Raw genomic sequence first — 57671 nt, 5'->3', positions numbered from 1 at the left:
CCTTAATACCTATGGCATGGCACTTCAAGCCATGATGGGAACAGCTGGGGTTGTTCAAGTCCCTGCTGCAAAAATCCAAAATGAAACCATGTATAGCAACAAGTTTAACCTTGATCTGAAGGCCAAGGCCACCAAGGACGTGACCGTCAACGTTAGGCTGGGTATGTACAAGTCCTTTGGCAACCAGGATGACAAGGCTGTTAACGGTAACGCCTATTTTGCTGACCGCACGGGTATATTTGATGGTACCCTCGGACATGTGCCGTCTAACAGCTACCTGAATGTGGACCGCGCCTACGCCACTTGGAGCAACATTCTTGATCAACCGGTCTGGTTCTCGGTTGGCCGTCGTCCTGCCACCGACGGCGCACCTACCAACCTGAAGTCCAACAACGAGCGTCCCGGTAACGGTGGTACCCCGGCCCTGCTGGTCAACTATGCCTTTGACGGTATGACCTTGGGGTATGCACCTGATATCGATTTCCTTCCAGGATTCTACGCAAAGGTTTGCTATGGTCGCGCTTTTGAATCAGGTTTTCGTAATACCCCCAACAAGAGTAGTCTGAAGGACACGGATATGATGGGCGTAGCAGTGATACCGGTTGATACCGACCCTTTGCGCGTCTGGTTACAGTGGAACCGTGGCTTTAATATCTTTGACTTCCCGACCATGAATAACACTGCCTTTGGCAATACGGCACCATCAGTAAACTTGGGTAGCATCGACTGGTATGGAATCGGTGTCATGTCGTCCCTTAAAAAGGTTGGCCCCGGTGACCTGAATTTCTTCTTGGATGGCGGCATGAACGTGACCCACCCAACAACTGCTGTCTCTGCCAATGCTGGTTTCCAAGGTTTGCTGACAGGTGGCTTTATGAGTCCTGAAGCCCCATCAGACAAAACCGGTTATGCAGTATTCGCTGGTGTACGTTATGACCTCCCCAGCAAAACCAAGCTTGGTTTTGAATTCAACTATGGCACCAAGAACTGGATTCCCTTCGACCCATCTGCAGACGACATGTGGACCTCCAAGCTGGGTACCCGTGGCAAGGTCTATGAGCCATACATTATTCAAGAGATTGATCTAAAACCAATCTCCTCCTTCTTTGCGAAGACCTTCTTTAAGTTAGGCTACCAGTACTATGATTTTGAGTACACTGGTAGCAACAACTGGGTTGGAGCTCCGATCAAAATTTCTGATATTACTGCTAACACCATGTTGCTTCAGGGAGCAGTAAAGAATGCTCACGACATCTATGGCACCTTCGAAGTTCATTTTTAACCTTTAAAACGCAACGTCTCTTTTGGTGGTGTAATGGGCGAGTCTTCGGACTCGCCATTTTTTGTGGTTGCTTGACTCACTAGAAGTGGCACCTGACATGATTAAATCCTTCTGACGGATGCTTTGTATTCATGCTACTATGCCAAAATCTGCCGGACTTGGCATTTCAAGGAGAATACAATAGATGGAACAGAGCATATCAACCGTTGCTACAGACAACCGCCTGCAGTGCAACGAAGAAGAGTATTACAAGCTGCCTTTTGAAGACAAACGTGCCTATCTCGCCAGCCTGCCCCCCACCGATAAAATTGAACTGATTTTAAACGACCCGGAGGCAAAGAAGCTGATCCGGGCGATGCTGCCCCAGGAGCTGTATTGGTTGTTCAAGGAGATTGACGTTGCTGATGCAATGGAGTTGCTGGGTGTGGCAAATCCACGTCAGTGCGTTTTTATTCTGGACATGGAACTTTGGCGGGGCTGGGCGCTTGAAGAGGATAAGGCGGTTGAGTATCTTGGCTATATCCTGAAAGGTTCTGATGAGCATTTCATAGAGCTGTTGCCCCATCTGGATTTTAACCTGCTCTCGCTCTTTCTGGGGAGGGAGTTGATTGTCACAGGAGGCGTAGGCGATCTTAATACTGATGAAGAACGTCAAACCGATTGGGATCATACCTTTGATGACCTGTTCCTGATCAAATTCAAGAACCAGAAACATGCCCAGATAATCGGTTCCTTTCTGGAACTGGTCTGCCGTTACGACAATCGCCTTTACGTTGCCCTGATGGAAAGTGTCAGCGGTGAAATTGATACTGAATCAGAAGAAGAGTGCTACCACCTGAAATCAGGGCGCCTTGCAGACCTGGGTTTCCCCCCCTATGACGAGGCGCTTGAAATCTATTCCCGCATCAACCCGGAGACGTTTATCCCTGGCTGTGACAAAGTATTGATTCAATCAGCTGAATCAACCAGTCTTCCCAGAACCGTCGTGGCCGGAAACACCTTTCTGGAGCAGGTTATCCTGCTGGTTGATTCGGATCTTTTCAGGATGGAGCTGAATTACCTTATCAACACGGCACTGGTGGCTGATCAGGCACATCTCGCTGACACGGATTATATGCGGGCGGTGGTTGAAAGGGTGTACGGCTATCTGAATATCGCCCTTGAGTACCTGTGCAACGGGGATCAAGGCAAAGGGGCGGAAATCCTTACCGGCGAACATCTGAAACGACTGTTTCAGTTGGGATTCAGTATTGTACTGGGCCTGAAGCTCAGGGCAGACAGACTATCAGATGAAACTTATGCCACCGGCAAGGCGCTTTCAGGCCTGAAGAGCGCCAGACCGCTCTATTATCGCGGTTTTGATTCTGATGGCATTGACGGTTACCGGGAGTTTAGGGATCTGGAGGATATACAACGTATGTCTGATTTTCTGACGGAGCTGAAAGGATAATGATCCTATAAAAAGCAGTTTACCGCAGAGGACGCAGAGGTTCGCAGAGAAGAACAGGATTTTAGATTTATTTAACTGTTTTTCCTCTGTTTTTCTCTGCGTACGCTGCGGTAAAAACAGCTTTTAAGATGATAGGGCTAGGAGTCTGTTTGCTGCTTGCTGTTCAACGCCTCATACAGTGCAATCTGTTCTGCTTGGGAAAGCTGCTTGCGGCAGCAATCCTTTCTGAGGCACAGGTTGCAACGATCATCGGAACACCACTGACAGAAGCGACAATCCGGGCAGGGGTGTTTTTTGGCAGGCTCATCCTTGTTCAATAGGCCACATTCCTTTTAACCGCATTCCCCTGCATCAACTGCGCAAAGGCCTTTTCCTTATCTGCATTGATCAGCAGGTAACGGGGCAGGATCTGCAGCTTTTCTCTGGCCGTGGCATGGCGGCGCTCGATGGAGAAGGTACTGACAAACCCGGCTTCCTTTGCCTTCTGCAGCAGGTGATCATCATAAATGCCAAACGGCCAGGCCAGCAGATCCACCGGTCCGCCCACCTCCTGCTCCAGCTTTTTACGGGACTTCAGCAACTGCTCCATCACCAGCTTGTCATAGGCTGCCGGAGCCAGCTTCCGCTTCTCACGCTTAAAGTTGGGATGCCAGTAGGTATGGGACTGGATATCAACCAGCCCGGTCTTCTTCAGTTCGCGCAGTTGATCCCAGGTCATGGCGTACTTGGCGTTGGAGATGGCTGACGGATAGACAAAAATGGTAACCGGATAGCGATATTTTTTGATGATCGGCAGCATGTCGCTATAGACCGTTTTGTGGGCATCATCCTCAACAATAACAACAGATTTTGGAGCCGGAGCAGCACCTTTGCCCTGGTACCACTGCACCAGTTGACGCAAGGGAATCACCTTGTAGCCGTTGTCATGCAGGTACTTCATATGGGATTCAAAGACCGGGGTGGTGATGGTCATGCCATCGGCCACCGTGGGTCCGAAACGATGGTACAGCAGGATGGGAACCGAAACGTCAGGGGCAACAGCAGCAAAAACAGGAGAAGACAACGAGACCAGCAGCAACAGGACAAGCAGAAAACGAGACATCACAACACCTTTCAAGATATAAATACGGGGAAGCCCCCAAAATAGTATTAGGCCCGGACAAGATAGACAGAACAGGGAGCCAACTCAGCAACCCGGCGGGAGACAGACCCTTTCAGACGGCGTTCAAGAAATCCTTTACCGGAACTGCCGATTACGATTACATCTACCCCTTCCTGCTTGGCAAACTCAACCAGTTTTTCTGCCGGTTCGCCTGCCTCAACTATCATCTCAAGGGGCACATCATATTCAGCGGCAGATTTTTCTACAATATAGAAGATCCGTTTACGCAGATCATCCCACTGTTCGGTCTCCGTCAGCGGCTTGACCGGAACAAAGTCAGAATAGCTTGAGCTTTGGGCATTGGGGACCACCAGCAAGGCAAAGACCTTGCTTTTAAACTGGCTCCGGTTGCCTGCTGCCATCCGCACCGCTTCTTCAGCGGCCTTATCCGAATAAGGAGAACCATCAATTGCAACCAGAATTTTCTTTCTTAAATTCAGCATGCCCGCTCCGCTTTGTTTTATTTTTAGGCAGATAGCACGAAATACAGACCGACTTCGTGGTAAAAATATAATGCAATTATTCATACTTGACAATTATAAAACAAGATTCTATATAATAGACCCAACAGTAAGTTAAGTAGTAGTAAACTTCACCATCCTAACCCTTCAGGAACCGACACCAATGGCAAAAAAAGAAAAATCAGAATATCTTATTCAGGCTGTGTCCCACGCCCTTGATCTGCTGGAGCAGTTCCACGGAGAAACGGACGAACTGGGCGTTACAGAGCTTTCAAAGCGGCTTAAACTCCACAAAAACAACGTCTTCCGCCTGCTGGCAACCCTTGAATCCCGTGGTTACATTGAGCAGAACAAAGTTACCGAGAACTACCGACTGGGCCTGAAGACCCTGGAACTGGGGCAAACCTTTATCAAACAGATGGGCCTGCTCCGCCAATCAAAACCGGTCATTGAGGACCTGGTTAAAACCTGCAACGAAACCACCTATGTCGCGGTACTGAAAGATTTCCACATCATCTATCTGGACAGCGTTGAAACCACCATGACCGTTCGGGTCGTTCCCAGGGTTGGTTCACGGCTGCCTGCTTACTGCACCGCTGCTGGCAAGGTCCAGATCGCCTATATGAGCGGCGAGGAAATTGATCATTACCTGCCGAACCGTGAGCTGGAAAAATTTACCGCCAACACCATTTCTGACCGCGAGGTACTGAAAAAGCAGCTGGCTGAGATTGCAGAACAGGGCTATGCCATTGACAATGAAGAGCTTGACGAAGGGGTCAAGTGTGTCAGTGCGCCGATCCGGGACTATACCCGTCGTATCATTGGTGCTGTCAGCATCTCTGGCCCTTCAATGCGCTTTTCAGACGAACGGGTCAGCAAAGAACTGCTCCCACTGGCAATCAAGGCGGCTGAAGAGATCTCAACCAAGCTGGGCTACCAGAAGTAGCACCAGCTATAGCACGAAAAAGCGAGGGGGAGACCGAAAACCGGTATCCCCCTTTTTGTTCAACAGCACGCCCAAAAACAATCAGTAAACCTAGAACAAGGTATCCCGATTCATAATACCATCAATAAAACCAGCACCTTTAGGCCCTTTGTAATCAACACACTTGGCCCACGCCACCAGTGCCAGATCAAGGTCCTTTTTCTGCTCGGTTGACATTGCATCATAGCCCAACTCTTTGGCTGGGGTCAGCAGGACCTGCACAAACTGGCGATAATCAACTGACGCGGGCAGCTTTTCCACCACGCAGGTACAGTAGCTTTCAACGCCCACCACCTTCATGCACTGCTCACGCTTGGCAGGTATCGACTGTTTTTTCAATTTAAGAGCCGTCAATTCAGTGATCTGCTGTTCAAGTTTCTTGATTTTCTCCATCAGCTCAGCCTGTTTTTTAGGGTCCATCTCATCGGCAGCCTGGGCCGCACCGTTCCAGACCAGACAACTAACCAACAGCAGACACAGCACCATCTTTTTCATGTATCACCTCGTCAGATTATGATGCAAATCAGCCGAATGACCTTAACCAGTCACCCTGCGCTTGTCAACCAGAACAAAATCAACCCACGGTCTTCCTGAAGCGTGCCACCGCAACCCCAAGCACGACACTGCCGATTAAAAACAACATCAGCACCTGTTTCCAAAGAATCAGCAACCCAACCCCCTTCAGATACAGCCCCCGAATAATCTCCATATACCAGCGTACCGGATTGATCTCTGTCAGCCACTGCACCGGTTCCGGCATATTCTCTACCGGAAAGGCGAAGCCGGACAGCAGCATGGCGATGAAGATAATGAAAAATGCCGACATCTTGGCCTGCTGCTGAGTCTGACTGATGGTGGAGAGAAACAGACCGGTACCCAGTGAACTCATCAGGAACAGGCCAGTGGCCACGACCAGCAGCAACAGGCTACCCCGCACCGGCACCCGGAAGACCAGCCAGCCCACCAGACTGATCAGGAACACGTTGGCATAGCCGATCAGCACAAACGGCAAGGTCTTGCCCAGAATGAACTCATACTTACGGATCGGGGTCACAATCACCTGTTCAATAGTGCCGATCTCCTTCTCGCGCACCACCGCCATGGCCGACAGCAGCATGGTGATGATGTAGAGGATGTTGGCGATTACCGCTGGCACATAGAACGGCGGACTGGCCAGATCCGGGTTGAACCAGGCCCGGCTCTCCATCCGCACTGCACCGGGCAGCAACGGGCCACCGCTACGGGACGCCTGCTCCGACAGCAGTTGAATATTGCGGGCCTCAGCAAAGCGGGAGAGATAGCCCAGGATCACCCCGGCGGTATTGGAGTCAGAACCATCCACCAAGGCCTGTACGTTGGCGGTCTGGCCTCGCCCCAGTTTTTCTGCAAGACCATGGTTAATGACGATAGCCACCCGTATCCTGCCGGAATCCAGCATCCTGGAAGCCTGACGTTCATCATCCAGATTGGCCACCTGACGAAAATGACCGGAAGCAAACATCACCGTCAAAAGCTCACGGCTTTGAGGGGAGTTGTCCCGGTCAATCACCGCCGTGGGAATCTGACGCACATCCATATTAACCGCATAGCCGAAGATAACGGTCTGGATCATCGGCAGAATAAACAGCACCACCCGCATCCGTGGGTCACGGAAGGTCTGGATAAATTCCTTGATCAGCATGGCTTTTAAGCGTTCAAACATAGCTATCCCAGCTTCTTTTTAAACTTCAGCACCGCCACGGACAGGATCAACGCGGCAAAGCCCACCAGGAACAGGGCCTGGGGCCAGAGGGTTTCCATCCCCACATCTTTAAGGTAGATCCCCCGCAGGATGGTGACAAAGTAGCGGGCCACCACGATATGGCTGACCGCCTGAATCGGAGCTGGCATATTCTCCAACGGAAAGATGAAACCGGACAGTAGAAAGGCGGGCAGCACGGTGACCAACAGTGCCAGCTGGCTGGCCAAAAGCTGACTCTTGGCAATAATGCTGATCAGCATCCCCACTGCCAGCGCACCCACCAGAAACAGCAGCGACAATCCAGACAGCAACAGCAGGCTACCTTTGAGTGGCACACTGAAGACATAGTAGCCAACCCCAACTGACAACAGCAGATCCACCACACCGATGCAGAAATAGGGGGCGAGTTTGCCGATGATCAGTTCCCATTTGCGCACCGGCATGGTCACGATCTGTTCCATGGTGCCGGTCTCCCACTCCCGCGCCATACTGAGCGAGGTGAGGAGCGCGGCCACGATCATCATGATCACCGGAATCAGGCCGGGAAAGATAAAGTTTCGTGAGACCAGGTCGCTGTTGAACCAGACCCTGGGGCGAATTTCCAACGGTATCGGCTGAGTGGCTCGTTGCGGAAAGCGGCGTTGCAGGGCAGCCAGACTGATCTGGCGTGACCAGGTCAGTACAATCGCCTCGGCATAGCCCTGGGCAATGGTGGCGGTGTTGGGATCGCTACCATCCAGAATAAGCTGCAGGACCGGCTGCGTACCAGCATCAAGCCTGCCTGCAAAGTCGGCTGGTATCACCAGCGCAATCAAGGCATCCCGACGGTCAACCGCCTGTTCAAGCTGTTGGTAGGAGGCGGCATGCAACCGCAATGAAAAGTAGCGTGAACCTTCAAAACGACTGATCAGTTCCCGGCTTTGGGCTGTATTGCTCTGATCCCAGACCGCTAAAGGGACACGATCCACATCAAGGGTCAGGGCATAGCCAAACAGAAACAGCATGATCAGCGGCATCAAGATGCCCAGGGCCAGACTGCGCGGGTCTCGCAGCACATGCAGAAACTCCTTGCGGCCCACGGCGGTTATGCGGCGCAGGAAGAGCGGCATCAGACTACACCCTCCTGCCTATCCCGTTCTTCAATCAGATCAATAAAGACCTGCTCCAGGCTGGGTAACAGACCATCCACCATTCGTTGCTGTTTCAGCTCAAAAGGCGTCCCCACCGCCACCAACTCCCCGCGATAGATCAGGGCCAAGCGGTCGCAGTATTCAGCCTCATCCATGTAGTGGGTGGTAACAAAGACCGTGACACCATCAGCTGCCAGGTGGTGGATCAGCTGCCAGAAACGGCGACGGTTGAGGGGATCAACCCCGGCGGTTGGTTCATCCAGAAAGATGATCGGCGGTTTGTGCAGCAGGGCGCAGCCCAGGGCCAGCCGCTGCCTCCAGCCTGCAGAGAGCTCACCGGCCTTGGAATGGCGACGTTCAGCCAGCCCGGCCATCTCAATCACCCAATCAGCCCGCTCAGCCAGCTGTTTGGCAGGCAGCCGATAGATGCCGCCGTAGAAGGCGATATTCTCTGCCACGGTCAGGTCTTCATACAGAGAGAATTTCTGGCTCATGTAGCCGATGTTTTCCTTGATCAGCTCGGCTTGGGTGGCAACATCATAGCCCGCCACCTGGCCATCGCCACTGCTCGGCTCAAGGATGCCGCACAGCATCCTGATGGTGGTGGATTTTCCGGCACCGTTCGGTCCAAGGAAGCCAAATATCTCCCCTTTCGGCACGGTCAGACTGATCTTGTTGACGGCAATAAAATCGCCAAAGCAGCGGGTCAGCCCCTCAAGAATGACCGCAGGAGCAGCGGAGCGCAGATCAGGCGCTGGCCTGCGCTTGACTGCCGTATCCGCCCCTTCTCCCATGACGGTAATAAAGACATCTTCAAGGGTGGGACCTGCAATAACCGGATCTGCCAACGCCTTCAGGTTCTGCGGCGTGTCACAGGCCAAAAGCCGGCCGTGATGCAGCAGCCCAACCCGATGACAGCGCTCCGCCTCATCCAGGTAAGCGGTGGCCACCACAATGGTGACCCCTTCAGCCAGCAGGGTATCGAGAATACGCCAGAAATCGCGGCGGGAGACCGGATCAACGCCGTTGGTAGGCTCATCAAGGAACAGCACCGTGGGAGTATGGATCAGGGCACAGCAGAGCCCCAGCTTTTGTTTCATGCCGCCGGACAGCGCACCGGCACGACGCTTAACAAACGGCTGCAGGCCGCTCATTGCCAGGAGGCGCTCGGCCCGTGTGATCCACTCCCCCTTTGGCACGCCGAAGATATCTGCATGGAAGCGAATATTTTCCATTACGGTCAGGTCAGGGTAAAGCCCGAAGCGCTGGCTCATGTAACCGATATGGGAGCGGACCGGCTCCAGATCATGACAGGCACACCCCAGTACCGTGGCCGCGCCACTGCTGGCATCCAGCACACCGGTCAGCATCCGCAGGGTAGTGGTCTTGCCTGCTCCGTCAGACCCCACCAGACCGAACAGTTCACCCTTGGGAATGGTAAGGTTCAGATCATCAACGGCAGTCAGATCAGCGAAGAGTTTGGTGAGGTTGGAGATTTCAATAGCATGCATAGGGCTGCGCTGGATTACGGCGTCGCAATTACGGCGTCCACCGGCATACCCGGCTTCAGCTCCTGCTTCGGGTTGGCAATGGTAATCTTGATCCGGTAGACCAGCTTAACCCGTTCTGCCTCAGTCTGGACGTTACGGGGGGTAAACTCGGCTTCTGAGGCGATAAAGCTGACCGTTCCCTGATAGGTCCGCCCTTTCCAGGTATCACTGCTGACTGAAACCTGCTGGCCCAGCTTGATCTTGCCCAGTTGCGTCTCCGGCAGATAGGCCCGAACCCAGACCTCATCCATTTTGGCCACGGTGATCACCGGACTACCTGCGGCCAGCAGTTCACCAGGCTCGGCATGTTTGGCCATGACGGTGCCACTGATCGGCGCTGCAAGAACTGCTTGTGACAAACGGGTATCAGCCAGAGACCTGGCTGCAGCGGCACCTTCCAACCGGGCTTGAGCCTGCTTTATGGTGTCAGGACGGGGGCCAACCTTTACCAGCCTCAACCGTTCATCCCCCTCACGCACTGCAGCGGCGGTTGCATCCTTTGCTGCCCTGGCGGCATCAAGCTCCTTACGCGGTATCACCTCTTTTTTAAACAGCGCCTCAGCACGGGTTGCATCCTGAGCTGCCCGGTCCGCCTCTGCCTTAAGGCGGGCAAGGGTTGCTCCGCTGGCAGCAATCTCTTCCTGCCGACTACCTGCCTTCAGATCTGCCAGAGCAGCCTGTGCGGCCTGCTGATCTGCAGACCGGACGGTACGCTCATCCTTCAGCTCGTCATCATCCAACCGGGCAACTATCTGCCCGATCTTTACCAGCTGCCCCTCATCAACCAGCCGCTCTTTCAGCCGCCCCGGCACCTTGAAGGCAACTGCCACCGTGGTGGTTTCAATGGTTCCGGTAAGCCTTAGCACGCCACCATTCACCGTTTGGTTCCGTCGCATTACAACACCTACCACCAGTGCAATAACCGCTGCACCAAGCAGTATGAGAAATATTTTCTTGTTCATCGAAACCACTCCCTTACGCCCAACGTTGTGCTGTTACCTTAATAGCACAACAACCATCAGGCGGCTACTCCCCTGCCGAAGCCAGCCCGGACCCATAGGCAAAAAAATACTCCTGAAACCAGCTGGCTTCAGGAGTCAATAAAAACTATTGGTGCCGCTTACTGTGCTTGCACTTACATTAAGCGTAGGTGGAAAAACCAGAAACAGAGCTTTGGCTTGGCTGAGGCATCGACTGGGCACCCTTCTGGATCATCTCTGCGATCTTGCTCTGCGACTCTGCATTCATCTTGATCATCGATGCTGACAGCGCCTGTTGGCTCTGAGATGACTGCATAAGAGCTGCTGCACCTGCTATTGAACTTACGTCCATGGTTGCACCTCCTTCTCTTGCTGTTAGTATTCCACTCCACCTGAAATAATGCAAATATTTATTGGACTGAGTCCAACACTATTCTCTATTATCGCATCTGACGCATGACCAACTGCCCCACTGACTTCCCGGTGCTCACCGGGCGTGACAAGGAAAAACGAGATGATACGTACTCACGATTACTGGATGAACAAGGCAATTGCTGAAGCACGTAAAGCAGAGGCCATTGCTGAAGTACCGATCGGCTGCGTCATTGTTCAGGACAACAAGATCATTGCCCGCGCCCACAACCTGCGCGAAACCAAACAAGACCCCGCTGCACACGCCGAGCTGTTGGCAATTCGCAAGGCTGCCCGCCGCCTGGGTAACTGGCGGCTGCTTGAGAGCACCCTGTATGTAACCCTTGAGCCCTGCCTGATGTGCATGGGAGCAATATTACTTGCACGCATTCCCACGGTGGTCTTTGGCTGTTTCGACCCCAAAGCCGGTGCAGCCGGGTCATTGTATGACCTTTCCAACGACCCGCGACTTAACCATAGCTGCGAACTGATCAGTAACATCAGACAACAGGAATGTTCCGGTCTGTTAACCGCTTTTTTCTCTGAGCTGCGTCGAAAAAAGCGTAGCATACAAGGACAAGGTTGAGTTTTTTGCCTGCATGATGTATAGACAATGCGGCCTGAGCAATCAGGCCGTTTTTTCAGGAGGGGTGTCCGAGAGGTCGAAGGTGACAGACTCGAAATCTGTTGTACCGCAAGGTACCCAGGGTTCGAATCCCTGCCCCTCCGCCAGCAACTAGTCCGGCATAGTCCGGCTTTATATGTAAAGCCCCTTAAATCAAGGGGCTTTTTCTTTTTTGTTGTATGACTAACTCTGTATTGATATGCTTCCCTCTGGAAGTTTTTACGGTTTACGTTACGGTGTTCGCAAAACACCGCATAAAAACACCGTAAAAAAAGGGGGCTCAATGCCTAAGCGGGTTTTACCACTTACCGACCTACAAGTTAAAAACGCCAAGCCAAAGGACAAACAGTACAAGCTGACCGATGGCGGCGGTCTCTATATCCTGATCACCCCCAGCGGCGGGAAGCTGTGGCGCTTTGATTATGTGTTTGACGGCAAACGCAAAACCCTCTTTCTTAAGTCTTACCCGGAAATAACGCTCTCGGAAGCACGCCAGCGACGCGATGAAGCCCGTCGTAAGCTCGCAAACGACATCGACCCAAATCAAGAGAAAAAAGCAGCCGTAGAGGCCGCTGAAGTCGCTGCAGCCTCCATTTTTGAAGTAGTGGCCGGTGAATGGTTTCAAAAGCGTAAGCTGGAATGGGTAAAGAGCCACGCAGTATCAGTCAAAGGGCGGCTTGATAACTACATACTGCCAGCATTCGGCAGTAAACCGATTGCAGAGGTCACGGCTGCGGATGTCCGCACCATGCTACTTAAGATAGAGGCGCGAGGAACTGTAGAAGCTGCAAAGCGGGTAAAGGTTATTTGCGGTCAAGTGTTTAGGCATGCCGTGGCCCACGGTTTGCTTGAATATGATCCATCAGCGGCCCTGAAGCCTTCCGAGCTGTTCCGCAAAGTTGAAAAGCGCCACTTTGCAGCCGTCACCGACCCGAAAGAACTTGCTCCCCTACTGCGTTCAATAGACGACTATACCGGCACTTTAGAAACCCGCTGCGCCTTACGACTGCTTCCCATGCTATTAATGCGCCCAGGAGAACTGCGGCACCTTGAATGGTCGGAAATTGATACTGCGGCTGCACAGATTAGTATTCCAGCTGAAAAAATGAAGATGCGCAATGCCCATATTGTCCCCCTCTCCAATCAGTCACTATCAATTTTGGAAGAGATCAGGCCACTGACAGGCAGCGGAAGATATGTTTTCCCCTCTATATTATCGTCAGAGCGCCCCATTTCAGACAACACCTTAAACACCTGCTTTCGGCGCATGGGGTATGACCGTGACACAGTAACCGCCCACGGCTTCAGGGCAACGGCCCGGACTATTCTCGACGAGGTGTTAGGCTTTCGGCCTGATATTATTGAACATCAGCTTGCACATGCCGTCAAAGACCCAAACGGCAGAGCTTACAATCGGACGGCGTTTATTGATGATCGGCGGCGGATGATGCAGCACTGGAGTGACTACCTTGACGGCCTGAAGGCGGGGGCGAAGGTGATCCCAATCAAGCAGGTGGCCTGACCACAACTAAACACAGGAGGGTAGACAATGCTTAGAAAATCAGGACTATTTGTTGTTTTTACGTTATTGACTGGTTGTGCTGGAGTCCCCATACAGAAGGCAGAAACCCTTGATTATGACAAAACCTGCACCCCAAATTTTGTAGTAACCGGCGCGCCTGCTACAGGAAAAACACTCAAAAGCCATAGATATTTTAAAGGCAAGACCAAACAAGCAGCTTTTGACAATTTGCTATCCTCAATAGCCTCAAAGGGTTATCAAATTATCAACGCCAATAAAGAACTAGGGATAATTTCTGCTTCTCAGGCAGTCATTAACGGGCGTGGCGCAACAGTACCTTTGAATGTCATGGTGAAAAGCACAGGACCGTCTGTTATTAGAGTTGATTTGACTTTTAGCCTCACCGGTGGACTTGTTGCTTCTTCAAACGACGCAGCTATAGAGTTTTGTAAAATATATCAATCAATATAACCAATCACCCCGCCCACAGGGTCCGCAATTCTAGCCCGATGACGTGCATGCCGACTGGCTGCTCATCGGTCGGGAATATGGACCTTGTGGACGGCCTGAACGCCTCTTCCAGCAAACCACCAGCACTGCCATTCTGCCAGCCAAACAAAAACATTCAGCGGAATTAGGAGGAGCAAGGGCTAACAATAGTGCTGCACAATTCGGCCCCGCTTCGCAGTTCCAAATTTGCAGCACTATTGTTCAACCCCGCCCTTGCCGCCTGAAGGGGGAACGAAGGCCACTCCCTCTGGTCGGCCTTCTAAAAATCACACCATTACTGCAAAAAAATCTGCCTGTTTTCAGTCCTAAAATTGCACAGCTTTTTAAACCATCCCCACCTCAACCCAAACATTAAAAATCAGAAAAATACAGACCCATAAAAATAATAAATATTTTTTTGGGGGTACAAATTTTTTAGATTTTGTTTTTTTAGCATTAACACTATCTGGACACCAATTTTGTTTATGTAAAACATCGCTTTTTCATTTTTTTATTTTTACAAACATCTCTCAATGTGCTCGTGAATGCAATTTGTATTATCTTATATCACATTGAAATTATTACGCTTTTTTGCTTTACAGACCAAGAGAAAAGGCGTAAAAGACAGACAAGGGCAGCAAAACAAAGCATTTAAAGGAGTTATGCATGCTAACTAAACAATATTACCGATTGAAGGAAGTAATACAGCTCACCGGAGCAGGTCAGAGCACCCTGTATCAGTGGCAGCGGGAGGGTCGGTTCCCAAGGCCTGATTTGCGCCCAAGCAAGAGGCTTTGTCTCTATTCTCGCGAGTTATTAGAACGGTGGTTTGAAGACCAGAAAAAGGCAGCAGCACAAAGTTAAGGGGTTAAAAGTGGCTTATAGACCATTTAATTTCAAATTTTGCGCAGCTGAATTTTTCACAGAATTGCAAAAAATAGAGGATGATGCGGAACGAGGAAGGTGGGCTGTGCAGCTCGCAACTGACCTTATTACCCTGCTTCCTAAAACTGAATATGGAAAGCTTCTTATTTCTCAAACAACTGATTTAATTAACAAAAGGTCTGAATCTGGCAAGCTTGGAGGGCGACCACCAAAAAGCAAAGGTTTTGATTTGGTTTCGCAAGATAAAAGCGAGCCAAAACCAAAACCAAAGCCAGAAACAGAACCAGAAAAAGAAAAAGAAAAAGAAATAACAACAACAACTACAGATGATTTTATTTTGATGGCTCAGACCTTGCTGTCGGTTTGGTCTCCAGCAGCTGCCGCAGTTGATGCAGTTGCTGCCGCACTGGTGGCCGGAAACAGCATTGAGTTTATAAAAGCTCAAATTGAATACTCTCGCGCCAACGCCAAAGCCAACCCCTCAGGGTATCTGCAGGCAGCATTGAAAGGCGATTATGCTGGATTCAACGCCTCTGCCCAGATTAAGGCCGCTGCAACTGCCAAAAAACAGGCCAAGCAGGCAGCAGAAGACGCAAGGCAGGCCGAAGAAGACGCCGCACTGCCCACGTTAACAGGCGATCAGTTTTTTTTAAATGTTAATCAACTGGAGGGCTTCAATGCAAAACAATGACTACGGTCCATTTGAACCGCTGCCGCCAGATACACCGGCACCCACGCCCCACCGCAAACGCGGGCCAACACCTAAACCCGCCGATGAACAAAGGACCCACCGCATAGCCGTTTATCTTTCTCAGGCTGAAATGAAGGTGGTCTCAGGTTTCAGCGAGTTATCTAATGTCTGCCCCGCAGCTTACCTGCGAAAAGCTGCCTTGAATACTCCTCCTGTAGTTATTCCTGAACTAAATCAGCTAGTTTGGCAACAGCTAAGCAATGCAGCAGCCAATTTAAACCAGATTGCCAAGCAAATTAACTGCGATGATTTAAGTGTATTAGAAGAAGTCAGGACGGCTTTAATCCGGTTCAGACAAGCCCTTGTGAAGCCCCATAAGTGAAATCAAAGATCACCAGAGGCCGAGATTTTAGCGGTTTGTGCCGGTACATCCTCCGTCATTCCGCCCAACCGGACCTGATTGGAGGCAACCTTGCCGGTGCTGGTGCTGCTGATTTAGCCAGTGAATTTGTACAAGTTGCAAACCTCAGACCTGACATTGAAAAGCCGGTCTGGCACTCCAGTCTGGCCCTACCAAAGGGTGATACGTTAACAGATCAGGAATGGAATAAGATAGTTAGAGATTATCTTGAAGACTTGGGGTTTGATCCACTAACCACACCATATGTTGTCGTAAGACATAAAAATACCGGATCAGATCATGTGCATATATCTGCAAGTCGAGTCAATTTGTCGGGTGGATTATATCTTGGTCAAAATGAGCATTTAATTGCCACCCGTATTTGTCAAAAACTTGAACGGAAGCATGGCCTTACCACTACCCTCGGCCCGGATCACAAGGCTCCAGCCAAGGCCTTAAAAACCCAAGAAAAAGCCATGCAGCAGCGGACTGGCAAGGTCCCACCGCGCCGCTGCCTACAGCATTCAATTGACAATATTATTAATAACAGCATCAACTTAACCACTGAAGACTTCATCAAAAAGCTGGCCAAAGTTGACATAACTGCCAAACCCAACCTGTCAAGATCCGGCAAAATGTCGGGCTTTAGCTTTGAAATCAATGGGATAACATTTAAAGCCTCACAATTAGGCAAATCATATGGCTGGCAAGCGTTGGAAAAACGCCTGCAACAGTCTCAGCAGGTCAAGTCTCTGCCCCTTACTACAACGTCTCCCAAACCCGCCAGGGAGGTTGCCAGGTCAATCAAGCAACCTGTCACTACACCACACCCGGCCAATGCTACAACCGTTGTCACAACTGCTGCTGCCGAGCTTACCACCGGCCTGCTGGATGATCAGGACGTCAATAAAATAGCTAGCTTAATCTGCGGGTTAACCAAAGAGGGCATTGGATTGCCTCTGCCATCTCCGCCTTCTACTCAACAGACAAAAATCCCTAATGTTGAGCAGTTACATGTTTCATATTCTCCCCCCAAACCGGCATTTATGGCAATTCGGGACGAAAAAGACAAAGCGAAAGTCACTGATAACAAAACAGAAATAAAGCGTTTATCGTCTGAATTATGGCTAGGAAAAAAGAAAACAAAACGTCGCCAAGGTATCATCATCCGAATTATCAACTGGCGTCGTAAGCAGATCTTAACCAAAGAAATTGAGCGCTTAAAGCGTCGTAATGCAGATCTCAGGGCCAAGGCAGAGGCCCAGATCACGGCACCGCAAGCACCCACAACCCGCCAGCAATACGATCAGATTATCGTTGATTTCTGTAAGCTTCAGATTTCAAAAGACACGACATTACAACAACTTAACGCTAATCAAAAAGCCTATGAATTAGCACTTCAGCAGACTGGAACCAAGTTGACCGCCCTACAAAATCGTAGGGCTGAAGTCCTAAAACTCGGCAAGGAGCAGGGATGGGAGCCACACACCCCACCACCTCCAATTTGGCAGCCACTGACAAGAAACAAACACGCTACTTGGAAAAATGATTTAAACCATGCTTCCAGCGAGTTAGTTAAATTGCAAAATTTTGAAATTCACCAAAAGCGCTATCTTGAACAGATACAGCAGGCCAGTAAGGCCCGCCAAATTGAGGTTTGGAGCAATGCAAGGAGAGAGGTAGAGCCTAGACCACAAATGATTAAATTTATTCATGAAAACAAGACCGAAAAAGGTTCTAATATCAGCACTAAAAGCCTTAGAACCGATCAGCCCGTTGCTGATAAAGATACTGCTGAAATCCGGCAAAGGCCTGCCCGATCTCCAGCGGGGTCTGGCCAAGGTCGGCCACCGCATCAGGGATGGAATCACGGTATTTGAGTTTAAGTAGCGGTGTCAGCTTTGACTGATCCAGTTCATCCACACCGATTTCCACGTAATGAGCCAGCACGAAGTCCAGAAAAACCTGCAGCTTGTTGTTGAAGTGCTGGGTGATCAAGGTACGGGCCTTGCCTGCCCGTTCTTCACGGGTCAACGGTGGCATGGCGTATGCCACATGGGCCAGCACATCAAACAGGTCACTCTTTTCTGCATCAATAATCCGCTGCATCTCAGCCAGCTGGTCATGGCCGAACCCCTTTTCTGCCAGTCCTTCCAGCAGCTTCTTGCGGGTATCCGGTCTGCTCCAGAGGTTGCGTAGCTCTTGCTCATTCTTGAAGAACTCCGGCAACCTGCCGAACAGCAGCTCCATAAACTGCTGGGCTGACATGGGGGTACCGTCAGGGTGCCAGAAGCTGGTAACGGTCATGTGCTGAATGTTCCGCTCTTTGCCGTCAGCCAGCTTGACCTTTGCCTTCTTCTTGCAGACACATGGAGTCTGGCCGCATTTGAAGCATGGCGGCGGTGGGTCTTTGATACAGACACAAGGGCGCTCGCCACATCCCGGGCATGGTTGCGGTGGCTGCTTGACGCACTCGCAGGGATAGCAGCCGCACGTTTCACATGCCTCCGGCTCAACCGGTTCACCGTCCCACTCAGGATCACAGAAATGATGGTGGGCCTTTACGAAATCGTAGATGGTAAAGTACTCCTTGCCATCATACAGCCTGGTTCCCCGTCCGATGATCTGCTTGAACTCAATCATGGAATTAACCGGCCGCATCAACACAATGTTACGGATGTTACGGGCATCAACGCCGGTGGAAAGTTTCTGTGAGGTGGTCAGGATTGTCGGGATGTTCTTCTCGTTATCCTGAAAGTCCCGCAGGTGCTGTTCACCCAATACGCCGTCATTGGCGGTTACCCGCTGGCAGTAGTTGGGGTCAGAGCTGGTCTTAAGCTGATTGATCAGGTCACGCACCGCCAGGGCATGATCCTGGGTGGCACAGAACACCAGGGTCTTTTCCTGCTGGTTAATCATGGACAGGAACAGTTCTACCCGTTTCTTTTCCCGCTCCTTGATCTCAATAATCTTGTTAAAATCAGATTCCTCGTAAACCTTGCCTGCTTCAATCTGTCCCTCTACCACCGTATCATCAGGGATGTAGATATACTCATCCAGGGTGGTGGAGATCTGCTTGACACGGAACGGGGTCAGGTAGCCGTCGTTGATGCCGTCCTTCAGTGAGTAGATAAAGACCGGCTCACCAAAGTAGGCATAGGTATCTACGTTGTCCTTGCGTTTGGGGGTGGCGGTCAGGCCAAGCTGCACCGCAGGGCTGAAGTATTCCAGAATCCCCCGCCAGTTGCTTTCGTCATTGGCACCGCCACGGTGACACTCGTCGATGATGATGCAGTCAAAGAAATCCGGCGGATACTCGCCAAAGTAAGGGGTGTCATTGTACCCGCTCATAAAGGTCTGGAAGATGGTGAAGAAAATACTGCCGTTCTTGGGAACCTTGCCCTTTTTCCTGATCTCTTCCGGTTCAATCCGCACCAGGGCATCTTCAGGAAAGGCGGAAAAGGCGTTGTAGGCCTGATCTGCCAGGATGTTGCGGTCTGCCAGAAACAGGATACGGGGCCGCCGGATCGGTTCCCCTTCCTTTTTCCAGTCGGTCAGGTTCCAGCGGCTTTGAAACAGCTTCCAGGCAAGCTGAAAGGCGATAAAGGTCTTGCCGGTGCCGGTGGCCAGGGTCAGCAGGATACGTTCTTTGTTGTCGGCAATAGCCTCCAACACCCGTTCTATGGCGATGTCCTGATAGTAACGACCCTGAAAGTACCCGCCCCGATCTTCAAACGGCACGGCGGCGAAGCGGTCACGCCAGTGGTTACGGGTAGCAAAGGTCAGGTTCCAGAGTTCATCAGGGGTGGGATAGTGTGGCAACTCACCTTCTGCACCGGTTTCCCTGTCGATGCCATAGACGCCTTGCCCATTGGTGGCATAAGTGAAACGAATCTCCAGCTTACCGGCATACTCCTTGGCCTGGGCAACCCCTTCAGTTAGCGGCTTGTCCCACGCCTTGGCCTCCACTATTGCCAGCTTGGTGTTGCGGTATTCCAGCAGATAATCAGCCGACAGAGCCTTACCCCTTTTGCCGTGGCCTTCGATGCGACCAAGGGTGATCGGGTACTCCCGACGAATGCGGCTGCCTTCCACCACACCCCAGCCAGCGGATTTCAGGGCAGGGTCAATATGTTCGGCTCGGGTTTCGGCTTCGTTCATGACAACGTTCGCTTTTCAGTGAGCTTTTTTATGAAAATATCATTACGTCTTCGAGCACGCTCTAATAGTACTGAGTACTTAATAACTTCGGTGTAAAGTGTGCCGTCTCGGCGACCATTTTCGCCCACTATGACTTTTTTGGGCCTGAACAAATAAGCAAATTGATAGGATTCAACGAAATCACCATCATATCCCCTAACATCCCTTGGCTCAATTCGCTCGCCAATCAGATAGCCATAGAAAGTGTCAATCTGGTACTTGTCTTTTGTAAAGTTTCTTATCAGGGTTGAGTAAAATGTTATTTGGTTTAAATGCTCTGAAACATTTACATTTGTATTTTTGAATTCAATTAGAATGCATTTGCCTTCATCTGGAAATAGAAGCACATCAGGCTTTTTCGTAATTCGATTCTCGTCTAACGACCTTAAGTATCTGTTCTCTTCTTCAGAAAACTCGCTTTTGAAAATCTTATCGCCTTCTATTTCAACGTCACAAAGACGGCTCTCAGATGCACCCTTGAAATAGATAAAGTCTTCATTTATCAACCACAAATCACTTTCCTCAGGAGAGTTGGAGCTTTGTTGGAATATCAGGTTATGAAGAAGCTTTTCATCAATGTTTCTACCGCCAGTCCTCTGTACATTTAGCTGACGGGCTAATATTTTGCCAAAGAGCTCAAGAACCAATTTTCTTCGTGCAACATAGTGGGTAAGAGCAACACGATTTTGTAGCGGTATTGCCTTTGTTAGGTCAGAGGTCAGCTTTGCAAGGTCTTCTTGGTAGTTTGACGCTGTAGTGTCAAGGCTCTCAATACTTTCAATATTCTTTTTGATTTCAGCGTCCTTTTTGGCAATAGCTTTTGAATCAGCCGCATACACTTTTTCGAGTATTTTTTCCTCGGGCTCATCCAAGCTAAAACTCAACTTTCTCAATGTTTCGCCATTGAGTAAGAACATGTTTTTTAGTTTGTCAATATCCTTGAGTTTTTCGTCTTTCCTTGCCCGTATTAGCGGGTAAATATGAGTAATTATCGAATTGGCTTCCGATTCAATATCATCCAAGAATATATATTCCTCACCATACAGATTCGTGTGGGATGCATTAGCTTGCTTGTACTGATCTCGGCGTTGAATGTTTATAGTGCCTCTTGTATCTCCATCTCGATCATCAATATAGCCACCAGAGATCATGAACAAATAACGGTAACCATCAAGCCGGTCATGTGCAGAGAGATTTTTCAACTCTAAGCCAGAGTCTGGAATGATTTCACCTTTACTTGTGAACTTCAGATCATTCCGTTTCAAATCGTGTGCGGGAATTTTAAATGCTGTAAGCTTGAGGAGCTCAGACCTATTGCTTTTTTCAAACTCCTTCCCATCTATGGAGAGCCTATGATAGTGAACTTCCAAGTCTCGTTCACTATCCCTCAAGGGTATATCTTCTTTTGTAATGGACTGTTTTTCAAGCACCTCTCCATCTAAATAATGAGTAATACTGATGGTTGGCATTTTTTCGCTATTGTTGCAAAACTCCATCATGTACCGTGCAATAAGAGCTTTTTTTAGGCCGTCTGCTGTCAGCTTGTTATAGGCATGTTCGTCATTTTCATTCAAAATACCGTGTAAAGTAACTACTGTTTTTGTTGAGCTATCCTGCGTTTCCTCCAATTTGTGGGCAGAGATAATGGCGTTCTTTGAAAGGTAGTGCTGAGATAAAGTAAAACTCCTTTGTTTGAAGGCATCACCTTCTTTGAACACACTGAAATATTTGGCTGTATCGAAAGAATGGAGAATTTGGATTCTGCCGGACCCGTTGTTAAAGAAACCCTTACGATTGTCCTTAAACCTCGTCATACGACCAAAATTTTCAGTGTCGAAGCCTATCCCGGAGTCTTCAATTACTATTTCATGAAGTTTGTATTCATCAGCGTTCATGCTTTGGCGTGATAAAATACTAATTATTATTGAACCATTATCAGCCACTGACTGCTTGAGCTTAATTGATTCAAGGGCGTTAGTAAAAATCTCGAAAATGGGTTGAAAGTGCTGCTTTGATTTTTTTATATCTTTGAGGACGTTTGGGTAATAGATGCCATCGCTAATTATGAGTGAATTTTGCTCCATGCTCATAGCTCCCCGACGAATGCTTGATTGAATTCAAAGTGCAGGTATTCAGCTTCAGTCATGATTCCAGTGTCTCTCCAAGTTGTTTCTCAAGCGCCTGTCGCACCAGACCAATTACATAGGGCAACTCTTCAAATGTTGAAAGACCTACTTCAACATCACCATTACCCCACCGGCCTAAATCTGTTACATCTTTGCATAGCCCTTTAGGGTCACTAATCTCAGCAAAATCCATATTCAAAGACAGGCGAAGTCGCTTGGCTTGGGGCACAATATCAACAAAATTTGTTTCTGCTTTGTATGCCACGTAAAGCTTCAGGAACTCTTCGTTGACGCATGGATCAAGTGCTAACACTTCTTTACGAAATGCCTCAAACAGAGGGCGTATCGTTGGTAATAGCAAGTGGGGATGATCCTCTATTGTATAGCTCGAAGCAGTATCCGTTTTGGAGCGAAAAGCCAATAAAATAGCATCATCCAGCTTAGGCGCCCCCCAAACACTCACTGCACGCTTAGCAAGGCGTTTTGCTCTTTCGATGATGGCTGCTTCATCCCACGCCTCTATTTGCCCCAGACCTACATTCACATTTAGCGGGCTATGCTTAAAGCCTCCTGTCATATCTCGCTTTTCAATAAAAGGACGGTCGCTGTATTCCGAGTTATAGCCTGTGAGAGTGAGGTTCCCCAGCGTATGCAACCAAGTTTGCTGGATGCGTTTCCACTCATCCCCAAGTGATGCTTGCCATGCAATGCTCAGATTTTCATTTTGCGGCAGAATATGTTCTACAGAGTATTCGTCTACCTGCGCCATTTCCTTCCGTCCATAGTTTTCAAAGCGTCTTAGCCAGTAGCTACGGCTGCGGAAGTTGTAAAGGTCACGTGTCTTGATGTCTCTCTCAAATTCATCATCACTCGGAAAGCGGCGATATGAAGGCAACAGTAAAAAATGAGCAGCGATACTTTCCAGATAACGATCTTTTTTCAATGCCTTAGTGAAAGTAGCAAAGGTCTTGTTCATAGAGTTTGTTGGTATTGCACAAACCGCACGACGGAATACGTATGATTCCACCATCCTGACGGCACTAGCAAAATCCTCTTTGGACAAATGACCAGTAGCGAAGTCACGGTATAGCTCCAGCAGAAAAGGATAAGCGACATCTACTTTTAATTCTCTCAGATCGTGAAACGCACGCTTCAACAGAGGATCAGTTTCTTTGCCTAAAGCCATTGCACAGAAATAACGGGAATAATCACGGATCATTTTGACCAGCGATTCCACATGACTATCATCGCTTTCAGCACCGCTCCGTGTCTCCCGAGCATGATTCTTGAACGCATCATAGACAGCGTTGATATTTGGAATCACTCCAGTTCTGACAGTCAGGTAGTGACGCATAAAGTCGTCAAAATGGATTCCATAGGCTTCTTGCCCAAATTCTACCTCCATTGGTCGCCAGAACTGCTCATAAAGTCTGGTTTGTAATGTTGGTTCAAGTCCCATAAGAATAAAATTGCGGATCAGGTCAGCTTGACTCAGCTCTTTGCCCGTAGAGTTCATGCTCTCGAAAATAAGTTGAGGGTTGTCCTGATCTCGGCTGAGTGCAATGTCAACAACCACCAGCTTTGCTAACCCTTTGCATAGGGTTGGCAGATCGACTTCGCCACTTTTTATCCATTTGCGAAACACATTGTAATTTCCATCCACCCGCAGAGAATGGTTTTCTGGTTGGGGATTGTTGCCAACTAAAGCAGTTAGAGTGGTTTTATCAGTCTGTGACAGTAACAATTTGAAATGCCGCTCACCGGATTCTTCGGGATTGAGCAGATAGTAGTTACGAATCTTGCGTTGAGAGAAACCATCAAACGGTTCTGATTCTCCGACTGCTTCCGCCAAAGCAGTAAGCAATAGTGACACTGTGGTAAGTCGCTGTTGACCATCAATAACCAGCAAAGGTGCCTGATGTGTTACCTGTGACAGACCGCTTTCCACATAGACAATGGAGCCAATAAAATGGACAGGGATTCGGTCGTTTCTGCCACAGCGAACAATGTCATCCCATAGCTGCCGACATTCCTTCTCAGTCCACGAATAGGTTCGCTGATAGATAGGAATGACGAACTGAGGTGACTTTTTCAGAAAATCAAGCAGCTTGGCTTCGGTTGCTTTCATTCATTACGTCCTTATAGCTGGCCGGTGAAGGCTTGATCCAGCAGCGACTTCTTCAGCGCGTCTAGTGCGGAGAGTTTCTGCTGGTATATCGACTCAAGACGTTGGGTTTCTTCCGAGAGGGAGTCAATAGTGGATACAATTCTTTGCTGAACTTCGCATGGAGGATAAGGAATCTTCACCTTCTGTAGTTCATCCGAATCTATCTTGAGTGTTCCGTGAGCCGCATTACTCAAGACCGTGTCGCTAGAATTGATCCTGTCTCGAAGCGCAAACAGGAGATAACGGGGTATCAAGTCACTATTCGAGTGGATTCCTCTGATGTCCTGATTGAAAGCACATGGAACCGTTAACTCAGCAATTTGGGCTCCATGCGCTAACCCCATTCCGCGCACAAGAACCAGCAAATCTCCTGCAGGAGCCATGCGGGTTGAGGATTCCTCAACCGCTGACTTTGAAATGTGCAGAAACGAATCGGACAGTTGGGTTGATTTCATATCCCGGCCCGAAACCCAAGGTATCTTGCCGTTCCAATAACTACTATTGCTTTTTGACGGCGTGCCACCACTACTGAATGTGCAAATTTCGTCGAGCCGTTTCTCCACCCACCCCTCACCCCGCTGAGAAAACACCGCTTGCAGGTGGCTTTCAAACAGCGCACGGGCATTCTGCAGGTTCTTCTCTGCATTGGCCTTGGCGGTGGCGATGCCTTCAAACGCTTCATCAAGGATGGTGACGATGCGTTGCTGTTCGGAAATAGAATCGGGATAGTGTACGGAGAACTTTTCAGCCAAAACGGAGCGGGCTAATTCTGTTTGTCCTCCGCAGCCCTCACCGGCTTCCTTGATAGCGTCCTCAATGACCACCATCATGTAACCAAAAAACTCAGGATAGAACTTGCTCGGTATCGGCCTAACTATGGTTACATGGGAATCAACTGTTGTTGGCTCAGGTGGTGCCTCTCTGAGTTGTGCAACACGGCCAAGAGTTCCCGTTCCAGTTGAGTTGACAAGGACATCACCCGCTTGTATGAATCTATCCCCTCCGACCTTTTTAGCCTGTTCATCATGTCGTCGTGACGATTCAAAATTAATTCGGTGGTCACGGATGCACTTCTGATTCAATACACATACACCACCAGTTTCAAGGTACTTCGGAGAAATGCCCCTATTGAGAAAGGAGGAGACTTCTCCTAATGTGCTTGTTCTCCACCCTGCCTTCATAGCAACGCTCTGATCTTCGCCAGCACTTCCGCACTCTCGGCATCCAGTACGGCTATCTCGTCCATGATCTCCTGCGGGGTGCGATGGGTAATGACTTCGCCAGCGTCAGGGTTCTTCACCGACAGGTCATAGGTAGCGGTATCAATGCCAGTTACATCCACACTCCAGCTTTTGGGGGAGTCAGCCTTGGTTTGTTGCAGTTCGATAAACTCGGCCATGTCAGCATCGTTCAGCGGGTTGGTCTTGCCCATGTTACGACCAGGATCAAGGGAGTAGTACCAGACCTTACGGGTGGGTGCCCCTTTCTCGAAGAACAGCACCACGGTCTTAACACCTGCGCCTTGGAAGGTACCACCAGGACAATCCAGCACCGTATGCAGGTTGCATGATTCCAGCAGCAGCTTGCGCAGGCTGACCGAAGCATTGTCAGTATTGGAGAGGAAGGTGTTCTTGATCACCACGCCAGCCCTACCACCAGCTTTCAGCATCTTGATAAAGTGCTGCAGGAACAGGAAGGCGGTCTCGCCGGTACGGATTGGGAAGTTCTGCTGTACCTCTTTGCGCTCCTTACCACCAAAGGGAGGATTGGCAAGGATGATGTCAAAGCGATCTTTTTCCTGAATATCAGCCAGATTCTCGGCCAGGGTGTTGGTGTGGATGATGTTAGGGGTTTCAATGCCATGCAGGATCATGTTCATGATGGCAATCACGTAGGCTAGCGACTTCTTTTCTTTGCCGTAGAAGGTACGCTCTTGCAGGGTCTTTACCTGGTCAGTGGTCATGCCTGACTGATTCTTCAGGTAGTCAAACGCCTCGCACAAGAAGCCTGCTGAACCGACTGCACCATCATAGACACGTTGTCCGATCTGTGGCTTAACCACCTGCACAATGGCACGGATCAACGGGCGGGGGGTGTAATACTCGCCGCCGTTGCGACCTGCATTACCCATGTTTTTGATCTTGACTTCGTAGAGGTGGGAGAGTTCATGTTTCTCGGTCTGGGAGCGGAAACGGAGTTCATCTATATGGTCGATGATTTCCCGCAGGTTGTAGCCGCTGTGGATCTTGTTCTTGATCTCGCCAAATATCTCGCCGATCTTGTATTCTATGGTGTTGGGGCCACTGGCCTTCTGCTTAAAACCGTGTAGGTAGGGGAACAGCTTGCGGTCTACAAAATCCCGCAGGTCATCACCGGTTAATGCCTTGTTGTGGTCGAGCTTGCCGTCTGCTGTCTTGGGGGCTGCCCAGACATCCCAGCGATACGGCTCATCAAGGATAAAGCTGTAGGCCTTACCTTCCAACTCCGCTTCCATTGACTTGTCCTGCTCCAGCCCGTCAAGGTATTTCAGGAACAAGAGCCATGAAGTCTGCTCTGCATAATCCAGCTCACTACCGCAACCGGCCTCTTTCCAGAGAACGTCGTCTATATTCTTGAAGGCTTGTTCAAACATGAGGTTCCTTACAGGATGGAATGAGATCGGAATTTTACGTTCAGTCAGGGGTAATTGCAATCATTGATAAGACGAAACCGGCTTATATCAATAGCTGCCAGGAAGTATTCTGTCATGCTGACAGGGATAATGTAATAGCAGCGGGCGCACATGTAATCATAAATGGTAGGAATCTGCTGTCGCTTGACATGAGCAATCCACCTGTTTGCGCCCAAAAAGGTTAACCAATCAAGCCTAATACTCTTAAAGACAATTGAAAAACATAGATAAATAGCCTATATTTAACAACAGTAACGTTGTGCAAGGTTCGGATTGCCTCCACCTTCGGTTTTATTTTACCGCAGGTGGGGGCTTTTTCATTTTAGGGGGAATTAGGGCAATCATAGTTGGCGATCTTCACAGAAAGGATATGTGTGATGATTTGGATTACAGGTGATCTGCATGGCGGGGATTCTGCCTATCATATTTCCTCTGCTCGGTTCAAGCCTGCAAAGAGGGGTGACATCTGCTTCTGCTGCGGGGATTTGGGCGGGGTATGGTGGCATGATTATCATACAAACGAAAAACACCGAAAAAACGAAGATTCGTTTTTAGAACAAAAACTTCGGCAACGTGTGTTGTGGCTGGCGGTTGATGGCAACCATGAAAATTTTGCCCGTTTGTTTGGTGGTGAGTTCCCCATCGTGGAGCTGTTTGAGGGAAAAGCGTACAAAATCAGGGAACATGTCTATTACCTGAAGCGTGGGGAGATTTTCCAAATTGAGGGGAAGCGCTTCTTGGCCTTCGGCGGTTCAAGCAGCCATGATCGTTTTGGCACAAAAGTAAAATCTCTGGCGTGGGGTGGCGGGTTTGATTATGCACCTCCCCGCAAGGAGGGCATTGATTGGTGGCCTGAAGAGATACCAACTGCAGAGGATTTTGAAACTGCTTGCCGGAATCTTGATAGAGTTGGGTGGAAAGTTGATTACGTCATAAGCCATACCTGTCCAAAGAGCCAAAGGAAACACTTCCTGCAGGGTTCAAGCAGGGTTCCTGATCCAGTTGAAGATATGCTTGAAGCAATATACCAGCGGCTTGATTTCAAGATGTGGCATTTCGGTCATTTTCACGTTGAGAAAGAAGTTGGAAAGTTTCAATGCCATTGGGAGCGAGTAAGGAGATTGTAAATGCTGAAAATAGCGAATAGTCCGGCTGAATATTCTATTAACAAGGATTTAGAGGATATACTGAGTAGTTTAGCGAAAGAAAAAGGTGATTACATCATCAGTTTCAGGAGTTCAGAGTATTCTGTTGAAAAAGGCGGATACAGACCGGTTGAGGTTATGATCCGCGATAGCCAGGTTATCTACGTGACAGATTTTACCTATGTCGGTTCAGGCCCATACGCCGAGCTGGTGAAGGGAATGGATTGGGATTTTGCTGCCGGGGAATGCGGTCAAACCGGAATGTATTTCGATCTGGAAGAGGCGGTTGAACTGTGGGGACTGTATCAATCCAATTTTGTTGATTACTTCAGGGCCGGAAAGTTTGATGACGTTACCGTTAATCTGTTGTAAAGTTGGCACAGGTGCGCAGTTTAGTTTTTACTCTTTTTGTGGCAGCAAATGCATAAAGCGCTAGATTTTTTACGGTCTTTTTTGCGGTTTTTCAGTCTATTCATAAAATAATATTATGTAATATCAACAGACTACAAATCAATTAAAATCCCTGCCCCATTTAAAGGCTTACAGAGCAGATCTGTAAGCCTTTTTCTTTTCCCATAAAAAAAAGAGGCTATGTCATCTGACATAGCCTCTTGAATTTCATGGTGCCCGGAGCCGGAGTCGAACCAGCGACACGTGGATTTTCAGTCCACTGCTCTACCTACTGAGCTATCCGGGCGAAGAGCTTTTGTTTATAAAGGTTGTCAGAGCGTCTGTCAACATCAAATTACTTCAGCGACCGAATTGGCACATAGTTACAGAACGGTTCTTCTGCCATATAGTCACCATAAACTGCATCTGCCCTGGCCCTGCAGCCACCACACACGTTAATAAATTCACATTCGCCACACTTGCCTTTATAAGCTTTGAAATCACGAAGATCTTTAAATATTTCAGAGTTCTCCCAGATTTCACGGAAAGGCGTTGTTTTTACATTTCCTGCCACGCGGTGAAAGTAAGAGCAGGGCTTTACATTACCAAAACAGTCGATCAGACAGATTGTCTGCGCGGCAATACAACCTTTTCCACCACCGGTTGAGAACGTAAGGCTACGCCGCTCAAACTTTATCCCCTCCTGCTTCGCGCGTTGCGGCACAAACCGGTAATAATGTGGCGCACAGGTGGGTCGCATCAATATATCGTCTTCAAGCTTCTCTTGCTGGTAGTGCCATTCAAGAATTTCTTCATAGTCTTCTTTACTGATCAGCTCATTCATAATCTCTTCACCACGTCCAGTGGGTACAATCATAAACATGTACCAAGCGGTGGCACCAAGCGACTTGGCAAGCTTAAAGGTATCAGCAATATCGTGCTGATTTCGCTTGGTAAAAGATGAGTTAATCAGGAACTTTTGGCCATTTCGACGAAACGTCTCTGCAGCACGGATGACACCTTCAAAGGCTCCTTCACACTGCCTAAAATCATCATGAATAGCGGCTGTAGAACCATCAAGAGACAACGAGACCATCTTGATATCCGCCTGCTTCATCTTGGCGCACACTTCATCTGTTACCAACGCGCCATTAGTTGCCATGCACATCCGCAGACCGAGTGAGGTGCCATGCTCAGCCAACTCAAAAATATCCGGCCGCATCAGCGGCTCGCCGCCTGACAAAACGATTACCGGCTTTGAAAACGCGGCAATTTCCTCAAGTAATCGCTTGCCCTCTGCTGTGCTAAAATCCCCCTCAGAGGAATTTAACTCGGAAGAACAACGACAATGCACACAACGCAGATTACAGCGTTGTGTCGTCTCCCATGCTATCCATTTTGGTATATATTCAGATGCCATATCATCCTCTTTTCAGACATTTTCGGCTTATCGTAGGTGAATTCAGCACAAAACTCAAGAACTCCTGATCTAGTCGCCTTTTAACAAGACTATTATTTGGTTAAATCAACTTGAATCAATGCCACTGTTCTGCTATACAAATTCGGTGGTTGTCGATACGCAGCCGACTCGTTGCAGGTGATAAGGAGATTCACATGTCCAACTCGCAGATGGTCATGTATGACGAAGAGTTTCAAGAAATAAATGTTGTCATTGAGCGACTTCTCAAAGACTCTAACTCAAAGGTAATTTTCCTTGTTGATAAAAACGGCCAGCTAATCTCTGGTGTTGGCGAAACCGAGCGTTTTGATACCACCTCGTTGGCATCTCTGACTGCTGGTAATATCGCTGCAACAGGCGGATTAGCCAAACTAATTGGCGAGAAAGAGTTTTCAATCCTTTTTCACGAAGGAGAGAAAGACAACCTCCATATTTCAATTGTCGGTGGACGTGTCATCCTGGTTGTTCTGTTTGACAACCGCTCTTCGCTTGGTCTGGTTCGCTTACGGGTCAAAAAGGCATCAGAAGAACTCTCCGTTATTTTTGAAAAGCTGATGAAAAAGTCTGATGAAAAAGTAAAATCAGGCACTTCATTCCCCTTTGCTGAAATTACGGATGACGATATCGACAACCTTTTCAGCTAATCAGTCTCACCGAGGTGCGCCGCAATGTCTTTCATTAACTATGCTTCACGCGAGATAAACTGCAAAATCGTCTATTACGGCCCAGGACTCTGTGGTAAGACGACCAACTTGCAACATGTCTACGCCAAAACAGCCCCTGAAGCAAAAGGCAAGATGATCAGCCTGGCAACCGAGACTGAAAGAACGCTTTTCTTTGACTTCCTCCCACTCGCACTTGGCGAAATCAGAGGTTTTAAAACCCGCTTCCATCTCTACACTGTTCCTGGTCAGGTCTTTTATGATGCCTCCCGTAAACTGATCCTGAAAGGTGTTGACGGCATCGTCTATGTTGCAGACTCCCAGGAAGAGCGGATGGACGCAAACGTCGAATCCCTGGACAACCTTCGCCATAACCTTAAAGAACAAGGCTACGACCTTGACAAGCTTCCCTATGTCGTACAATACAACAAGCGAGACCTCCCCAATGCGGTCTCTGTTGAAGAGCTTCGCAGAGAGTTAAACCCAACCAATGTACCGGATTTTGAGGCATGTGCCTCAACGGGTGAAGGTGTTTTTGAGACATTAAAAGCTGTAGCAAAGTTGATTCTTGTTGATCTTAAGAAGGGTCGATAGCCGATTATTTATCATCAATCCTACAGCACAAAATTATTGCAATTAGCACCAGAATCACGTATATCTGTAAGTCCTTTTGCACAGGGAGAGATGGCCGAGTAGGTCGAAGGCGCTCGCCTGCTAAGCGAGTATACTGGGAAACCGGTATCGAGGGTTCGAATCCCTCTCTCTCCGCCACTTACACTGTTAATATGCGCTTGTAGCTCAGCTGGATAGAGTACCAGACTACGAATCTGGGTGTCGGGAGTTCGAATCTCTCCAAGCGCGCCATATAGACAAAGGGCTAGATATATTGTATCTAGCCCTTTGTTGTATCAACAGTATTTTTGTAATGGAAGCACATCGGACGCTGGTGGTCCGCGCGGTCTTCAAAACCGTTGAGAGGGGTGAGAAACTCCTTTGGCAGGTTCGATTCCTGTGTGCTTCCGCCAAACCAGAAAAGGCGCTACCGTTACCGGTAGCGCCTTTTCTATTACAACCCTATCCCCAACTACTGCTAAATAAGTTTAACAGCCTGCTGAGCAAACTGAAGCAGCAATGAAGGAATAACACCAGGGATCAACGAACCAGCGGCAGAAACGACCAGAGCAAGCGCTACCGGAGCAGAGATAGTAAACCAGTCAAACTCCTCTTCGCCTGGCTTGAAGTACATGAACACAATCACACGCAGGTAATAGTATACGGAGGCAGCACTATTCAGCACACCGATGATTGCCAACCAGATGTAGCCAGCCTCTACAGCGCCAGAGAACAGGTAGAATTTACCGATGAAGCCAGCAGTAGGCGGCATACCTGCCAGAGAGAACATAAAGACAGTCATCGCAAGTGCAAGTAATGGACGCTTATGGCCAAGTCCGGCATAATCCATAACCGTGCCGTTAGGCTCACCTTTTTTGCCAATCAGCACAATAACAGCAAAGGCACCGATATTCATAAAGGTGTAAGAGAGCATATAGAAGAGTATGCCTGAGGTACCTGTAGCAGTCCCTGATGCAAAACCTACCAGACAGTAACCGGCATGTGCAATTGATGAATACGCCAGCATCCGCTTGATGTTGTCCTGACGAAGTGCCGTAAAGTTACCAACGGTCATGGTCAGAACAGCAAGAATCCAGAGCAGATCAGACCACTCAGCCTTCATTGCAGGGAAAACAACCAGCAACAGACGCAGCATGGTTGCAAAACCGGCTGCTTTTGGACCAGCAGACATAAATGCCGTCATTGGGGTTGGAGCACCTTCATAGACGTCAGGTGTCCACATATGGAACGGTGCAGCAGCAATCTTGAACAGGAAGCCGGTAAGCATCAAGAACATGCCGATCAGCAACATGGTATTGCCAGCGCCGCCTACCTGAACAACAAGTGAAGCGATCTTTGCAATCCGGGTGGTTCCGGTTACACCATAAATCAGTGCCATACCATAGAGCAGGAAGCCGGTTGAGAAGGCACCCAGCAGGAAGTATTTCATGCCTGCTTCATTGGATTTGATACTGTCACGATTGAAGCCAGCCAATACATAGAGCGAGATAGACATCAGCTCCAGACCGAGGAAAATTGTCATCAGGTCTGTTGCAGCTGCCATTAACATCATACCAACCGTAGTAAACAGAATGATTGGATACAGCTCACCGTGGTTACAATCTTCACGAGACATGTACTGATCACTAATCAGGACTGCAAGCCCTGCAGCCAGCAGGAAGATCATCTTGAAAAATATTGCAAAGTTATCCTGCACAACTGAATCATTGAAGCTAGAAACAGTCGTACCCCAGCCAGTTACCGCAACAAAGCCAGCACCGATAATACCGATCAAGCTCAGCCAGGCGAGGTAGCCTTTAGACTTGGAGGGAACGAAGACGTTAACCAGCAGAAGAGCCATACCAAGCACTGAGAGAATCACCTCAGGCATGATGACGTTCAGGTTAATCGTCTGAAAGAGTTGAGCTACATTGATATCCATTTAACAATCCTCCAGGGCATTAACTCGTTCAACTAGTGGGCAGCCGGCTTTTCAGCGGCGGGTTCAGTCACAGGATGCACCGGTGCAGCATGATCAGCAGGTGCAACTTCAGCAGCCGGGGCAACCGCAGGTACTGCTACCTTGGCGGTAGTTACTGGCTCAATGCGGGTATGTGCAATCACCTTCTTAATTGAAGGGGTCATCTTTTCAATGAAGGGGTTGGGGTAGACACCCAGCACAAAGATCATAACCAGCAGTGGAACCATGATCGCAATTTCACGGGCATTCAGATCCAGCAACGCTTGATTCTTAGGATTGTCCAGCTCGCCAAACATGACCCGCTGGAACATCCAGAGCATATAGACAGCAGCAAAGATAACACCGCTGGAGGCAACGATTGTCCACCAACGCAGGCTACTTTCAAAACCACCAACCAGAATCAGGAACTCGCCTACGAATCCGTTCGTACCAGGAAGAGCAACTGATGACAGGGTAACAATCATAAAGATGACGGCAAAGATCGGCATCTGCTTGGAGAGGCCGCCAAAGTCCGTAATCAGACGGGTATGGCGACGCTCGTAAATGAAACCAACAATAAGGAACAGTGCGCCGGTGGAGATACCGTGGTTCAGGTTCTGCAACAATGCACCGGTTACTCCTTGCTCGTTCAGTGCAAACAGACCAAGCATAACAAATCCAAGGTGTGCAACTGAGGAATAAGCAACAAGCTTTTTTACATCCTCTTGAACCATTGCAACAAGCGCCGCATAGATAATACCGATTACTGCAAGCGTCGCAATCAGCGGTGTGAACTGATGGGTAGCTTCAGGGAAGAGCGGCATGGCAAAGCGGATAAAACCGTAGGTACCCATCTTCAGCATGATAGCTGCCAGAATGACCGAACCTGCAGTCGGTGCCTCAGTGTGAGCATCTGGCAACCAGGTATGGAGCGGAAACATGGGGACCTTGACAGCAAAAGCCAGTGCAAAGGCAGCAAAGAGCCAGGTTTGTGTTGCAGGGGCAATCTTGAGATCAAAGAAGTGAACCAGACTGAAATCAGTGATACCGGTCTTTGTCCCCAGGAAGTAGAGGTAAATCAGAGCTACCAGCATCAGCAGCGAACCTACCAGGGTATAAATGAAGAACTTCACCGTTGCATACAGACGGTTCTTGCCACCCCAGATACCGATCATGAAGTACATCGGAATCAGCATCAGTTCCCAGAAGATGTAGAACAGAAACAGGTCGAGTGAAATAAAGGCGCCAAGCATTGCTGTCTCAAGAATCAGCAGACAGATCATGTACTCTTTAACCTTATCTTCAACAGCAGTCCAGGTTGAGAGCACTGCAATCGGCATAATAAAAGTTGTCAGAATGACCAGCCAGAGACTGATGCCGTCAATGCCGATGTTGTAACGCATGGCAAAGGGACCAGCCGCAATCCAGGGTACATTCTCTACAAACTGATACTCTGCGTTGGTTTGATAGCCGGTTAAAATTGGTAAACTGGCTATAAATGTAACCACGGTGGTCACTAAGGCGACACTGCGCAGCGCTCCATTGCTCCCCTTCGGGATGAAGAGCAGCAGAAGTACCCCCACGATGGGTAGGAAGGTCATCACGCTCAGAATGTTACTCATCGAATCTGCTCCTTTAGTACAAATTACAGAAGGTTAATTACTTGAACAGGTAGTAGCCGATGATTACAACCACACCAAAGGTCATTGACCAGGCATAATTGTAGATCTGACCGGTTTGCATGTAGCGGATTACACCACCAAACGCCATAACCACATGGGCAACACCGTTAACGATACCGTCAACAACCAGAACATCAAACCCTTTCCAGAGGAAACGACCAAGGGACTTACAAGGGTTAACAAGCATGAAATCATACAGCTCATCGATATACCACTTGTTATAGACAGCACGATGCAGAGCCGGGAAAGCAGCAGTAAACTTCTTTGGGATCTCAGGGCTTGCAATGTACAGCACATATGCGGTGCAGATACCAACCACTGCAATGACAACAGAGGTTCCCATCAAGCCCCACTCAAGGGCATGGCTGTGATGACCATGATGGGTATGGGCCTGCATATACGCATTGGCATTGGCAAAAACAGGCTCGAGGTAATGTTCAAGATAGTTTGGAATACCACCAACCAGATCACCAATCAGCTTTGGCAGACCGATATAACCACCAACCATGGAGAGAATAGCCAGCACGATCAGCGGGAACACAATAACCATGGGAGATTCATGCAGATGCTTCTCTGCGCCAGCCTTGATCCGGCAGGTACCGTGGAAGGTCATGAATACCAGACGGAACATATAAAAGGCGGTCATCAGGGCAGCACAGGCGCCAAGCCCCCAAAGCAGCATATTAAGACTACCATGCAGTGGGTTAGCAAATGCCTGCCACAGGATCTCGTCCTTTGAGAAGAAGCCTGAGAAACCGGGGATACCAGCAATGGCAATGGTAGCAACCAGAAAGGTGCCATAGGTCATTGGCATATACTTGCTGAGACCACCCATGTTACGCATATCCTGTGCATCGTCATGTGAATGAACATGATGCAGTGCGCCATGCATGGAGTGAATAACAGCACCTGAACCAAGGAACAGACAGGCTTTAAAGAAAGCGTGAGTCATCAGGTGGAACACGCCGGCAGTAAAAGCACCAACACCCATTGCTAAAAACATGTAACCAAGCTGGGATACTGTTGAGTAAGCAAGAACACGTTTGATGTCGTTCTGGGCAGTACCGATAGTAGCAGCAAAGAAAGCTGTACAAGCGCCAATCACAGCTACAGTCATCATGGTTTCAGGGGAGCGAATGAACAGATAGCTCATCCGTGCGATCATGTACACACCGGCAGTAACCATGGTAGCAGCATGGATCAGAGCAGATACCGGTGTAGGACCTTCCATAGCGTCAGGCAACCAGGTATAGAGCGGAATCTGTGCTGATTTACCGGTAGCTCCCAAGAAGAAGCAGAGTGTAATAACCGTCACCACACCACCAGTAGGGAACAGATTTGCGTTTTTAGCAAGTTCGGTAAACTGAATGGTCCAGATCCCGTGGGTTTGGCCAAGCCACCAGAAAAGGGTAAAGGTACCCAGCAGGAAGCCAAAGTCACCAACCCGGTTCATAACAAACGCCTTCTTACCAGCATCGCCAGCAGACTTCTTGTGGAAGTAATAGCCGATCAACAGGTACGAACAGAGACCAACACCCTCCCAGCCAACAAACATCAGCAACAGGTTATTACCAGTTACCAACAGTAGCATTGAGAAAACGAACAGGTTGAGATACGCGAAGAAGCGATAGAATCCTTCTTCACCATGCATGTAGCCAATGGAGTAGATGTGTATCAGGGTACCGATACCAGTCACCACCAGCAGCATCAAGCAAGAAAGTGGGTCAATCAGGAAGGCAATGTCAGCATTGAACGTACCTGCTGTCATCCAAGTGAAGATCTTGATGTTTACAGACCGTTCTGCCGACGGAAGACCGATCAGCTTGATGAAGGTCATAACCGACACGATGAAAGATGAGAACACGGCAAGAGCACCGATGCTACCTATGATCGTCTCGTTCTTGATCTTTTTCCCAAGTAGACCGTTAATTAAAAAACCGATCAGGGGAAACAGTGGTATCAGCCACACATTGTCGAACATTGAGCTACTCCTTTATCTCGTCATTACAGGTTCAAATTAGGACTATTGCTTAATGCTGCAAGCCGACTACCACTTCATCAGGTTGGCATCATCAATATCAATTGATTCGCGATTGTTGAAGAAGGCGATAAACATCGCAAGGCCGACAGCAGCCTCGGCAGCAGCAACGGTCATGATAAAGAACACGAAGATCTGCCCGTCAAGGTTGCCAAGGTGGCGTGAAAAGGCGACAAAAGTCAGGTTTACGGCATTCAACATCAGTTCAATACACATGAACATAACAATGGCATTTTTACGGGTTAAGACCCCGATGGTGCCGATGGAGAATAAAACGGCGCTGACAATAAGATAGTTGTTCAGATTATCCATGGTTACGACACCTCTAGGAAAGTTTTCTCTTGGCCAGGATCACTGCGCCGACAATGGCAACCAGCAGCAGGATCGATGTGACTTCAAATGGAAGCAGGAAGTCGGTGAACATAACCTTACCGATCAATTCGGTATGACCAAGTTTATTGATCATGTCTGAGGTAATACCACCAACCGGTTGCGACACCTTGCCGCGAGTCAGGATGAGACCTGTCAGCAACAGTGTAACAATACCCATGACGCTACCAAGGGCAACCTGGTGTGAACCTTTTTTGTTCGCATCGACCCGGATGTTCAGCAGCATGATGGTAAACACAATCAAGACCATGATGGCACCGGCGTAGACGATGATCTGGACAGCGGCCATAAAGGGAGCGTTCAGCATGGCATAGTAGGTAGCCAGGCAGAAGAACGTCAGCACCAGAGAGAGCGCACTGTTGATCGGGTTCTTGCAGGTCACGACCATCAGGGCCGATACTATGGCCACTACAGTGACGAGGGCAAAGAAGACGGATGAGATGTCCATGTACAGCGCTCCTTTATTTCTTTTCTAAAAGTCGTTCCTTGGTAAAAACAAAATCTTCACGGCGATAGTTGGCTAATTCAAACTCGCCAGTCATCTTCAGTGCATCGACCGGACAGGCCTCTACACAGTAGCCGCAGAAGATACAGCGCAGCATGTCGATTTCATATTTTGCAGCAAACTTATCGTGATTTGCATCTTCACCTGCTTCAACAGTAATACATTTAGCAGGACAGACCGTCGGGCAAAGATAACAGGCAACACACTTGGCCTTATTATGAGAAACCTTAAGGGCATGCAGGCCACGGAAACGCTCAGCTACCTTGGGACGCTCATCAGGGTACATGAGTGTGACCGGTTTTTTGAACACGTGTCCCAGCGTAATTTTCATTCCTTGCATTATTGGCGTAAACGGATTCGGCATAACGTCGTCCTTTATTTAGTACTATTAGTTCTTTGTTAGCTCAGAAGGTAACAGCGTAATCTAGTTTCCGAACAACCCGCTAAAGGTATAGAAGCCAAAGTGACCGGCAACAGCAGTTACGACAATCAATGCCAGCGTTGTTGGCAACATCACCTTCCAGCCAAGATGCATCAGCTGGTCATAGCGGTAGCGTGGCAGGGTAGCCCTGATCCACATGGCCAGGAACATCAGGAAATATACCTTGGCAATAAAGTAGAGCGGTGAAAGCCAAGGAATTGCGCTGACAAAAGGCCCATCCCAGCCGCCAAGGAACAGGGTTACCATCACAGCACTTACGGTAACCATGTTGGCATACTCTGCCATGAAGAACATGGCGTACTTCATTGAAGAGTATTCAGTACAGAAACCGGAAACAAGCTCTGTCTCTGCCTCGGGAAGGTCAAAAGGTGTCCGGTTGACTTCAGCCAGCGTCGCAACGTAGAAGATCATACCTGCGACAAAGGTCATCGGGCTGTTCCAGATAAACCACTTCATGCCTGCCTGAGCCTTGATAATCTCCTGCAGTGATAGTGATTCAACAAGCATAAAGACCGGGATAATAGCCAGACCAGCAGCAAGCTCGTAGGAGATCATCTGTGCTGAAGAACGCAGACCACCAATCAATGAGTATTTGCTGTTTGATGCCCAGCCAGCCAGAACGATGCCGTATACGCCCAGTGAAGACATGGCAAGCACATACAGTACGCCGACATTCATATCCACCACTTTACCGACACCGGCATCATAGTAGCCAACAATCTGCAACGGCACATCATAGCCGAAGATCTTGATTGTGTCGCCAAACGGAATGACAGCGAACGTAATGAAAGCCGGAATCAGAGCAACCAGTGGAGCAAGCAGGAATGCAAACTTGTTTGCCTCTGCAGGTATGATCTCTTCCTTGAAAAAGAGCTTCAAACCATCAGCAATCGGTTGCAATAAGCCCATTGGGCCTGTCCGGTTCGGTCCGATCCGCACCTGCATCCAGCCGATAATCTTACGCTCGGCATAGGTCGCATAGGCCACGGTCAGAAGCACGAATACAAACGCGATCAATACCTTGGCCACCATGGCGATGTAGTAGTACAGCGGCAGTCCTAGAATCTCGATTCCCATCGGTCCCTCTTCCTTCTCTGGTAGCGTTAAGACTCAGACAAATCGTTACTTGGAAATGGTTACGCCAGTTACAGCAGCACCAGACCAGACTGTATTAATTGATGCCTCAGCAAAGTGGTAGGGAGCAAAAGCAACCCCCTCTGACATCCGTGGTGAAATACGGGCCTTTACTGAAACCGTACCAGTTGAGGAGGTTAACTTTACTTCAGCACCTTCTGAAATATTCATCTTAGCTGCGTCGTTGCGGGATATTTCGACATACGCTTCGCCACAGACAGAGACCGTACCCTCACCATAGAGTGACATGGTTCCACAGTGATAGAGGGCAGCACCGGTTAACAGGGCAAACTTGCCTGCGTCAACAGCCACGGTTACAACCTTAGGTACAACCTGAACTGGCTGCAGCTTGACAGCGGCAAATGCACCACCTTCTCCAAGTTCAGCGTATGAAATGCCTGCGTAGGCAGCGATCTGAGCAAATGCCTCTGCCTGGGTAGCAGCAGGTTGGCCGCCAAGTAAGCTGATCAGTTCACCATAGACCTGAAATTCAGGCTTACTCTGACCTACAGCCGGAATGGCAGCAGATATTTTTTGTACTCTACGGTCTGTTGCTGTGAAGGTGCCTGCTTTTTCTGCATAGGAACAAACAGGCAACACAACGTCAGCCATCTGGGCTGTTTCTGTCAGGAACAGGTCGGCCACAACCAAAAACTCAACTGCATCAAGGGCCTTTTTAACCTGGGCCTGAGCCGGATAGGAAACAACCGGATTCTCGCCTGCAATCAACAGTGTCTTGATACTGCCAGCTGAACAGCCAGCAAGAATCTGCTGCGCATCCAGACCGCCTTGTCCTGGGACAAAACCGACATCAAGTGCGCCCTGGCTGTTATTCTTTTCCTGCAGGGCAAGAATACCAGACCCTTCTTTACCCAGCTTACCACCCAGAATTGCCAGGTTAGCGGCAGCATGGGCCAACTGTGCATCCGCACCAGGATATGCAAGACCGGAAGTAAAGAGAATAATGGCCTTCTCAGCAGCGGCATAGGCTCGAGCCAGATCACGTATGGCATCAGCAGCAACACCGGTAAGCTCGGCAACTTTCTCTGGGGTAAAGTCATTCAGAGCAGCAGCCAGCTCAGGTGTGGCGGGTGTAACAGCTAGATTTTCGTCAAGCAGTACCTTTGCAACAGCATTCAGCAAGGCGACATCACTGCCCGGCTTGTTGAGCAGCAGATTAGCACCAGGCAGGCGGGACAGTTTACCGCGCTTGTCGGAGATGATCTGCAGCTTGATACCTTTATTCTTGACAGCCATGTTGATTTCAAAACCAACCACCGGGTGGGTTTCATAGACATCAGTCTTGATAGCAAGAATCAGGTCACTTTTCTGGATATCAAGAATAGTTGCTGAGGATGCGGCAACACCAAGACTTTTACCAAGACCTTCTGAGACTGCAGCATGGCCATAGCCAGCTGAATGATCAATATTCTGTGAACCAACCTGTTGGGTCATCAACTGCTTTAACAAAACAAGTTCTTCATTGGTCATGCGCGGAGTTGCAAGTGCGGCAGCAGCAGAACCGGCACCTTTCAGACGCTCAGCCACCAGTGCTAGAGCTTCATCCCAGCCAGCTTCAACCAGCTGATCATTCTTACGAATCAGAGGAGTTTTCAGGCGCTTGTCAGAGCTGATGAATTGATAGCCAAAACGACCACGAACGCAGAGCTGACCATTATGGAAGCCCTGGTTTTCGTCATACACCGTAGTCAGAACTTTATTGTCCTTAACACCCAGGGTCACGTTGCAACCGGTGCCACAGTAACCACAGACTGACTTTTTCTTGGTCATTGCCCAGAAACGGGACTTAAACTTGAAAGGACGGGCAAGTAACGCACCAACCGGGCAGACGGAAATACAGGAACCGCAGAACTCGCAGCTGAGCGGACCATCAAACTCAGTACCAATAGTGGTTTCGATACCCCGGCTGATAAAGGTCAGCGCTCCGCGAGCCACAATTTCATCACAGATACGAACACATTTGCCGCAAAGTACGCAGCGGTTCTGATCGCGCTCAATCAGTGGGTTGTTATAGTCAATTTCATGATGAAATTTTTCATCAGCCAAACGGTTTGAATTGACTTTATGATCATAGGCAAGGTTTTGCAGTTCGCAATCGCCGCCTTTGTCACAGACCGGACAATCGAGCGGGTGGTTGAGCATCAACAGTTCCAAAACCAGCTTACGAGCTTTCTCAACCGGTGGTGTACTGCTACGGACGATCATACCTTCGGTAACTGGTGTGGTGCAGGCAGGGATCAAACGCCCTTTCATCTGCTCAACCTCAACCAGGCACATACGGCAGGCGCCAAAGGGCTTCAGCTTCTTGTCATGGCAAAGGATCGGAATGTTGACGCCAGCTGCTTTGGCAGCGTCATAAATCGTTGCATCCTTTTCTACTGATACCTGCTTGTCATCTATCGTCAGAGTGACCATCTCAACCTCGTCTTACGTAAGTTGTCTCTAGGAACTGTCTACTCAATTGCCATGAAACGGCAGGCGTCATAACAGGACTTACACTTGGTACACTTCTCTTTATCCAGGTAAGCAATCTCACCTTTTTCCCAAACAATGGCATCAACCGGACAGGCCTTCTTACAGGCACCGCACTTAACGCACTTGTCTTCAACCACCTGCCAAAGTAACAGCTCTTTACAGGAGTTTGAGGGGCAGCGTTTATCGTTGATATGGGCTTCATACTCATCGCGGAAGTAGCGAATAGTAGAGAGTACTGGGTTTGGCGCAGTCTGACCAAGACCACACAATGAGGCTTGCTTGATGGTAGTACCAAGATCAATCAGGGTCTCAATATCACCAGCACGACCATTGCCTTCGGTAATTCTGATCAGGATATCAAGCATGGCTTTCAAGCCAATCCGGCAGGGTACACACTTGCCGCATGATTCCATCCGGGTGAAGGTCAGGAAGAATTTTGAGATATCAACCATACAGGTGGTTTCATCCATAACAACCAGACCACCGGAGCCCATCATGGCGCCAGCCTTGATCAGGGAGTCATAGTCAACCGGTGTATCAAGCAGTTCTGCAGAAATACAGCCGCCTGATGGACCACCAGCCTGTACAGCCTTGAATTTGCGGTTATTAAGAATACCACCACAAACTTCGTAAATAACGTCACGAACCTTCATACCAGCAGGAACTTCAACCAGACCGGTATGCTTAACCTTGCCGGTTACTGCAAAGATCTTGGTACCTTTGGTGGTTTCTGTACCAATTGCTGCATACCATGCTGAGCCGTTGTTAATGATATGGCGAACGTTGGCAAAGGTTTCTACGTTGTTGATGTTTGACGGGTTCTGCCAAAGGCCCTTAACAGCAGGGAATGGCGGACGTGGACGGGGCATACCACGCTCACCCTCGATTGACGCCATCAAAGCGGTTTCTTCACCGCAGACAAAGGCGCCTGCACCCATCTTAATCCGCATGTTGTACTCAAAGCCGAGTCCCATGCAGTCGTTGCCCAAATACCCTTTTTCGTAACAGGTATCGATGGCTTTTTGAAGGCGCTGAATTGCCAGTGGATACTCAGCCCGGACATAGACATAACCGAACTGTGCGCCGATGGCGTAACCGGCAATCATCATCCCCTCAATCAGGCAGTACGGGTCACCTTCAAGGATTGACCGGTCCATAAAGGCACCTGGGTCACCTTCGTCGGCGTTACAGATGATATATTTATGATGACCTGGTGACGCTGCGCAGAATGACCATTTCAGACCGGTGGGAAAGCCACCGCCCCCACGGCCACGGAGCCCGGATTTCTTAACTTCTTCCGTAACTTCAGCAGGCTTCATTTCAGTAATGCATTTTTTGATTGCCTTAAAACCGTCAGTTGCAAGGTATGCGTCGATAGATTCTGCATCTATCTGTCCGCAGCCAGACATAACAATCCGTTGTTGTGCATCAACAAACTTATTATAGTAGGGCTTTGCCTTGCGCTTCTCAAGCGGTTCACCAGCAATAATATGCTCGTCTACCAGCTTGGCAACTTCTTCCGGCTGAACGAAGTCGTAGGTGGTACAGCCCTTATCGTCAACGATGTCAACCAGAACGTCGTTCGCACAAAGACCACGACAGCCGGTCTTTACCACATCACAACGCTTGCCAACAGTAGCAGTAAGCCCTTTTTCGGCAATAATCCGATTAAACTCGGCTTCTACCTTCTTAGCGCCGGCGGAGATACCGCCCGTTCCCTGGCAGATCAATATCTTGATAGCTTCAGCCATGTGTTCTATCCCCTGACGAACGTCCCGAACCTAGATCGGGAGCGAAGAATATTCCTTGATGATCTCATCTACCTTTTGAACTGTCATCTTGCCGTAGGTCTCATCGTTGACCATGGAAAGTGGCGCCATACCACAGGCCCCAAGACATGCCACCAACTCAAAGGTAAAGCGACGGTCCGGAGTTGTTTCTGCGTGACCAATACCGATTCGATCATAAAACGATTCTTTGATCCGCTCAGCCCCCAGAACGTGACAGGCTGTTCCCATGCAGACCCGGATAATAAACTTACCGCGTGGCTTGAGATGGAACTGAGCATAGAAGGTCAACACACCATAAATCTGACTGGGATAGACATTCAGACGCTCGGCCACATAATCAACGGTGATCCGTGGCACATACCCGTAGGCATCCTGGATTCCCTGCAGAACCGGCATCAGGTTGCCCGGGATATCCTTGTATTTTTGAATTACCTCTTCTGCAAGGGCCAGATCAATAACCGGCTCTTCCACTTCGGTAGTTTCTGTAGTTGCAACCGCTTCACTCATCTGCGGCCTCCCTTTTCGGTCTCAGTTTAGCGGTCAATCTCACCCAACACGATGTCCAATGTACCGATAATCGCAACAAGGTCTGCCAGCATGGCACCCTTTGCCATCTTCTCAATGGCCTGCAGGTTGACAAATGATGGCGGACGAACCCTCATACGATAAGGCTTACTACTACCGTCACTTACCAGATAGAACCCAAGCTCACCTTTAGGCGCTTCAATTCCCATGTAGACTTCACCCTCAGGAACCGGGTAGCCCTCACTGGCAATTTTGAAGTGGTGAATCAGGCCTTCAATACTGTTATAGACAGAATCTTTTGCGGGATAGCAAACTTGAGGTGCATCAGCCAGTACCGGACCGGGCTTGAGTCGCTCCATCGCCTGGGTAACAATCTTGCAAGATTCACGCATCTCAATCAGACGACATTTGTAACGATCAAAGGTGTCGCACTCAGTTCCAACCGGCACTTCAAAGGTGTAGTTCTCATAACCTGCATAAGGAATATCACGGCGCAGGTCAAAATTAACACCTGAACCACGCAGAGCTGGTCCCGTGATACCAATATCAGTTGCATCTTCAGCCGAGATGATGCCGTTGCCAATGGTACGCTTGCGCCAGATCGGGTTACCGGTCAACAGGCCTTCATAGGTATCAATGAATCCAGGCATTTCAGCTATGAAGTCACGTACTTTCTTCTCAAATTCAGCAGGCACATCCTGTGAAAGGCCGCCAGCACGGAAGAAGTTAGAGGTCATCCGGGCACCAGAGATTAACTCATAGGTCTCCATGATGGCTTCACGCTCGCGGAAGGCATAGATAAAGACAGTCATAGCACCAATATCAAGTGCGTGACAGGCAAGCCATACCAAGTGTGACTGCAGGCGGGTCAACTCAGTCATAATAATTCTGATTGTCTGTGCCCGCTCAGGAACATCGATACCCAGCAGTTTTTCAACAGCCAGAATGTAGCCCAGGTTATTACTCATCGGAGCCAGATAATCCAGACGGTCAGTTAACGGCAGGGTCTGGTGGTAGGTACGATGTTCAGACAACTTTTCAACGCCGCGATGCAGGTAGCCGATATCTGGATCAATCTTAAGAATGGTCTCGCCATCCAGCTCGATCACCATGCGCAGAACGCCGTGGGTACTGGGGTGTTGCGGCCCCATGTTAATGGTCATGATTTCATTGTTAGCCATGTATAGCCTCGTCTGCTCGTTAAGTGCGTAGTAGTTCTAATTAAGAAAGACGTCCCTTGTACGGCTCACGACCAGGCCCCTGCAACGGGTAGTCCTTGCGGAGCGGATGCCCTTCCCAGTCAGGCGTCATCAGGATACGACGCAGATCCGGGTGTTTATCAAAGCGAATACCAAACAGGTCAAAAACTTCGCGCTCAAGCCAGCCAGCGGACCCGTACACCTGCGTAGCACTGCCAATCACACAGTTTGCCTCAGAGACCGGGGCCTTGACCCTCAAACGGTCTTTGAACGACACCGATGTCAACTGATAGACCATCATAAAACGGTCAGCAGCCTTACCAAGATAGTCAATGGCTGTTACATCAGTCAGCATATCGAACTTGCACTCTTGCTTCAGAAACGTGAGTACAGCAACGATATCCTCTTTCTTGACTGTAACGATCCAGTCACCACGATCCTGCGTCACCTCCAGAATGGAGGCCTCGAACTTCCCTTGCAGTTTTTCAACGGCGCGATTTGTGTCTGCCATAGCGTCGAAACCTTTTCAGTAATAGTGAATTCGTAGCAACCTAGAAAATCAGACCGTGGATACCCGCTCACCCAGGCCGAATACGGAACCAAACGAGTTACTCTCCTGCATGATCTTGTCTTGCAGCTTCATCAGACCATACAACAGAGCTTCTGGGCGTGGAGGACAACCCGGAATATAGACATCGACCGGCAGTGCCTCATCGATACCCTGCACAACACTGTAGGTATCAAAAATTCCGCCAGAACAGGCACAGGCACCCATGGCAATTACCCACTTAGGCTCAGGCATCTGCTCATAAACCGTCTGAATTACCGGCAACATCTTCTTGGTTACCGTACCAGCGATAATAATACAGTCTGCCTGACGTGGCGAAGCACGGAAAATGATACCAAAGCGGTCAAGGTCGTTGTGCGACGCACCAGTTGCCATCATCTCAATGGCACAGCAGGCCAGACCGAAGGTCATCGGCCAGATGGAGGACTTCCTGACCCAGTTGACCAGCTTATCAAGTGACGTAACGGTTACGTTACCACCGAGGGGCTGATTTACTCCCATTCCAGTGCTCCTTTTTTCCAGACATAGATATAACCAACAAACAGGATCACAACAAAGAGCCCCATCTCTACCAACCCGAACACACCAAGCTTCTTATACAGAATTGCCCAGGGATAAAGAAAGACAGCTTCAATATCAAACAGAATAAACAACATCGCGATCAGATAAAACTTGATTGGGAACCGCTCGCGCGCTGTGCCGATCGGCTCACAACCACACTCGTACGGTGCCATCTTGACCTTTGAAAACTTCTTCTGGCCAATCAACGAAGAAAACACCACCGAACCAAGGCCAAAGGCCAATGAAACAAGGATCAGCAGCATAATGGGTAGATAGGTACCAAGCATTCTCTATTTCCTCCCCAAGCAGTTTCTTTCAAGACTTTACACGTATACTGTATACAAAACGCAGCAAACCTATTGCATTTGGGTGCCGATTGTCAAGCACTTTTTCCCTTTTTTTTTAGCCTGCATTAAATCATTCTTAACATCGTAAGATATTTATTTCGCTTATGTTTACAGGACATAGAAGACTTTTTAGGTATAATTCAGGCAAGTTTTTCTACCGCAAACGAACTGAATTGACAAACGAACCTAGCAACAGGTACAAAAGCGCAACTGTCCTACGTTCACAAATTGGAGGCACACATTTCTATGATCCACACACGCTCTCACACATTATTTACGCAAGCACGTCAGATTATTCCCGGTGGCGTTAACAGTCCGGTCAGGGCCTTTAAATCAGTTGGCGCCGACCCACTGTTCATCAAAAAGGCTTTGGGAAGCCGGATAGTTGATGAAGACGATAACAGCTATATCGATTATGTCGGCTCATGGGGCCCCATGATTCTCGGCCACTGTTACCCTGCCGTTGTCAACGCAGTCAAGACATGTATGGAAAACGGCTCAAGCTTCGGTGCCCCAACTGAGCTAGAAATTACCCTGGCCCAAATGGTGATAGATGCCGTGCCTTCCATAGAAATGGTGCGCATGGTCAGCTCTGGCACCGAGGCAACCATGAGCGCCATCCGCCTGGCCCGCGGCTATACCGGTCGCGACAAGATCTTAAAGTTTTCCGGTTGCTACCACGGCCACGCAGATGCACTGCTGGTTAAAGCAGGCTCTGGCGCCGCCACCTTTGGGGTACCTGACTCTCCCGGCGTTCCTGCAGATTTTGCCAAGCACACCCTGACAGCAGAATACAACTCTCTGGAATCAGTCAGTAGACTCATTGCCGAGAACAAGGATCAGATCGCCTGCATCATTATTGAACCGGTTGCAGGCAACATGGGCACCGTGCCACCCCGGCCCGGCTTCCTTGAAGGCCTACGAGAACTCTGCACCAACGAAGGCATTATACTGATTTTTGATGAGGTTATGTGCGGTTTTCGCGTTGCATACGGTGGAGCACAAACGCTCTACGGCGTTACCCCGGACATGACCACCCTGGGCAAGATCATCGGTGGCGGCCTGCCGGTTGGCGCCTTTGGCGGCAAGCGCGAGATTATGGAAAAGCTCTCCCCCTCAGGCGGCGTCTACCAGGCCGGCACACTGTCAGGCAACCCATTGGCCATGACCGCTGGCATCGAAACCCTCAAGATGTTACAACAGCCTGGTTTTTACCAGCAACTGGAGGAGAAGAGCCGCCTGCTTGCAGAAGGGATCGCCCAAGCGGCCAAAGAAGCGGGATACCCACTATATTCCACCAGGGTCGGCAGCATGTTCTGCGCCTTCTTCACCCCCCACGAAGTCTTTGATTGGACCACTGCAGCTGCCTGCGACACCAAGACCTTTGCCCGCTATTTCCTAGCCATGCTTGAGGAAGGGATCTATCTGGCCCCCTCCCAATTTGAAACAGCCTTTATGTCAGCTGCACACACGCAGCAGGAGATTGAGACAACTATTGCCGCAGCCCGTAAGTGCTTTAAACTCATTGCATGATTCACGAAACAATTGACACTGCAAGCGTCACTGTGCTATGAGAAACAGGTTTTGTATACAATCCCTGCTGACCGGAGGCGGAAATGGGCGAACTTCGTGACATTTTCCGCAACATTGGCACCGTTTCAAGCATGGGTATTTCAGTTGTACTTGCCATCGCAATCGGTGTCTGGTTTGGCCTGACAATCGATCGTTGGCTGGGTACGGCTCCTTGGTTTTTCTGGATTTTCCTCATGATTGGTATCGCTGCCGGGTTTAAGAATGTGTATATCATCACACGGCGCGAGATAAAAAATCTGAACCGTGACAACGATTAACGAGGCAAGGCTGCCTGCGCTTATTTTGCAATCTAGCGTCGTGCTGCTTGCCATTGCAACAGCAACCGGTTTTCTTTTTTATACCGCCCCGGTTGGACTTGGAATTCTTGCTGGCGGCAGCATCGCCATCATTAACTTTGTCTGGCAGCGCAGGACATTGCGCCAGCTGCTAGATCATCAGATCGCACCATCTGCAGGTTCTGCAGCAGTCCGTTACCTGCTTCGATTGAGTATAACTGCTGTCATACTCTATGCTGTTCTGACCTCCGGGCGTTTTTCCATTATTGCCCTGCTCGTTGGTCTCTCGGTCATTGTGGCAGTCATAATAGCGTTAACTCTGTATTCAGCGTTTTATAAAGGAGATTGACCCATGGTCCACCCGTTGTTGTTTCTCCAGTTCCTTAGTTCAAAACTGCAGCACCTGCTGCATATTTCTGACGCTTCAGCTAACGCAGTTGTCTATACCTGGACGGTCATAGCACTGCTGTTGGTGCTGTCACTGATTGCAACCAGTGCGCTGAAAACCATACCAAGCGGCACACAAAACTTTATGGAAGTTGTGGTCGATGGCATTGAAAACATGATCGTTGAGACCATGGGTGAGCATGGTCGTCCCTTCTTTCCGTTAATTGCCACACTGGCTATTTTCATCCTGGTGTCCAACCTGGTGGGCCTGATCCCCGGTTTCTATCCGCCGACCGCCAATATCAACACCACTGCGGCCTGCGCGATTGTTGTATTTGTAGCCACCCACGTGATCGGCATCAAGCACCATGGTTTCCACTACCTGAAGCACTTCCTGGGACCGATCTGGTGGCTGGCACCGCTGATGTTCTTCATTGAACTGATCGGACACCTTTCACGTCCTGTATCCCTTACTCTACGTCTTTTCGGCAACATGAACGGCCACGAGCTGGTTCTGATGATCTTCTTTGCTCTGGCACCGTTCCTGGTACCTCTGCCAATGATGCTGATGGGTGTACTGGTTTCTTTTATTCAGGCATTCGTCTTTATGTTGCTGGCCATGATCTATATTCAGGGATCACTGGAAGAAGCGCACTAATTATCGATTATCCATTTTTCTCCTATACTGTTTAGGAGCACACACCACACGGAGGTAGTACAGATGAACTTTTTCACAATGTGTATGCTGGCTGCAGGTTTTGGTATGGCTATTGGCGCTTTCGGTACCGGTATCGGCCAAGGTATGGCTGTTAAGAGTGCTGTTGAAGGCGTTTCCCGCAACCCCGGCGCTTCCGGCAAGATCCTGACCACCATGATGATCGGTCTCGCCATGATCGAGTCCCTGGCAATCTACGTTCTGGTTGTTTGTCTGATCATCCTGTTCGCTAACCCCTACAAGGATGTTATGATCAAGGCTCTGGAGACCGTTGCCAAGTAATTTGGGCAACCTCTTTTTCCTTGCACAACACAAGAAAAGGCGACCGAGTGATTCGGCCGCCTTTTCTTGTTTAGAAAGCTTTATTTCTTAAAAACTAGCTTGGGTCGTCCGCAACACTGATGGCAACAGCAGCAGAGGGCTCACTTTCAGCCAGCATTCCATCAGCGCGCTTTACCACAACGCTGGCAGCATAACGGTAGGTCACACCACGCTGCACAGCCTGATCTTCGTAATGGGTAGATCCTCCTGTCAAGGTGGTCACCGGAACAAGTGCTCCAGCCCCCTCCCCACGGTAAATGGTGTAGCCAACCAATGGTGCGTCTTGCTGAGCAACGCTAGTAAGATCAAGGGCAATGAATCCGCCAAAGGCAGAGCGTACCTTTAACTCCGGCGAGTTGGGAGCCGCCAGAAGCTTTACCATAGCGGTTGTCGTGGCACCGCCGGTAATGCCCCCCTTTTGCACCGTCTGCAGACGATACTGATACCGTTCACCATTGCGAACATCAGTGTCAACGACAACAAGCCGGTTACCCTGACGTTGTGCTGGCGCAGGGAAAGCAGGATCAACCTTCTGTAGCGCCTGATACTGATCCTGGCAACTGACGCAGTCATTTTCCTGATATACGCGCCGTCCAATCAGAATCGCCTCAAGATCTTGAAGCTTGCGGCCTGAACGATCCTTATCCGGCAGATCAAAAGAAAGGCGCAACGCAGAACCACGTTGCTCAACCTTCAACTGCTGCGGCGGCTGGGCTATCAGCATATCAGGATAGATTAACGGCCCTTTTTTACCGCAGCCTGTCATAAGCATGGCGGCTGATGCAGCCATGAGGGCGACCTGTTTAACCTGCATGCTACTTCCCTTCCCGACAGCGCCGGATCTCATCTTCAACACGGCTGCGAGCAGTACCACCAATCACATTACGGGCATTGACACTTGCCTGAACCGTAATGGCTGCGAAGATGTCATCACTGAAGTGCGGCGAAAACAGCTGCCATTCAGCCAAAGAAAGTTCTTCCAGCTCCATCTCGTTTTCAACACAGTAAGCCACCGCTTTACCGACCGCCTCGTGGGCATCACGGAACGGCAATCCCTTGCGTACCAGATAATCAGCCACATCAGTTGCAGTCGAGAATCCCTGGCCTGCTGCACGCCCCATGGAACCGGCATTAACCCGCATCTCGCGGATCATGTCGGCAAAGATCTTGAGAGAGCCCTTGACGGTGTCAATCGTATCAAAGAGCGGTTCCTTGTCCTCCTGCATGTCTTTGTTATAGGCCAAGGGCAATGCCTTCATCACTGTCAACAAAGCCATCAGATTTCCATAGACGCGCCCGGTCTTGCCACGCACCAGCTCAGGCACATCCGGGTTCTTTTTCTGGGGCATGATCGAGGAGCCGGTACAGAAGCCGTCGGACAGATCCACAAAACGGAAGGCACTGGTGGACCAGATGATCAACTCTTCTGACATACGGGAAAGGTGCATCATCAGAATTGAGGAGGCAGAGATAAACTCAATGGCAAAATCACGATCAGAAACCGAATCCAGCGAATTGCGGGTCACCGTAGGAAAGTCAAGCTGCTCAGCCACATATTCACGGTCTATCGGGAAGGTTGTACCGGCCAGCGCACCAGCCCCCAGAGGCAGCACGTTCACCCGTTTAAAGCAATCCTCCATCCTGCCTTTGTCACGTTTAAACATCTCGACATAGGCCAGCATGTGGTGAGAAAACAGGATCGGCTGAGCCGATTGCAGGTGGGTGAAGCCGGGCATCACCACCTCAATATTCTTTTCAGCCTGCTCCAGCAATGAATCAATCAGCATCTCAAGATAGGCCACGACCTCAACAATCTCATCCCGCAGGTAGAGCCGGATATCCAGTGCCACCTGATCATTTCGGGAACGTCCGGTATGCAGCCGCTTGCCTGCCTCACCAATCTTTTGGGACAGGCGAGCCTCAATGTTCATATGGATATCTTCAAGACCGATGGAAAAATCAAATTCGCCTGCCTCGATCTGCTGCAGGATATTTACCAGACCGTGGACAATTTTATCAACATCATCCTGAGGTATGATCCCCTGCCGTCCCAGCATCCGTGCATGGGCAACCGAACCACGAATATCCTGATGATACAGCCGCTTGTCAAAATCAATTGAGGCGGTGAACTCTTCCACAAACTTATCAGTCGGCTGGGTAAAGCGCCCACCCCATAATTTGTCCTGCGACATACAAAAATCTCCTTGATTACGTGTTAGATGCCACCAACGAAGGTAGCTGACTGCACCTTTTCCCATCCTTCTTCAGCAGATCGCTGCAGAATGGCATGTACCTTGAGCGGCACCCTGGAACTGCGCGGATCTATTTCATGGTGCAAGGGCAGATTAAAATAGAGCAGGCGTGTGCCACGACCAAACCGTAAACGGCAAACCGGCGCGCCAGCAAAATCATCGGCAACAAACTCTTCTGACACCACCTGTTCCAGACGGTGATGGCGATTGATCACCACAGAGGATTGTCCGAATCCGGTTGACAGCGGCACCCCTTCCAGCAGGGTCTCATCAGAGGCGTTGCCAAAAACCGTTACCGTCTCCCGCACACCAGGGGTGTCCTCCAGATATTCTCCGTAGAAACCGCTGACCACATCACGGTAGGCCTGATGCTCCGGCTTGGGATTGCACTGGATCACAAACAGGGCATCAAGCCCCTGACGGGTACTGAAATAGAGCTGATTTGCATGGTCAATGATCTGCTTGATATTGGAGCTGTACAGGTCACGGTAGAGATAATCAAGACAGATAATCGCCATAAAATTAAAGCAAGAAGCTCTGCTGCGTAACAGGTAAAAATGCCGTCCCCGGTAGAGATCATGGTACTTGTCAATAAACTCTTCACCATGGAAGGGATGACTCTTTGCCTCCAGAAAGACCCGCAGCCTGCTGTCTGCCTCCTTAACCAGAACCAGACACCAGTTAACCGGCATATCCAGCACATCGCCCGAGTCAATATCCTGATCAACCAGCTCTATCGCCGCCTGATTATCAGCCTTGAAACGTTCAAGATAGCGACGATACTCCCGCAGGCTGACATGCTCGACGCCGATCATGGTAACCGTATTGGGCCTGAAACCCTGATCAACGGTTGCAAGCAGCTGATCAAGACAGCTTACCGGCAGACTGGATTCAGGAAACAGCAAAAAATGAAGCTTTTTAAGATTCCCTTCACCTGCTGCCACCAGCTCAAGGACTGAATTGATCGCCTGCCACTGCTGTTGTTCTTCTACCGGATGAAAGCCAGAGGTTTTATGCAGGTGGTTGGGTAGCTGAGCAATCAGGCAGTGCAGATGATGCCCCAATGGAAAGGCAAGATTAACCTTGGTATCAATGATCTTTGGCATCAGCGCGACTCCGGGTCGACTGTGACAAGCTCAGGGAAAATTTTCCCAAGGATGGTACGGGTTCCGTCAGGCATCAGGTAGGCTGCAAGTTCATGCCTTGGCACCCAGCTTGCCTCGGCAACCTCATCCGGATTGTGGGCCAGATCATAATGAACCGGTCTGCAACGGTAAAACAGGATAACGTAGTGGCAGTTTTCTTCACCGGGGGTAAGGTGTTCAAAGACATCAATCAGGCTGCCCACCTCAACCTCTAACCCGACCTCTTCATCCACTTCCCGCCTGAGTGCCGTTGCTATCGGCTCCCCCAGATCAATCTTACCGCCTGGCATGACCCACATATTTTTAAAGGGCGGGATGCTCCTCCTGGTGAGGAGCACCCGTTCCTGTTCATCAATAATCACCGCCACCACAGAAGTGACGATATGTTCCTTCCTGTAGCGCGGTTTGGTCACAAACCTACTTCTTGCCCTGCATCAGGGAGCGGATCCGCAAGCGCAGGGAGTTGATCTTGATAAAGCCCTCTGCATCTGCCTGATTATAAACCTTGTCCTTCTCAAAGGTGGCAAAATCCAGGTTGAACAGCGAGTTTGTCTCGGACTTGCGGCCAACGGTGCGGCAATGTCCCTTGTACAGCTTGACCCGTGCTACGCCGTTAACAGTCTTCTGTGATTCATCGATCAGGGTCTGCAGCATTTCACGCTCTGGGGAGAACCAGTAACCGGCATAGACCTGACGGGCATATTCTGGAATCAGCGAGTCACGAATCCGCATTACTTCACGATCCATGGTGATCTGCTCAACAGCAGAGTGTGCTTCGCGCAGGATGGTGCCGCCGGGAGTCTCATAGACACCACGGGACTTCATGCCGACTGAACGGTTTTCCAGCAGGTCAACCCGCCCTACCCCATGCAGGCCGCCAATGGTGTTCAGGTGCGCCAGCAACTGGGCCGGTGTCATCCGCACACCATCAACCGCCACGGCATTACCCTGTTCAAACTCAATCTCAACATACTGCGCCTTGTTGGGAGCCTTTTCCGGCTTGCAGGTCAGCACATACATCTCTTCCGGTGCCTCAGCCCAGGTATCCTCCAAGATGCCACCTTCAAAGGAGATATGCAGCAGGTTACGGTCTGAAGACCAGGGACGCTTCTTGGTGATCGGAATTGGAATATCGTTCTTCTTGGCATAGGCGATCAGCGCCTTACGGCTGTTCAGCTTCCAATCCCGCCAGGGAGCGATGACGGTAATGGAGGGGTCGAAATGGTAATAGGCCAGTTCAAAACGGACCTGATCATTACCCTTACCAGTGGCACCGTGGGAGACCGCATCACAGCCTTCAATCTTGGCGATCTCCATCTGACGCTTGGCGATCAGCGGACGGGCAATGGAGGTTCCCAGCAGGTAATGGCCTTCATAAATAGCATTAGCCCGGAACATCGGATAGACGAAGTCACGAACAAATTCTTCCTTCAGATCATCAATATAGACGGTACTTGCGCCGGTCTTGAGCGCCTTTTCACGCACCGGCTCCAGCTCATCACCCTGCCCAAGATCTGCAGAGAATGTCACGATCTCTGCGTCGTACTCATTCTTCAGCCACTTCAGGATAATGGAGGTATCCAGCCCGCCGGAGTAAGCCAGGACGATCTTCTTAACATCTTGTTTTTTTGCCATTGCGTGTCTCCTTAAAAATTTCTGTTATTTCATCAGAGTGGCCATAATGGCCTTTTGAATATGCAACCGATTTTCCGCTTCATCCCAAACCACGGACTGTTTCCCTTCAATCACGCTGTCGCTGATCTCCTCGCCACGGTGAGCAGGCAGGCAGTGCAGCACAATGCTGTCTGGCTTGGCAGCCGCCAGCAGTTCATCATTGACACAGTAGCCTTGAAATGCAAATTCCCGCTGTTTCTGTTCTGATTCCTGCCCCATGCTGGCCCAGACATCGGTATTGATCACATCGGCATCACGCACCGCTTCTTCAGGGTCTTCGGTGATGGTGATCGTGGCAGTGCCCTGCTTCTGCGCCCAGTCCCAGACATGGCGGTCCGGCTCATAGCCTTGAGGACAGGCCAAAGCCAGATCAAAACCGAAGATAGCGGCAGCCTCGATCCAGGTGTTGGCCATGTTATTACCATCCCCCACCCAGGCAAACTTAAGACCTTGATACCCACCTTTATGCTCGATCACGGTCTGCAGGTCTGCCATGATCTGGCAGGGGTGAAACAGGTCGGTCAGGCCGTTAATCACCGGCACATCGGAGTAACGGGCAAACTCGTCCACGATCTCCTGACCAAAGGTACGGATCATCACACCATCACAATAGCGTGCCATGACCCGGGCTGAATCCTTGATCGGCTCGCCCCGCCCCATCTGGGAATTGGCAGATGAGATAAACAGGCCGTGACCACCCAACTGATAGATACCCACCTCAAAGGAGATACGGGTACGGGTGGAGGCCTTTTCAAAGATCATGGCCAGGGTCTTGCCCTTTAGCAGGTGATGCTCAATGCCGCTTTTCTGCTTCTGTTTCAGCTCTGCAGCCAGAGCCAGCATGGCATCAAGCTCTTGCTTTGTAAAATCGTGTAATGCCAGAAAGTGCCGCGTCATGCCTGTATCTCCTTGAAAATTCCATCCAGAATCTGAATCATCTGATTAACGTCCTGCTTGCTGACCGTTAGGGCAGGCACAAACCGTAGCACGGTATCATGGGTCACATTCAGCAGCACACCCCGCTCGTGGCCTTTCTTGACAATATCACCACCGGGAATAGTCAGCGACATGCCGATCATCAGACCGATGCCCCGCACCTCTTTGACAAAGGGATACTTGGCCCCCAGGGTTTCCAGTTCACCATGCAGGTACTCACCCATCTCCTCTGCACGGTTCAGCAGTCCCTCCTCCAGAATAGCCCGCACTGCGGCGATTGCGGCGGCGGTCACCAACGGATTGCCGCCAAAGGTGGAACCGTGGGTACCGGGGGTAAAGGAGGCAGCCACCTCATCCCGTGCCAGCATGGTACCGATCGGCGCACCACCGGCCAACGCCTTGGCCAGGGTCATAATGTCCGGGGTGATATCAAAATGCTCATGGGCAAACAGCTTGCCGGTCCGCCCCATTCCCACCTGCACCTCATCCAGAATCAGCAGCAGTTGGTGACGGTCACACAGTTCACGCACCCCCTGCATATATTCAACTGAAGGGATATTGATGCCACCCTCTCCCTGGATCGGTTCCAGCATGATCGCGCAGGTCTGAGGGGTGATAGCTGCCGCCAAGGCCGCCAGATCATTGAACGGCACATGGGCAAAGCCATGCAGCAGCGGATCAAAGAAGCGCTGCACCTTCTCCTGACCAGTGGCTGACACCGTGGCCATGGTACGACCATGGAACGAATCCGCAGCGGTAATAATCCCATACCGTTCAGGGTTATTGTGCTTCTCGCGGCTGTATTTACGGGCCAGCTTAATGGCCGCCTCGTTGGCCTCTGCACCGGAGTTACAGAAAAATGCCTTATCTGCAAAGCTATGGCTGCAGAGTAGTTCTGCCAGCTCTATCTGCTGAGGGATCTGGTAGTAGTTGGAGCAGTGGATCAGGGTTGCAGCCTGCTCCTGGATCGCCTTAACCACCTTGGGGTGGCAGTGGCCAAGATTGTTAACCGCCACACCGGCCAGAAAATCCAGATATTCTTTACCATCGGCATCCCAGAGACGGCATCCTTCGCCCCTGACCGGTACAATCGGATACCGTCCGTAGGTCTTCATGATTACTTTATCTGAGCGTTCAACCCATTGCTGATTTGTCATTTCTGTTTTCCTTAGTTCTGCTTAAGTACCTTGATCCTGCCATCAGCCACGTAGCCCGCCTTACGCAACTCTTGAATATAGGCCACATCATTTTTCCAGTCGATGGTCAGGTCCAGCTTGCCGGTACCTTTTTCAGTGGCTGCCTGTAGACGGAAGTCATACTCACCGGGATCAAGCTTGTAGCTGAGTCCTTTATTGGTGCTAAAGTCCTCATTCAGGAACAGGATGATATCCTTGCGAGGCTTGGACAGGGCTGGTCGAAAAACCCCTTCCTGCTTGGCATTGGATGCATAGGAAGAATATTTGCCGTCATAGCTCTTGGTCTGCTTGACATACAGCACCACCCTGAACTTTTTACCACCATCGGCCTGGGGACCAACCGG

Annotated in this window: 54 protein-coding genes, 5 tRNA genes and 1 pseudogene (2 of these 60 cut by a window edge); 23 read left to right on the top strand and 37 right to left on the bottom strand. The window is 49.7% G+C overall.

The genetic code is table 11. The features are described from left to right. Both B5D39_RS05835 and B5D39_RS05830 read left to right on the top strand, forming a co-directional pair. On the top strand, positions 1-1282 hold the 3' portion of the coding sequence (locus B5D39_RS05835) for a DUF3373 domain-containing protein (RefSeq protein ID WP_078789456.1). The gene continues 365 nt to the left of window position 1, outside the view; the window shows 1282 of its 1647 coding nt (coding positions 366-1647); the start codon falls outside the window, past its left edge; its stop codon occupies positions 1280-1282. A 184-nt stretch (positions 1283-1466) separates the two neighbouring features. Beyond that, positions 1467-2732, top strand: a complete 1266-nt coding sequence (locus B5D39_RS05830; protein WP_078789455.1) for a DUF6178 family protein — start codon at positions 1467-1469, stop codon at positions 2730-2732. A 313-nt stretch (positions 2733-3045) separates the two neighbouring features. Here B5D39_RS05830 and B5D39_RS05820 read toward each other — a convergent pair whose 3' ends face one another. Both B5D39_RS05820 and B5D39_RS05815 read right to left on the bottom strand, forming a co-directional pair. Continuing rightward, positions 3046-3834 (bottom strand): polysaccharide deacetylase family protein, encoded by a 789-nt coding sequence (locus B5D39_RS05820; RefSeq protein WP_078789453.1) that lies wholly within the window; start codon positions 3832-3834, stop codon positions 3046-3048. A gap of 47 nt (positions 3835-3881) precedes the next feature. Further along, positions 3882-4337, bottom strand: a complete 456-nt coding sequence (locus tag B5D39_RS05815; protein WP_078789452.1) for a universal stress protein — start codon at positions 4335-4337, stop codon at positions 3882-3884. A 181-nt stretch (positions 4338-4518) separates the two neighbouring features. Between B5D39_RS05815 and B5D39_RS05810 the strand changes: the two genes are divergently transcribed. After that, positions 4519-5301 carry an IclR family transcriptional regulator gene (locus B5D39_RS05810; protein ID WP_078789451.1) on the top strand — a complete coding sequence of 261 codons (783 nt, stop codon included), beginning with the start codon at positions 4519-4521 and terminating at the stop codon, positions 5299-5301. A gap of 90 nt (positions 5302-5391) precedes the next feature. Here B5D39_RS05810 and B5D39_RS05805 read toward each other — a convergent pair whose 3' ends face one another. From B5D39_RS05805 to B5D39_RS05780, 6 genes are all read right to left on the bottom strand, one after another. Then, positions 5392-5835 (bottom strand): hypothetical protein, encoded by a 444-nt coding sequence (locus B5D39_RS05805; RefSeq protein ID WP_078789450.1) that lies wholly within the window; start codon positions 5833-5835, stop codon positions 5392-5394. A 79-nt stretch (positions 5836-5914) separates the two neighbouring features. Then, positions 5915-7042, bottom strand: a complete 1128-nt coding sequence (locus tag B5D39_RS05800) for an ABC transporter permease (protein WP_078789449.1) — start codon at positions 7040-7042, stop codon at positions 5915-5917. A gap of 2 nt (positions 7043-7044) precedes the next feature. Further along, complete coding sequence (locus B5D39_RS05795; protein ID WP_078789448.1) at positions 7045-8190, bottom strand: ABC transporter permease; 1146 nt, start codon at positions 8188-8190, stop codon at positions 7045-7047. Then, positions 8190-9722, bottom strand: a complete 1533-nt coding sequence (locus tag B5D39_RS05790; RefSeq protein ID WP_078789447.1) for an ATP-binding cassette domain-containing protein — start codon at positions 9720-9722, stop codon at positions 8190-8192. Before B5D39_RS05790 ends, B5D39_RS05795 begins: the two co-directional genes overlap by 1 nt. Before the next feature lie 14 nt (positions 9723-9736). Beyond that, on the bottom strand, positions 9737-10723 hold the full coding sequence (locus tag B5D39_RS05785; RefSeq protein ID WP_078789446.1) for an HlyD family secretion protein: 987 nt from the start codon (positions 10721-10723) through the stop codon (positions 9737-9739). A gap of 178 nt (positions 10724-10901) precedes the next feature. Then, positions 10902-11093 carry a hypothetical protein gene (locus tag B5D39_RS05780; protein WP_078789445.1) on the bottom strand — a complete coding sequence of 64 codons (192 nt, stop codon included), beginning with the start codon at positions 11091-11093 and terminating at the stop codon, positions 10902-10904. A gap of 162 nt (positions 11094-11255) precedes the next feature. Here B5D39_RS05780 and tadA point away from each other — a divergent pair, with 162 nt between their 5' ends. The 8 genes and pseudogenes from tadA to B5D39_RS17445 all read left to right on the top strand — a co-directional run. Further along, a complete protein-coding gene (gene tadA / locus B5D39_RS05775; protein WP_078789444.1) occupies positions 11256-11738 on the top strand; it encodes a tRNA adenosine(34) deaminase TadA in 483 nt (160 codons plus the stop codon). A 58-nt stretch (positions 11739-11796) separates the two neighbouring features. Next, positions 11797-11884: transfer RNA gene (locus B5D39_RS05770), tRNA-Ser, on the top strand. A gap of 176 nt (positions 11885-12060) precedes the next feature. Next, complete coding sequence (locus B5D39_RS05765; protein WP_078789443.1) at positions 12061-13299, top strand: tyrosine-type recombinase/integrase; 1239 nt, start codon at positions 12061-12063, stop codon at positions 13297-13299. 27 nt (positions 13300-13326) lie between these two features. Further along, positions 13327-13770 (top strand): hypothetical protein, encoded by a 444-nt coding sequence (locus B5D39_RS05760; RefSeq protein ID WP_078789442.1) that lies wholly within the window; start codon positions 13327-13329, stop codon positions 13768-13770. 684 nt (positions 13771-14454) lie between these two features. Beyond that, positions 14455-14652 (top strand): helix-turn-helix transcriptional regulator, encoded by a 198-nt coding sequence (locus B5D39_RS17450; protein WP_078789441.1) that lies wholly within the window; start codon positions 14455-14457, stop codon positions 14650-14652. Further along, entirely contained in the window at positions 14618-15364 is a 747-nt protein-coding gene (locus tag B5D39_RS16925) for a hypothetical protein (RefSeq protein WP_161947427.1), read from the top strand. Before B5D39_RS17450 ends, B5D39_RS16925 begins: the two co-directional genes overlap by 35 nt. Next, positions 15351-15746 (top strand): plasmid mobilization protein, encoded by a 396-nt coding sequence (locus B5D39_RS05745; RefSeq protein WP_078789439.1) that lies wholly within the window; start codon positions 15351-15353, stop codon positions 15744-15746. The genes B5D39_RS16925 and B5D39_RS05745 overlap by 14 nt, the downstream gene beginning before the upstream one ends. Beyond that, positions 15743-16165 (top strand): annotated as a pseudogene (locus B5D39_RS17445) (relaxase/mobilization nuclease domain-containing protein); the annotation flags it as partial. The gene B5D39_RS05745 and the pseudogene B5D39_RS17445, both read left to right, overlap by 4 nt. Positions 16166-17522: 1357 nt before the next feature. Here B5D39_RS17445 and hsdR read toward each other — a convergent pair. From hsdR to B5D39_RS05715, 5 genes are read right to left on the bottom strand one after another with little or no spacing between them, the layout of a single operon-like run. Next, positions 17523-19925 (bottom strand): EcoAI/FtnUII family type I restriction enzme subunit R, encoded by a 2403-nt coding sequence (gene hsdR / locus B5D39_RS05735; RefSeq protein WP_078789437.1) that lies wholly within the window; start codon positions 19923-19925, stop codon positions 17523-17525. Beyond that, positions 19922-22048 carry a hypothetical protein gene (locus B5D39_RS05730; protein ID WP_078789436.1) on the bottom strand — a complete coding sequence of 709 codons (2127 nt, stop codon included), beginning with the start codon at positions 22046-22048 and terminating at the stop codon, positions 19922-19924. Before B5D39_RS05730 ends, hsdR begins: the two co-directional genes overlap by 4 nt. A 58-nt stretch (positions 22049-22106) precedes the next feature. Next, on the bottom strand, positions 22107-24218 hold the full coding sequence (locus B5D39_RS05725) for a GmrSD restriction endonuclease domain-containing protein (protein WP_078789435.1): 2112 nt from the start codon (positions 24216-24218) through the stop codon (positions 22107-22109). Between the two features lie 11 nt (positions 24219-24229). Further along, positions 24230-25438, bottom strand: coding sequence for a restriction endonuclease subunit S (locus tag B5D39_RS05720; protein WP_078789434.1), 1209 nt, complete (start codon positions 25436-25438; stop codon positions 24230-24232). Next, complete coding sequence (locus tag B5D39_RS05715) at positions 25435-26889, bottom strand: class I SAM-dependent DNA methyltransferase (RefSeq protein WP_078789433.1); 1455 nt, start codon at positions 26887-26889, stop codon at positions 25435-25437. The genes B5D39_RS05720 and B5D39_RS05715 overlap by 4 nt, the downstream gene beginning before the upstream one ends. Positions 26890-27305: 416 nt before the next feature. Here B5D39_RS05715 and B5D39_RS05710 point away from each other — a divergent pair, with 416 nt between their 5' ends. Beyond that, entirely contained in the window at positions 27306-28055 is a 750-nt protein-coding gene (locus B5D39_RS05710) for a metallophosphoesterase (protein WP_078789432.1), read from the top strand. Continuing rightward, positions 28056-28445 carry a DUF2787 family protein gene (locus B5D39_RS05705; RefSeq protein WP_078789431.1) on the top strand — a complete coding sequence of 130 codons (390 nt, stop codon included), beginning with the start codon at positions 28056-28058 and terminating at the stop codon, positions 28443-28445. A 249-nt stretch (positions 28446-28694) separates the two neighbouring features. Here the strand turns inward: B5D39_RS05705 and B5D39_RS05700 are convergent. Continuing rightward, positions 28695-28770: transfer RNA gene (locus B5D39_RS05700), tRNA-Phe, on the bottom strand. Between the two features lie 48 nt (positions 28771-28818). Beyond that, a complete protein-coding gene (locus B5D39_RS05695; protein ID WP_078789430.1) occupies positions 28819-29883 on the bottom strand; it encodes a radical SAM/SPASM domain-containing protein in 1065 nt (354 codons plus the stop codon). A 194-nt stretch (positions 29884-30077) separates the two neighbouring features. On the opposite strand from B5D39_RS05695, the gene B5D39_RS05690 reads away from it, so the two are divergent. The 5 genes from B5D39_RS05690 to B5D39_RS05670 all read left to right on the top strand — a co-directional run bounded on the left by B5D39_RS05690 (position 30078) and on the right by B5D39_RS05670 (position 31609). After that, positions 30078-30566, top strand: a complete 489-nt coding sequence (locus B5D39_RS05690) for a roadblock/LC7 domain-containing protein (protein WP_078789429.1) — start codon at positions 30078-30080, stop codon at positions 30564-30566. Positions 30567-30590: 24 nt separating this feature from the next. Then, positions 30591-31178: a GTP-binding protein gene (locus B5D39_RS05685; RefSeq protein WP_078789428.1), complete on the top strand. Its 588-nt coding sequence runs from the start codon at positions 30591-30593 to the stop codon at positions 31176-31178. A gap of 84 nt (positions 31179-31262) precedes the next feature. Then, a tRNA-Ser gene (locus B5D39_RS05680) sits at positions 31263-31355 on the top strand. 16 nt (positions 31356-31371) lie between these two features. Then, a tRNA-Arg gene (locus tag B5D39_RS05675) sits at positions 31372-31448 on the top strand. A 63-nt stretch (positions 31449-31511) separates the two neighbouring features. Beyond that, positions 31512-31609, top strand: a tRNA-Sec gene (locus tag B5D39_RS05670). 65 nt (positions 31610-31674) lie between these two features. On the opposite strand, the gene B5D39_RS05665 is transcribed toward B5D39_RS05670, so the two are convergent. The 14 genes from B5D39_RS05665 to B5D39_RS05600 form a co-directional block, all read right to left on the bottom strand. Beyond that, on the bottom strand, positions 31675-33138 hold the full coding sequence (locus B5D39_RS05665; protein WP_078789427.1) for an NADH-quinone oxidoreductase subunit N: 1464 nt from the start codon (positions 33136-33138) through the stop codon (positions 31675-31677). Between the two features lie 32 nt (positions 33139-33170). Further along, a complete protein-coding gene (locus B5D39_RS05660) occupies positions 33171-34778 on the bottom strand; it encodes an NADH-quinone oxidoreductase subunit M (RefSeq protein ID WP_078789426.1) in 1608 nt (535 codons plus the stop codon). A 37-nt stretch (positions 34779-34815) separates the two neighbouring features. Next, entirely contained in the window at positions 34816-36819 is a 2004-nt protein-coding gene (gene nuoL, locus B5D39_RS05655) for an NADH-quinone oxidoreductase subunit L (protein ID WP_078789425.1), read from the bottom strand. Positions 36820-36885: 66 nt separating this feature from the next. Continuing rightward, a complete protein-coding gene (nuoK, locus tag B5D39_RS05650) occupies positions 36886-37188 on the bottom strand; it encodes an NADH-quinone oxidoreductase subunit NuoK (protein WP_078789424.1) in 303 nt (100 codons plus the stop codon). Between the two features lie 13 nt (positions 37189-37201). Further along, on the bottom strand, positions 37202-37714 hold the full coding sequence (locus tag B5D39_RS05645) for an NADH-quinone oxidoreductase subunit J family protein (RefSeq protein WP_139366685.1): 513 nt from the start codon (positions 37712-37714) through the stop codon (positions 37202-37204). A 13-nt stretch (positions 37715-37727) separates the two neighbouring features. Next, positions 37728-38135, bottom strand: a complete 408-nt coding sequence (gene nuoI / locus B5D39_RS05640) for an NADH-quinone oxidoreductase subunit NuoI (RefSeq protein ID WP_012471160.1) — start codon at positions 38133-38135, stop codon at positions 37728-37730. 60 nt (positions 38136-38195) lie between these two features. Further along, the gene (gene nuoH, locus B5D39_RS05635) at positions 38196-39290 is read right to left on the bottom strand and encodes an NADH-quinone oxidoreductase subunit NuoH (protein ID WP_078789423.1); all 1095 of its coding nucleotides are present in this window, start codon (positions 39288-39290) and stop codon (positions 38196-38198) included. 45 nt (positions 39291-39335) lie between these two features. After that, positions 39336-41783: a molybdopterin-dependent oxidoreductase gene (locus B5D39_RS05630; protein ID WP_078789422.1), complete on the bottom strand. Its 2448-nt coding sequence runs from the start codon at positions 41781-41783 to the stop codon at positions 39336-39338. 38 nt (positions 41784-41821) lie between these two features. Continuing rightward, positions 41822-43594: an NADH-quinone oxidoreductase subunit NuoF gene (locus tag B5D39_RS05625; RefSeq protein WP_078789421.1), complete on the bottom strand. Its 1773-nt coding sequence runs from the start codon at positions 43592-43594 to the stop codon at positions 41822-41824. A gap of 30 nt (positions 43595-43624) precedes the next feature. Next, positions 43625-44140, bottom strand: coding sequence for an NADH-quinone oxidoreductase subunit NuoE family protein (locus B5D39_RS05620; protein WP_078789420.1), 516 nt, complete (start codon positions 44138-44140; stop codon positions 43625-43627). A gap of 26 nt (positions 44141-44166) precedes the next feature. Beyond that, positions 44167-45339, bottom strand: a complete 1173-nt coding sequence (gene nuoD / locus B5D39_RS05615) for an NADH dehydrogenase (quinone) subunit D (RefSeq protein WP_078789419.1) — start codon at positions 45337-45339, stop codon at positions 44167-44169. A 40-nt stretch (positions 45340-45379) separates the two neighbouring features. Next, on the bottom strand, positions 45380-45868 hold the full coding sequence (locus B5D39_RS05610) for an NADH-quinone oxidoreductase subunit C (protein WP_078789418.1): 489 nt from the start codon (positions 45866-45868) through the stop codon (positions 45380-45382). A gap of 48 nt (positions 45869-45916) precedes the next feature. After that, on the bottom strand, positions 45917-46426 hold the full coding sequence (locus B5D39_RS05605; RefSeq protein ID WP_012471167.1) for an NADH-quinone oxidoreductase subunit B: 510 nt from the start codon (positions 46424-46426) through the stop codon (positions 45917-45919). Then, positions 46417-46773 (bottom strand): NADH-quinone oxidoreductase subunit A, encoded by a 357-nt coding sequence (locus tag B5D39_RS05600; protein ID WP_078789417.1) that lies wholly within the window; start codon positions 46771-46773, stop codon positions 46417-46419. The genes B5D39_RS05605 and B5D39_RS05600 overlap by 10 nt, the downstream gene beginning before the upstream one ends. Positions 46774-47079: 306 nt before the next feature. Here B5D39_RS05600 and hemL point away from each other — a divergent pair, with 306 nt between their 5' ends. The 5 genes from hemL to atpE all read left to right on the top strand — a co-directional run bounded on the left by hemL (position 47080) and on the right by atpE (position 50085). Further along, positions 47080-48366 carry a glutamate-1-semialdehyde 2,1-aminomutase gene (gene hemL, locus B5D39_RS05595; protein ID WP_078789416.1) on the top strand — a complete coding sequence of 429 codons (1287 nt, stop codon included), beginning with the start codon at positions 47080-47082 and terminating at the stop codon, positions 48364-48366. A gap of 83 nt (positions 48367-48449) precedes the next feature. Continuing rightward, the gene (locus tag B5D39_RS05590) at positions 48450-48683 is read left to right on the top strand and encodes an AtpZ/AtpI family protein (RefSeq protein ID WP_078789415.1); all 234 of its coding nucleotides are present in this window, start codon (positions 48450-48452) and stop codon (positions 48681-48683) included. Continuing rightward, positions 48670-49050, top strand: coding sequence for an ATP synthase subunit I (locus tag B5D39_RS05585; RefSeq protein WP_078789414.1), 381 nt, complete (start codon positions 48670-48672; stop codon positions 49048-49050). Before B5D39_RS05590 ends, B5D39_RS05585 begins: the two co-directional genes overlap by 14 nt. A 3-nt stretch (positions 49051-49053) precedes the next feature. Further along, a complete protein-coding gene (gene atpB / locus B5D39_RS05580; RefSeq protein WP_078789413.1) occupies positions 49054-49746 on the top strand; it encodes a F0F1 ATP synthase subunit A in 693 nt (230 codons plus the stop codon). A 63-nt stretch (positions 49747-49809) separates the two neighbouring features. Next, on the top strand, positions 49810-50085 hold the full coding sequence (gene atpE, locus B5D39_RS05575; protein WP_078789412.1) for an ATP synthase F0 subunit C: 276 nt from the start codon (positions 49810-49812) through the stop codon (positions 50083-50085). 94 nt (positions 50086-50179) lie between these two features. Here the strand turns inward: atpE and B5D39_RS05570 are convergent, their stop codons facing one another. The 8 genes in view from B5D39_RS05570 to B5D39_RS05535 are tightly spaced (at most 24 nt apart) and all read right to left on the bottom strand, a layout consistent with a single transcriptional unit that may run on beyond the window. Then, complete coding sequence (locus B5D39_RS05570; protein ID WP_078789411.1) at positions 50180-50938, bottom strand: fibronectin type III domain-containing protein; 759 nt, start codon at positions 50936-50938, stop codon at positions 50180-50182. 1 nt (position 50939) lies between these two features. Continuing rightward, positions 50940-52316: an argininosuccinate lyase gene (gene argH / locus B5D39_RS05565; protein WP_078789410.1), complete on the bottom strand. Its 1377-nt coding sequence runs from the start codon at positions 52314-52316 to the stop codon at positions 50940-50942. Between the two features lie 23 nt (positions 52317-52339). After that, positions 52340-53482 (bottom strand): hypothetical protein, encoded by a 1143-nt coding sequence (locus B5D39_RS05560; RefSeq protein ID WP_078789409.1) that lies wholly within the window; start codon positions 53480-53482, stop codon positions 52340-52342. After that, positions 53482-53934, bottom strand: a complete 453-nt coding sequence (locus B5D39_RS05555; protein WP_078789408.1) for an NUDIX domain-containing protein — start codon at positions 53932-53934, stop codon at positions 53482-53484. The genes B5D39_RS05560 and B5D39_RS05555 overlap by 1 nt, the downstream gene beginning before the upstream one ends. A gap of 4 nt (positions 53935-53938) precedes the next feature. Beyond that, positions 53939-55156, bottom strand: coding sequence for an argininosuccinate synthase (locus B5D39_RS05550; RefSeq protein ID WP_078789407.1), 1218 nt, complete (start codon positions 55154-55156; stop codon positions 53939-53941). A 24-nt stretch (positions 55157-55180) separates the two neighbouring features. Beyond that, the gene (gene argF, locus B5D39_RS05545) at positions 55181-56092 is read right to left on the bottom strand and encodes an ornithine carbamoyltransferase (protein WP_078789406.1); all 912 of its coding nucleotides are present in this window, start codon (positions 56090-56092) and stop codon (positions 55181-55183) included. Continuing rightward, positions 56089-57288, bottom strand: a complete 1200-nt coding sequence (locus B5D39_RS05540) for an acetylornithine transaminase (RefSeq protein WP_078789405.1) — start codon at positions 57286-57288, stop codon at positions 56089-56091. Before B5D39_RS05540 ends, argF begins: the two co-directional genes overlap by 4 nt. Positions 57289-57299: 11 nt before the next feature. After that, positions 57300-57671 carry the 3' portion of a hypothetical protein gene (locus tag B5D39_RS05535; protein ID WP_078789404.1) on the bottom strand. 207 nt of this gene lie beyond the right edge of the window, so the window shows 372 of its 579 coding nt (coding positions 208-579); the start codon falls outside the window, past its right edge; its stop codon occupies positions 57300-57302.

The sequence above is a fragment of the Trichlorobacter thiogenes genome, assembly GCF_900167465.1.
Taxonomy (GTDB): domain Bacteria; phylum Desulfobacterota; class Desulfuromonadia; order Geobacterales; family Pseudopelobacteraceae; genus Trichlorobacter; species Trichlorobacter thiogenes.
Note: the sequence above shows the minus strand (reverse complement) of the source record. Positions and strands in the feature narration are given on the sequence as shown.

Bases quoted from the DNA above. Each gene is read 5' to 3' on its own strand.
- nuoL (WP_078789425.1), bottom strand. From the start codon at position 36,819: ATGTTCGACAATGTGTGGCTGATACCACTGTTTCCCCTGATCGGTTTT.
- B5D39_RS05620 (WP_078789420.1), bottom strand. From the start codon at position 44,140: ATGAGTGAAGCGGTTGCAACTACAGAAACTACCGAAGTGGAAGAGCCG.
- B5D39_RS05690 (WP_078789429.1), top strand. From the start codon at position 30,078: ATGTCCAACTCGCAGATGGTCATGTATGACGAAGAGTTTCAAGAAATA.
- B5D39_RS05720 (WP_078789434.1), bottom strand. From the start codon at position 25,438: ATGAAGGCAGGGTGGAGAACAAGCACATTAGGAGAAGTCTCCTCCTTT.
- B5D39_RS05590 (WP_078789415.1), top strand. From the start codon at position 48,450: ATGGGCGAACTTCGTGACATTTTCCGCAACATTGGCACCGTTTCAAGC.
- B5D39_RS05540 (WP_078789405.1), bottom strand. From the start codon at position 57,288: ATGACAAATCAGCAATGGGTTGAACGCTCAGATAAAGTAATCATGAAG.
- B5D39_RS05660 (WP_078789426.1), bottom strand. From the start codon at position 34,778: ATGAGTAACATTCTGAGCGTGATGACCTTCCTACCCATCGTGGGGGTA.
- B5D39_RS05685 (WP_078789428.1), top strand. From the start codon at position 30,591: ATGTCTTTCATTAACTATGCTTCACGCGAGATAAACTGCAAAATCGTC.
- B5D39_RS05780 (WP_078789445.1), bottom strand. From the start codon at position 11,093: ATGGACGTAAGTTCAATAGCAGGTGCAGCAGCTCTTATGCAGTCATCT.
- B5D39_RS05645 (WP_139366685.1), bottom strand. From the start codon at position 37,714: ATGGACATCTCATCCGTCTTCTTTGCCCTCGTCACTGTAGTGGCCATA.
- nuoK (WP_078789424.1), bottom strand. From the start codon at position 37,188: ATGGATAATCTGAACAACTATCTTATTGTCAGCGCCGTTTTATTCTCC.
- hsdR (WP_078789437.1), bottom strand. From the start codon at position 19,925: ATGAACGAAGCCGAAACCCGAGCCGAACATATTGACCCTGCCCTGAAA.
- B5D39_RS05665 (WP_078789427.1), bottom strand. From the start codon at position 33,138: ATGGATATCAATGTAGCTCAACTCTTTCAGACGATTAACCTGAACGTC.
- B5D39_RS05810 (WP_078789451.1), top strand. From the start codon at position 4,519: ATGGCAAAAAAAGAAAAATCAGAATATCTTATTCAGGCTGTGTCCCAC.
- B5D39_RS05605 (WP_012471167.1), bottom strand. From the start codon at position 46,426: ATGGGAGTAAATCAGCCCCTCGGTGGTAACGTAACCGTTACGTCACTT.
- tadA (WP_078789444.1), top strand. From the start codon at position 11,256: ATGATACGTACTCACGATTACTGGATGAACAAGGCAATTGCTGAAGCA.
- hemL (WP_078789416.1), top strand. From the start codon at position 47,080: ATGATCCACACACGCTCTCACACATTATTTACGCAAGCACGTCAGATT.
- B5D39_RS05600 (WP_078789417.1), bottom strand. From the start codon at position 46,773: ATGCTTGGTACCTATCTACCCATTATGCTGCTGATCCTTGTTTCATTG.
- B5D39_RS05765 (WP_078789443.1), top strand. From the start codon at position 12,061: ATGCCTAAGCGGGTTTTACCACTTACCGACCTACAAGTTAAAAACGCC.
- B5D39_RS17450 (WP_078789441.1), top strand. From the start codon at position 14,455: ATGCTAACTAAACAATATTACCGATTGAAGGAAGTAATACAGCTCACC.
- B5D39_RS05695 (WP_078789430.1), bottom strand. From the start codon at position 29,883: ATGGCATCTGAATATATACCAAAATGGATAGCATGGGAGACGACACAA.
- B5D39_RS05760 (WP_078789442.1), top strand. From the start codon at position 13,327: ATGCTTAGAAAATCAGGACTATTTGTTGTTTTTACGTTATTGACTGGT.
- nuoI (WP_012471160.1), bottom strand. From the start codon at position 38,135: ATGCCGAATCCGTTTACGCCAATAATGCAAGGAATGAAAATTACGCTG.
- B5D39_RS05730 (WP_078789436.1), bottom strand. From the start codon at position 22,048: ATGGAGCAAAATTCACTCATAATTAGCGATGGCATCTATTACCCAAAC.
- B5D39_RS05815 (WP_078789452.1), bottom strand. From the start codon at position 4,337: ATGCTGAATTTAAGAAAGAAAATTCTGGTTGCAATTGATGGTTCTCCT.
- argH (WP_078789410.1), bottom strand. From the start codon at position 52,316: ATGTCGCAGGACAAATTATGGGGTGGGCGCTTTACCCAGCCGACTGAT.
- B5D39_RS05830 (WP_078789455.1), top strand. From the start codon at position 1,467: ATGGAACAGAGCATATCAACCGTTGCTACAGACAACCGCCTGCAGTGC.
- B5D39_RS05550 (WP_078789407.1), bottom strand. From the start codon at position 55,156: ATGGCAAAAAAACAAGATGTTAAGAAGATCGTCCTGGCTTACTCCGGC.
- B5D39_RS05725 (WP_078789435.1), bottom strand. From the start codon at position 24,218: ATGAAAGCAACCGAAGCCAAGCTGCTTGATTTTCTGAAAAAGTCACCT.
- B5D39_RS05625 (WP_078789421.1), bottom strand. From the start codon at position 43,594: ATGGCTGAAGCTATCAAGATATTGATCTGCCAGGGAACGGGCGGTATC.
- nuoD (WP_078789419.1), bottom strand. From the start codon at position 45,339: ATGGCTAACAATGAAATCATGACCATTAACATGGGGCCGCAACACCCC.
- nuoH (WP_078789423.1), bottom strand. From the start codon at position 39,290: ATGGGAATCGAGATTCTAGGACTGCCGCTGTACTACTACATCGCCATG.
- argF (WP_078789406.1), bottom strand. From the start codon at position 56,092: ATGACGCGGCACTTTCTGGCATTACACGATTTTACAAAGCAAGAGCTT.
- B5D39_RS05715 (WP_078789433.1), bottom strand. From the start codon at position 26,889: ATGTTTGAACAAGCCTTCAAGAATATAGACGACGTTCTCTGGAAAGAG.
- B5D39_RS05610 (WP_078789418.1), bottom strand. From the start codon at position 45,868: ATGGCAGACACAAATCGCGCCGTTGAAAAACTGCAAGGGAAGTTCGAG.
- atpE (WP_078789412.1), top strand. From the start codon at position 49,810: ATGAACTTTTTCACAATGTGTATGCTGGCTGCAGGTTTTGGTATGGCT.
- B5D39_RS05800 (WP_078789449.1), bottom strand. From the start codon at position 7,042: ATGTTTGAACGCTTAAAAGCCATGCTGATCAAGGAATTTATCCAGACC.
- B5D39_RS05560 (WP_078789409.1), bottom strand. From the start codon at position 53,482: ATGCCAAAGATCATTGATACCAAGGTTAATCTTGCCTTTCCATTGGGG.
- B5D39_RS05705 (WP_078789431.1), top strand. From the start codon at position 28,056: ATGCTGAAAATAGCGAATAGTCCGGCTGAATATTCTATTAACAAGGAT.
- B5D39_RS05785 (WP_078789446.1), bottom strand. From the start codon at position 10,723: ATGAACAAGAAAATATTTCTCATACTGCTTGGTGCAGCGGTTATTGCA.
- B5D39_RS05820 (WP_078789453.1), bottom strand. From the start codon at position 3,834: ATGTCTCGTTTTCTGCTTGTCCTGTTGCTGCTGGTCTCGTTGTCTTCT.
- atpB (WP_078789413.1), top strand. From the start codon at position 49,054: ATGGTCCACCCGTTGTTGTTTCTCCAGTTCCTTAGTTCAAAACTGCAG.
- B5D39_RS05630 (WP_078789422.1), bottom strand. From the start codon at position 41,783: ATGGTCACTCTGACGATAGATGACAAGCAGGTATCAGTAGAAAAGGAT.
- B5D39_RS05710 (WP_078789432.1), top strand. From the start codon at position 27,306: ATGATTTGGATTACAGGTGATCTGCATGGCGGGGATTCTGCCTATCAT.
- B5D39_RS05805 (WP_078789450.1), bottom strand. From the start codon at position 5,835: ATGAAAAAGATGGTGCTGTGTCTGCTGTTGGTTAGTTGTCTGGTCTGG.
- B5D39_RS05570 (WP_078789411.1), bottom strand. From the start codon at position 50,938: ATGCAGGTTAAACAGGTCGCCCTCATGGCTGCATCAGCCGCCATGCTT.
- B5D39_RS05795 (WP_078789448.1), bottom strand. From the start codon at position 8,190: ATGCCGCTCTTCCTGCGCCGCATAACCGCCGTGGGCCGCAAGGAGTTT.
- B5D39_RS05745 (WP_078789439.1), top strand. From the start codon at position 15,351: ATGCAAAACAATGACTACGGTCCATTTGAACCGCTGCCGCCAGATACA.
- B5D39_RS05790 (WP_078789447.1), bottom strand. From the start codon at position 9,722: ATGCATGCTATTGAAATCTCCAACCTCACCAAACTCTTCGCTGATCTG.